Source organism: Janthinobacterium sp. BJB304, from assembly GCF_002735765.1.
In the GTDB taxonomy this organism is placed as follows: domain Bacteria; phylum Pseudomonadota; class Gammaproteobacteria; order Burkholderiales; family Burkholderiaceae_D; genus Janthinobacterium.
The window spans coordinates 1-57,274 of the sequence record NZ_PDZN01000012.1 but is presented as its reverse complement, the minus strand read 5'-3'; the positions used below and the strand labels follow the sequence as shown (position 1 = coordinate 57,274).

General features: G+C 63.9%; 53 protein-coding genes (1 of these 53 cut by a window edge). 22 read left to right on the top strand and 31 right to left on the bottom strand.

Annotated features, from left to right (window positions below):
* From CSQ95_RS15635 to CSQ95_RS15625, 3 genes are all read right to left on the bottom strand, one after another.
* On the bottom strand, positions 1–425 hold the 5' portion of the coding sequence (locus tag CSQ95_RS15635) for a bifunctional diguanylate cyclase/phosphodiesterase (RefSeq protein ID WP_257218063.1). The gene continues 622 nt to the left of window position 1, outside the view; 425 of the gene's 1,047 nt are visible here — the first part of the coding sequence; the start codon lies at positions 423–425; its stop codon lies off the left edge, out of view.
* A complete protein-coding gene (locus CSQ95_RS30295) occupies positions 425–2,026 on the bottom strand; it encodes a methyl-accepting chemotaxis protein (protein WP_306532507.1) in 1,602 nt (533 codons plus the stop codon). Before CSQ95_RS30295 ends, CSQ95_RS15635 begins: the two co-directional genes overlap by 1 nt.
* A gap of 353 nt (positions 2,027–2,379) precedes the next feature.
* Positions 2,380–4,155: a methyl-accepting chemotaxis protein gene (locus tag CSQ95_RS15625; RefSeq protein WP_099410151.1), complete on the bottom strand. Its 1,776-nt coding sequence runs from the start codon at positions 4,153–4,155 to the stop codon at positions 2,380–2,382.
* 340 nt (positions 4,156–4,495) lie between these two features.
* Between CSQ95_RS15625 and CSQ95_RS15620 the strand changes: the two genes are divergently transcribed.
* The 7 genes from CSQ95_RS15620 to CSQ95_RS15590 all read left to right on the top strand — a co-directional run bounded on the left by CSQ95_RS15620 (position 4,496) and on the right by CSQ95_RS15590 (position 12,846).
* On the top strand, positions 4,496–5,431 hold the full coding sequence (locus tag CSQ95_RS15620) for a 5'-nucleotidase (RefSeq protein WP_099410150.1): 936 nt from the start codon (positions 4,496–4,498) through the stop codon (positions 5,429–5,431).
* 218 nt (positions 5,432–5,649) lie between these two features.
* Complete coding sequence (mfd, locus tag CSQ95_RS15615) at positions 5,650–9,093, top strand: transcription-repair coupling factor (protein ID WP_099410149.1); 3,444 nt, start codon at positions 5,650–5,652, stop codon at positions 9,091–9,093.
* A gap of 55 nt (positions 9,094–9,148) precedes the next feature.
* Entirely contained in the window at positions 9,149–9,991 is an 843-nt protein-coding gene (serB, locus tag CSQ95_RS15610; RefSeq protein WP_099410237.1) for a phosphoserine phosphatase SerB, read from the top strand.
* A 105-nt stretch (positions 9,992–10,096) separates the two neighbouring features.
* Entirely contained in the window at positions 10,097–10,825 is a 729-nt protein-coding gene (locus CSQ95_RS15605; RefSeq protein ID WP_143449982.1) for a nucleotidyltransferase domain-containing protein, read from the top strand.
* Positions 10,822–11,748: a TIGR04222 domain-containing membrane protein gene (locus tag CSQ95_RS15600; RefSeq protein ID WP_099410147.1), complete on the top strand. Its 927-nt coding sequence runs from the start codon at positions 10,822–10,824 to the stop codon at positions 11,746–11,748. Before CSQ95_RS15605 ends, CSQ95_RS15600 begins: the two co-directional genes overlap by 4 nt.
* Positions 11,738–12,592, top strand: coding sequence for a DUF692 family multinuclear iron-containing protein (locus tag CSQ95_RS15595; RefSeq protein ID WP_180279068.1), 855 nt, complete (start codon positions 11,738–11,740; stop codon positions 12,590–12,592). Before CSQ95_RS15600 ends, CSQ95_RS15595 begins: the two co-directional genes overlap by 11 nt.
* Positions 12,589–12,846 carry a hypothetical protein gene (locus tag CSQ95_RS15590; protein ID WP_099410145.1) on the top strand — a complete coding sequence of 86 codons (258 nt, stop codon included), beginning with the start codon at positions 12,589–12,591 and terminating at the stop codon, positions 12,844–12,846. Before CSQ95_RS15595 ends, CSQ95_RS15590 begins: the two co-directional genes overlap by 4 nt.
* 4 nt (positions 12,847–12,850) lie before the next feature.
* Here CSQ95_RS15590 and CSQ95_RS15585 read toward each other — a convergent pair whose 3' ends face one another.
* The gene (locus CSQ95_RS15585) at positions 12,851–14,719 is read right to left on the bottom strand and encodes a serine hydrolase (RefSeq protein WP_180279067.1); all 1,869 of its coding nucleotides are present in this window, start codon (positions 14,717–14,719) and stop codon (positions 12,851–12,853) included.
* Positions 14,720–14,805: 86 nt separating this feature from the next.
* On the opposite strand from CSQ95_RS15585, the gene CSQ95_RS15580 reads away from it, so the two are divergent.
* Complete coding sequence (locus CSQ95_RS15580; protein WP_099410143.1) at positions 14,806–15,168, top strand: hypothetical protein; 363 nt, start codon at positions 14,806–14,808, stop codon at positions 15,166–15,168.
* Between the two features lie 37 nt (positions 15,169–15,205).
* Here CSQ95_RS15580 and CSQ95_RS15575 read toward each other — a convergent pair whose 3' ends face one another.
* Together CSQ95_RS15575 and rimO are read right to left on the bottom strand one after the other, a co-directional pair.
* Positions 15,206–16,372, bottom strand: a complete 1,167-nt coding sequence (locus tag CSQ95_RS15575) for a cystathionine beta-lyase (protein WP_070291546.1) — start codon at positions 16,370–16,372, stop codon at positions 15,206–15,208.
* Positions 16,373–16,560: 188 nt separating this feature from the next.
* A complete protein-coding gene (gene rimO, locus CSQ95_RS15570) occupies positions 16,561–17,916 on the bottom strand; it encodes a 30S ribosomal protein S12 methylthiotransferase RimO (protein ID WP_170846336.1) in 1,356 nt (451 codons plus the stop codon).
* Between the two features lie 307 nt (positions 17,917–18,223).
* Here rimO and CSQ95_RS15565 point away from each other — a divergent pair, with 307 nt between their 5' ends.
* Complete coding sequence (locus CSQ95_RS15565; RefSeq protein ID WP_099410142.1) at positions 18,224–19,819, top strand: hypothetical protein; 1,596 nt, start codon at positions 18,224–18,226, stop codon at positions 19,817–19,819.
* A gap of 91 nt (positions 19,820–19,910) precedes the next feature.
* On the opposite strand, the gene phaR is transcribed toward CSQ95_RS15565, so the two are convergent.
* On the bottom strand, positions 19,911–20,474 hold the full coding sequence (phaR, locus tag CSQ95_RS15560) for a polyhydroxyalkanoate synthesis repressor PhaR (RefSeq protein WP_010399000.1): 564 nt from the start codon (positions 20,472–20,474) through the stop codon (positions 19,911–19,913).
* Between the two features lie 224 nt (positions 20,475–20,698).
* Complete coding sequence (gene phaC / locus CSQ95_RS15555; RefSeq protein WP_180279066.1) at positions 20,699–22,435, bottom strand: class I poly(R)-hydroxyalkanoic acid synthase; 1,737 nt, start codon at positions 22,433–22,435, stop codon at positions 20,699–20,701.
* Between the two features lie 217 nt (positions 22,436–22,652).
* On the opposite strand from phaC, the gene CSQ95_RS15550 reads away from it, so the two are divergent.
* Positions 22,653–22,886, top strand: a complete 234-nt coding sequence (locus CSQ95_RS15550) for a hypothetical protein (RefSeq protein WP_257218062.1) — start codon at positions 22,653–22,655, stop codon at positions 22,884–22,886.
* A gap of 16 nt (positions 22,887–22,902) precedes the next feature.
* Here the strand turns inward: CSQ95_RS15550 and pgeF are convergent, their stop codons facing one another.
* Both pgeF and CSQ95_RS15540 read right to left on the bottom strand, forming a co-directional pair.
* On the bottom strand, positions 22,903–23,688 hold the full coding sequence (gene pgeF / locus CSQ95_RS15545; protein ID WP_099410141.1) for a peptidoglycan editing factor PgeF: 786 nt from the start codon (positions 23,686–23,688) through the stop codon (positions 22,903–22,905).
* Entirely contained in the window at positions 23,688–24,713 is a 1,026-nt protein-coding gene (locus tag CSQ95_RS15540; protein WP_034781141.1) for an RluA family pseudouridine synthase, read from the bottom strand. The genes pgeF and CSQ95_RS15540 overlap by 1 nt, the downstream gene beginning before the upstream one ends.
* Before the next feature lie 89 nt (positions 24,714–24,802).
* Between CSQ95_RS15540 and CSQ95_RS15535 the strand changes: the two genes are divergently transcribed.
* Positions 24,803–25,606, top strand: a complete 804-nt coding sequence (locus CSQ95_RS15535) for an outer membrane protein assembly factor BamD (RefSeq protein WP_070220227.1) — start codon at positions 24,803–24,805, stop codon at positions 25,604–25,606.
* A gap of 113 nt (positions 25,607–25,719) precedes the next feature.
* Here CSQ95_RS15535 and yaaA read toward each other — a convergent pair whose 3' ends face one another.
* Entirely contained in the window at positions 25,720–26,490 is a 771-nt protein-coding gene (yaaA, locus tag CSQ95_RS15530) for a peroxide stress protein YaaA (protein ID WP_099410140.1), read from the bottom strand.
* Between the two features lie 30 nt (positions 26,491–26,520).
* Here yaaA and CSQ95_RS15525 point away from each other — a divergent pair, with 30 nt between their 5' ends.
* The 3 genes from CSQ95_RS15525 (at position 26,521) to CSQ95_RS15515 (ending at position 29,362) form a co-directional block, all read left to right on the top strand.
* Positions 26,521–26,955, top strand: a complete 435-nt coding sequence (locus tag CSQ95_RS15525) for a putative toxin-antitoxin system toxin component, PIN family (RefSeq protein WP_035819658.1) — start codon at positions 26,521–26,523, stop codon at positions 26,953–26,955.
* Positions 26,956–27,038: 83 nt separating this feature from the next.
* Positions 27,039–28,217 carry a pyridoxal phosphate-dependent aminotransferase gene (locus tag CSQ95_RS15520; protein WP_099410139.1) on the top strand — a complete coding sequence of 393 codons (1,179 nt, stop codon included), beginning with the start codon at positions 27,039–27,041 and terminating at the stop codon, positions 28,215–28,217.
* 41 nt (positions 28,218–28,258) lie between these two features.
* Entirely contained in the window at positions 28,259–29,362 is a 1,104-nt protein-coding gene (locus CSQ95_RS15515) for an HD-GYP domain-containing protein (RefSeq protein WP_070220233.1), read from the top strand.
* A gap of 38 nt (positions 29,363–29,400) precedes the next feature.
* Here the strand turns inward: CSQ95_RS15515 and CSQ95_RS15510 are convergent, their stop codons facing one another.
* The 20 genes from CSQ95_RS15510 to CSQ95_RS15415 all read right to left on the bottom strand — a co-directional run bounded on the left by CSQ95_RS15510 (position 29,401) and on the right by CSQ95_RS15415 (position 46,254).
* On the bottom strand, positions 29,401–29,865 hold the full coding sequence (locus CSQ95_RS15510) for a nuclear transport factor 2 family protein (RefSeq protein WP_180279065.1): 465 nt from the start codon (positions 29,863–29,865) through the stop codon (positions 29,401–29,403).
* Positions 29,866–30,090: 225 nt separating this feature from the next.
* Positions 30,091–30,762 (bottom strand): DUF2625 family protein, encoded by a 672-nt coding sequence (locus CSQ95_RS15505; RefSeq protein WP_099410137.1) that lies wholly within the window; start codon positions 30,760–30,762, stop codon positions 30,091–30,093.
* Positions 30,763–30,850: 88 nt separating this feature from the next.
* The gene (locus CSQ95_RS15500; RefSeq protein WP_099410136.1) at positions 30,851–31,753 is read right to left on the bottom strand and encodes an alpha/beta hydrolase; all 903 of its coding nucleotides are present in this window, start codon (positions 31,751–31,753) and stop codon (positions 30,851–30,853) included.
* 103 nt (positions 31,754–31,856) lie between these two features.
* Positions 31,857–32,273: a hypothetical protein gene (locus tag CSQ95_RS15495; protein ID WP_099410135.1), complete on the bottom strand. Its 417-nt coding sequence runs from the start codon at positions 32,271–32,273 to the stop codon at positions 31,857–31,859.
* 11 nt (positions 32,274–32,284) lie between these two features.
* Positions 32,285–32,902: a hypothetical protein gene (locus CSQ95_RS15490; RefSeq protein WP_143449981.1), complete on the bottom strand. Its 618-nt coding sequence runs from the start codon at positions 32,900–32,902 to the stop codon at positions 32,285–32,287.
* A 141-nt stretch (positions 32,903–33,043) separates the two neighbouring features.
* Entirely contained in the window at positions 33,044–34,108 is a 1,065-nt protein-coding gene (locus tag CSQ95_RS15485; protein WP_257218061.1) for a tetratricopeptide repeat protein, read from the bottom strand.
* 17 nt (positions 34,109–34,125) lie between these two features.
* Positions 34,126–35,028: an ExeA family protein gene (locus tag CSQ95_RS15480; protein ID WP_070220250.1), complete on the bottom strand. Its 903-nt coding sequence runs from the start codon at positions 35,026–35,028 to the stop codon at positions 34,126–34,128.
* A complete protein-coding gene (mshL, locus tag CSQ95_RS15475; protein WP_099410233.1) occupies positions 35,029–36,807 on the bottom strand; it encodes a pilus (MSHA type) biogenesis protein MshL in 1,779 nt (592 codons plus the stop codon).
* 38 nt (positions 36,808–36,845) lie between these two features.
* Entirely contained in the window at positions 36,846–37,241 is a 396-nt protein-coding gene (locus CSQ95_RS15470) for a hypothetical protein (RefSeq protein WP_076571069.1), read from the bottom strand.
* Positions 37,226–37,909, bottom strand: a complete 684-nt coding sequence (gspM, locus tag CSQ95_RS15465; protein ID WP_070220254.1) for a type II secretion system protein GspM — start codon at positions 37,907–37,909, stop codon at positions 37,226–37,228. Before gspM ends, CSQ95_RS15470 begins: the two co-directional genes overlap by 16 nt.
* Positions 37,909–38,568, bottom strand: a complete 660-nt coding sequence (locus tag CSQ95_RS15460; protein ID WP_099410133.1) for a PilN domain-containing protein — start codon at positions 38,566–38,568, stop codon at positions 37,909–37,911. The genes gspM and CSQ95_RS15460 overlap by 1 nt, the downstream gene beginning before the upstream one ends.
* On the bottom strand, positions 38,565–39,524 hold the full coding sequence (locus CSQ95_RS15455; protein ID WP_099410132.1) for an agglutinin biogenesis protein MshI: 960 nt from the start codon (positions 39,522–39,524) through the stop codon (positions 38,565–38,567). The genes CSQ95_RS15460 and CSQ95_RS15455 overlap by 4 nt, the downstream gene beginning before the upstream one ends.
* Positions 39,525–39,654: 130 nt before the next feature.
* The gene (locus tag CSQ95_RS15450) at positions 39,655–40,089 is read right to left on the bottom strand and encodes an agglutinin biogenesis protein MshP (RefSeq protein ID WP_227741989.1); all 435 of its coding nucleotides are present in this window, start codon (positions 40,087–40,089) and stop codon (positions 39,655–39,657) included.
* 5 nt (positions 40,090–40,094) lie between these two features.
* A complete protein-coding gene (locus tag CSQ95_RS15445; RefSeq protein WP_099410131.1) occupies positions 40,095–41,015 on the bottom strand; it encodes a prepilin-type N-terminal cleavage/methylation domain-containing protein in 921 nt (306 codons plus the stop codon).
* Positions 41,012–41,578, bottom strand: a complete 567-nt coding sequence (locus CSQ95_RS15440; protein ID WP_070220264.1) for a type II secretion system protein — start codon at positions 41,576–41,578, stop codon at positions 41,012–41,014. Before CSQ95_RS15440 ends, CSQ95_RS15445 begins: the two co-directional genes overlap by 4 nt.
* Complete coding sequence (locus CSQ95_RS30065; RefSeq protein ID WP_070291528.1) at positions 41,565–42,101, bottom strand: Tfp pilus assembly protein FimT/FimU; 537 nt, start codon at positions 42,099–42,101, stop codon at positions 41,565–41,567. The genes CSQ95_RS15440 and CSQ95_RS30065 overlap by 14 nt, the downstream gene beginning before the upstream one ends.
* Before the next feature lie 138 nt (positions 42,102–42,239).
* Complete coding sequence (locus tag CSQ95_RS30290) at positions 42,240–42,743, bottom strand: type II secretion system protein (protein WP_070291527.1); 504 nt, start codon at positions 42,741–42,743, stop codon at positions 42,240–42,242.
* An 85-nt stretch (positions 42,744–42,828) separates the two neighbouring features.
* On the bottom strand, positions 42,829–43,314 hold the full coding sequence (locus CSQ95_RS15425) for a type II secretion system protein (protein ID WP_099410129.1): 486 nt from the start codon (positions 43,312–43,314) through the stop codon (positions 42,829–42,831).
* A complete protein-coding gene (locus CSQ95_RS15420; protein ID WP_070291525.1) occupies positions 43,314–44,549 on the bottom strand; it encodes a type II secretion system F family protein in 1,236 nt (411 codons plus the stop codon). The genes CSQ95_RS15425 and CSQ95_RS15420 overlap by 1 nt, the downstream gene beginning before the upstream one ends.
* Position 44,550: 1 nt before the next feature.
* A complete protein-coding gene (locus CSQ95_RS15415) occupies positions 44,551–46,254 on the bottom strand; it encodes a GspE/PulE family protein (protein WP_070291524.1) in 1,704 nt (567 codons plus the stop codon).
* 213 nt (positions 46,255–46,467) lie between these two features.
* Here CSQ95_RS15415 and CSQ95_RS15410 point away from each other — a divergent pair, with 213 nt between their 5' ends.
* From CSQ95_RS15410 to CSQ95_RS15375, 8 genes are all read left to right on the top strand, one after another.
* Positions 46,468–47,196: an ABC transporter ATP-binding protein gene (locus tag CSQ95_RS15410; RefSeq protein ID WP_099410128.1), complete on the top strand. Its 729-nt coding sequence runs from the start codon at positions 46,468–46,470 to the stop codon at positions 47,194–47,196.
* A complete protein-coding gene (locus CSQ95_RS15405; RefSeq protein ID WP_257218060.1) occupies positions 47,193–48,578 on the top strand; it encodes an ExeA family protein in 1,386 nt (461 codons plus the stop codon). The genes CSQ95_RS15410 and CSQ95_RS15405 overlap by 4 nt, the downstream gene beginning before the upstream one ends.
* Before the next feature lie 107 nt (positions 48,579–48,685).
* A complete protein-coding gene (locus CSQ95_RS15400) occupies positions 48,686–50,638 on the top strand; it encodes a pilus (MSHA type) biogenesis protein MshL (protein ID WP_099410231.1) in 1,953 nt (650 codons plus the stop codon).
* Positions 50,635–52,053 carry a tetratricopeptide repeat protein gene (locus tag CSQ95_RS15395; protein ID WP_257218059.1) on the top strand — a complete coding sequence of 473 codons (1,419 nt, stop codon included), beginning with the start codon at positions 50,635–50,637 and terminating at the stop codon, positions 52,051–52,053. The genes CSQ95_RS15400 and CSQ95_RS15395 overlap by 4 nt, the downstream gene beginning before the upstream one ends.
* Before the next feature lie 7 nt (positions 52,054–52,060).
* The gene (locus tag CSQ95_RS15390) at positions 52,061–53,764 is read left to right on the top strand and encodes a GspE/PulE family protein (protein WP_099410127.1); all 1,704 of its coding nucleotides are present in this window, start codon (positions 52,061–52,063) and stop codon (positions 53,762–53,764) included.
* Positions 53,764–54,969 (top strand): type II secretion system F family protein, encoded by a 1,206-nt coding sequence (locus CSQ95_RS15385; protein ID WP_070224564.1) that lies wholly within the window; start codon positions 53,764–53,766, stop codon positions 54,967–54,969. The genes CSQ95_RS15390 and CSQ95_RS15385 overlap by 1 nt, the downstream gene beginning before the upstream one ends.
* 21 nt (positions 54,970–54,990) lie before the next feature.
* Positions 54,991–56,559: a hypothetical protein gene (locus CSQ95_RS15380; RefSeq protein WP_099410126.1), complete on the top strand. Its 1,569-nt coding sequence runs from the start codon at positions 54,991–54,993 to the stop codon at positions 56,557–56,559.
* Positions 56,556–57,239 carry a hypothetical protein gene (locus CSQ95_RS15375; protein ID WP_227741991.1) on the top strand — a complete coding sequence of 228 codons (684 nt, stop codon included), beginning with the start codon at positions 56,556–56,558 and terminating at the stop codon, positions 57,237–57,239. The genes CSQ95_RS15380 and CSQ95_RS15375 overlap by 4 nt, the downstream gene beginning before the upstream one ends.
* Positions 57,240–57,274: the final 35 nt, after the last annotated feature.

Sequence of the window (57,274 nt, the reverse complement as noted above, 5' to 3'; positions counted from 1 at the left end):
ATACCCCAGTTGCCCAGCGCGACGATGGCGTCAGTCTGCTCGGCCAGGCCGATGAATGCATTCGGGTAGATCAGGCCGTGGCGCGGGTGGTCCCAGCGCAGCAGCGCTTCCAGACCCACCAGGCGCAGTTGCGCCGTATCAAACTTGCCCTGGTAGTGAAAACAGAATTCGCCGTCGCCGATGGCGCTGTCCAGGCGCGCCTGCAGCTCGCGGCTGCGCGCCGACACCATGCGCGTGCCGCCGCGCCCATTCAGCGCCCGCCACAGCATGGCGCAGCCCGGCGCCAGCGCCGCCAGTCCCACCAGCGCCACGTGACGCGGCTGCGCATCGTCCAGCCAGATGCCCAACGGCAGGCAGACGGCCAGCGCAGCGCACAGCAGCGCCCGCGTGCGCGGGCCGTGCCAGAACCTTGCCAGGCGCGCCACTAGGCCAGCAGGCGCGGCACGGCCGGCGCGCTCCGGCGCGGCAAGGCGTGCGCCGGCCCCTGCTGCAGGTGAAACACGCTGACCACCTGCAGCAGGTTCGCCGCCTCGCCTTCCAGCGATTGCGACGCGGCCGCAGCTTCCTCCACCAGGGCGGCGTTCTGCTGCGTCACTTCGTCCATCTGCACGACGGCCTGGCTGACCTGGCCGATGCCCGTGCTTTGCTCGGCGCTGGCAGCCGTGATGTCGGCCACCATCTGGCTCACGCGCCCCACGGCCGCCACCACTTCCTGCATGGTGGCGCCGGCCTGTGCAACCAGGGCCGCGCCCGCGTCGACCTGCTGGGTGGAATTGGCGATCAGGGCGCGGATGTCGCGCGCCGCCGCCGCGCTGCGCTGCGCCAGGCTGCGCACTTCCGTTGCCACGACGGCAAAGCCGCGCCCCTGCTCGCCCGCGCGCGCCGCTTCCACGGCCGCGTTCAAGGCCAGGATATTCGTCTGGAAGGCCAGCATGTCGATCACGCCGATGATGTCGGCAATCTGCGACGATGACGCGCTGATGGCGTCCATCGTGTGGATCACCTGGCCCACGGCTTGCCCGCCGGCGCCGGCGATGTTCGCCGCCTCGACGGCCAGGATGCTGGCATGGCGGGCATTGTCCGCGTTCTGCTGCACGGTGGAGCTGAGCTCCTCCATGGCCGACGCGGTCTGTTCGAGCGAACTGGCCTGCTCCTCGGTGCGCGACGACAGGTCGCTATTGCCGGCCGCGATCTGCGACGAGGCCGTGGCGATGGTGTCGGTGCCGCTGCGTACCCGCTGCACGATCTCGAGCAGGTTGCCGTTCATGATGCACAGCGCGTCGAGCAGCTTGCCCGTTTCATCGCCGCCGTGGCGGCCGAAGGTCGATGTCAGGTCGCCGGCGGCCACGGTCTGCGCCACGGTCAAGGCATGGCGCAGCGGATGGACGATGCTGCGCGTGACCAGCCATGCCGTCACCAGCGAGAAACCGATGGCCAGGGCGCTCAGCGCCAGCATCATGGTGCGCGCCGACAGATATTCTGCGTGCACCTGGGCGCCCGCCTCTTCCATGCGGTCGTGCTGGTGCGTGATCAAGGTTTCCAGCGCCGCCATGTAGCGCAGCTGGTCGTTGCGCACGGTACCGAGCAGCAGCTCCGCCGCCTCGTCGCGCGCATCGGCCTCGAGCAGGGCCAGCACCTTGTCGCGGCCCTCGTTGAAGGTGGCGCGCGCCTGCGTCACGGCCGCCATCAGCGCGCGTCCCTGCTCCGACAGCACGATGCGTTCGAGCTGCGCCAGGCGCTGCTCCGTGTCCGCGCCCGCCCTGGCGATGCTCGCGCGCTCCTGCGCCAGCTGCTGCGGCTCCGTCATCAGCAGCAGGTTGCGCGAGGAGCGCGCGATGATGTTGACATTCTTGATGATGTCGTTGGCCAGCACGGTTTTCGGATACTTGTCATCGATCACGTCGCGCATGCGCAGCTCCAGGCTGGACAGGTGCAACATGCCCAGCGCGGCAGTCGCCAGCAGCAGCAAGGTCAACAACGCAAAAGAGCAGCGCAGGCGCGTGCCGATTTTCATATTTGCCATCATTATTCGCATCCTTCAATGTGGTGCATCATCGGTCACCGCGCCGGGCTCGCATGCAAGGCTGACGGCAATGGCTGCCGCCTGCCACGAATGGCTGGACGCAGCAGGCGGAGGGGTCAGCCGGGATGTGGCCGAGGCGGGAACAAGGGTGGTACGGCAGGCAGTGTGAGTTATCTCACAAGCAATGTCGCGTTAAGTTTTGAAAAGATTTGCTTAGATGACAAAACAGCTATTTTTATAACGCTGTTTTTTTAGTAAGTAGTAACCGCAGTGCGGGCTTGGGCGCACATGCAAAAACGGCCGCACAGGGCGGCCGTCCGGTCAGCGCATCCTGGCGCCGTCAATCCGTCAATCCGTCAGAACACTTCCCACTCGTCGTCGCGCGATGCGCTCTGGCGCTGGGACGGCACGGCGCGCAAGGCCGGGCGGCCTGCAGCGGGACGTGATGCGGGAGGCGATGCCGGACCCGTTGCGGGACGCCTGGGCGCGGCGCTGGCCACCGCGGCGCGCGGCGCGGCAGGCTTCACGCGCGCGGCCGGCGCCTGTGCGCCATCGAGCTTGAAGACGCTGACCACCTGGGCCAGCTGGCCCGATTGCTCCTGCAAGGATTCGGCTGCAGCGGCCGCCTCTTCCACCAGGGCCGCGTTTTGCTGCGTCACCTGGTCCATCTGGCCGATGGCCTGGTTGATCTGGTCGATGCCCGAGCTTTGCTCCTGCGTCGCCAGGCTGATCTCCGCCATGATGTCCGTCACGCGCTGCACGCTGGAGACGATTTCGGCCATCGTGCTGCCCGCCTCGGCCACCAGCTTGCTGCCCGTGTCGACGGCCACGACGGAGTCGCCGATCAGGGTCTTGATTTCCTTGGCGGCCGCCGCCGAGCGTTGCGCCAGATTGCGCACCTCGGTGGCCACCACGGCAAAGCCGCGTCCCTGCTCGCCCGCGCGCGCCGCTTCCACGGCCGCATTCAGGGCCAGGATATTCGTCTGGAAGGCGATGCCGTCGATGACGGAAATGATGTCGACGATCTTGCGCGACGAGTCGTTGATGGCGTCCATGGTTTCGACCACCTTGCCCACCACGGCGCCGCCCTTCACGGCCACGCCCGAGGCGGAGAGCGCCAGCTGATTCGCTTGCTGGGCGTTGTCGGCGTTCTGCCGCACGGTCGACGTCAGCTCTTCCATCGACGATGCCGTCTCTTCCAGCGAACTGGCCTGCTCTTCCGTGCGCGAGGACAGGTCCAGGTTGCCGCTGGCAATTTCCGACGAGGCCGTGGCAATCGTCTCCGTGCCGCTGCGCACCTGGCCGACGATGCTGACCAGGCTGGAGTTCATATCTTTCAGCGCCTGCAGCAGCTGGCCCGTTTCTTCCGTTGTGTGCACCTCGATGTGGCTGGTCAGGTCGCCCGAGGCCACCGTTTGCGCCACTTTCACGGCCGAATTGATCGGCTGCGTGATGGCCCGCGTGATGTAGGCGGCGCAGCCGATGCCCAGCGCGGAAGCCAGCAAGCCGAGGATCACCATCAGGCTTTCCGAGCGGATCACGGCCGCGCTGCCTTCCTTGACGCTGGCATCGGCCACGCCGTTATTGAGCTTGATGATCTCGTTGAGCGTGGCTTCGGCCTTGCTGAACAGGCTGCGCGAATCCTGGTACTGCTTGTAAAACGCCACGAACAGCTCTTTCTGCCGCGGCTCGTCGCGGTTGTCGGCCAGCTGGCGCAGGATGGCGCGCACCTTGTCGTCATCGCCCTTCCAGGCCGCCCATTCGTCCAGGAAGCGCTTCCACAGCACGGCTTCCTCGGGGGTTTGCGGCAGCGGCTCGTACAGCTTGCGGCCTGCCTCGATATTGCTCCAGGCCTTGGTGCGCAGCTGCAGCGCTTCCGCGAACTTGTCCTGTGCCTGGTAATTGTTTTCATAGATGGCGGCCGTCAGGGTGGCGGCGGCGACGGCCGTCTGGCCCTCGTTCATCATCATCAGGCCCTGGATCGACGGCAGGCGCACCACGCCGATCTCATTGACGGCGGTCCCCACGGTGGCGATGCCCGTGTAGCCGCTGATGCCCACCACCAGCAAGGCCACCATCATCACGGCAACGAGCGTCGCCAGCTTCCATTTGATCAGTAAATTCTTAAACATGGCTAGGTCCTTTATAAAGTCACGACGACTGCTGGCGAGGTTGGGGCTGGCATGTTCGAGTAAAACAGCTGACACTTGTATAAAGGTGGCGGGGATAGGGCGTACGCTTCGTTACAATTGGCGAGATTTCATAAGTGAAAGCATAGTGGAAAACGGGCGCGCTGGCTGCTACATACTTGATACAAAACAAGATTTCTTTCTTTACTGTGGCGTGTATTGCACACGGGATAGAAAAAACGGCTTGGCGCCCCGCTTTGGTGCAAAAAATCCCGATACGCCACTATTGGCTACGCAGTTGATAGTCGTATAAGATGAGCAACAAGCAAACAACAGGCAGACCATGGCTTATCCTATCGAACACAAACTGGTGATCGGGGTCGCTTCCAGCGCCCTGTTCGACCTGGCCGAATCGCACCAGGTCTACCTCGACAGCGGCCCCGAGGAATACCGCAAATACCAGGAAGCGCATATCGACACGGTCCTGCCGCGCGGCGTGGCCTTCCCCTTCATTCGCCGCTTCCTGAACATCAACAAGCACTACCCGCGCCAGTCGCCCGTGGAAGTGGTGCTGTTTTCGCGCAATTCGCCGGAAACGGGCTTGCGCGTCATGCATTCCATCGCCCACTACGGCCTCGATATCTCGCGCGCCGCCTTCATGACGGGCAAGTCGCCCTACCCTTACCTGCCCGCCTTCAACGCCTCGCTCTTTCTCAGCGCGAACGAGGACGACGTGCGCAGCGCGCTGGCCTGCAACTATCCGGCCGGCCTGGTGCTGCCATCGCGCACGGAAGACGACGAAAACGACGAGGAACTGCGCGTGGCTTTCGATTTCGACGGCGTGATCGCCGACGACGAGGCGGAAACCGTGTTCAAGCGCAACAATGACGTCGATGAATTCCACGCCCATGAAACCCTGAACGTGGGCACGCCGCACCGCCCCGGCCCGCTGGCCGACCTGTTCCAGAAGCTGGCCACCATGCAGCGCCTGGAAGAAAAGGCGCAGCGGCGCGACCCCGGCTACAAGAAGATCCTGCGCATCGCCATCATCACGGCGCGCAACGCGCCCTCGCACGAACGGGTCGTGACGACCCTGAAAAGCTGGGGCGTGGCGGCCGACGAGACGTTTTTCCTCGGCGGCATGGACAAATCGCGCGTGCTGTCCGTGTTCAAGCCGCATATCTTCTTCGACGACCAGTTGAGCCACCTGAAATCGGCGGGCGGAACCATCCCGATGGTGCATGTTCCGTTCGGCATTGCGAATGTCCGCGCAGGATAAAACCTGCTGCGCGTCGCGCCTTGCGGCCTGCGATGCTCACCGTACTAACGTACGGCTGCGCTTCTTGACCACAAATCGCTGCCGCTCGCGACGGTTTTCTCAAGCGCGGAGGTGCGGGCGATGGTCTATAATCTCGCCTGTCAGCGCCGTCACTGGCGGCGCGGCGCGCATCACAGCTGTTCCACTCAACTGCCTCTGCCACTAGTGTCATCGCCTGCATGTCCTTAGACTTAACGAAAGCCCTCCCCAAGCCCGGCAACCGCTACGCGCTGCCCGCCCTGTATGGTTCATCCGACGCCTATGCCCTGGCGCTGGCCGCACTGGAATTGAAAGCGCGGGGCCAGATGCTGGCCGTGGTGGTGGCGCAGGCCAGCGACGGCCAGCGCCTGCTCGATGAAATCCCGTGGTTTGGCGGCAAGGAACTGCGCTGCCATCTGCTGCCGGACTGGGAAACCCTGCCCTACGACGCCTTTTCGCCGCACCAGGATCTGGTCTCCGAGCGCCTGGCCACCCTGCACGAAATCCAGACGCGCCAGTGCGACGTGCTGATTGTGCCTGCCACCACGGCGCTGGTGCGCCTGGCGCCGCCGTCCTTCCTGGCCGCCTACACCTTCTTCTTCAAGAAGGGTGAAACGCTGGACGAGGCGCGCCTGAAGTCGCAGCTGACCCTGGCCGGCTACAGCCATGTGTCGCAAGTGATGTCGCCGGGCGAATACTCGGTGCGCGGCGGCCTGCTCGACCTGTTCCCCATGGGGTCCGCCCTGCCCTACCGGCTCGACCTGTTCGGCGACACCATCGAAACCATCCGCACCTTCGACGCCGACACCCAGCGCTCGCTCTACCCCGTGCATGAAGTGCGGCTGCTGCCGGGCCGCGAATTTCCCATGGACGAAGCGGCGCGCACCACCTTCCGCAACCGCTGGCGCGAGCAATTCGAAGGCGACCCGTCGCGCTCCGTCGTCTACAAGGACATCAGCAGCGGCATTGCCTCGGCCGGTATCGAATACTATCTGCCCCTGTTCTTCGAGCAGACGGCGACCCTGTTCGACTACCTGCCGCCCGACGCCTCGCTGGCCCTGGTGGGCGAGATCGACGCCGCCATCGGCCGCTTCTGGACCGATACCCAGTCGCGCTACCGCTTCCTGAAGGCGGACCGCGAGCGGCCGATCCTGCCGCCCGAGTCGCTGTTCCTGTCCGACGAGCAGTTCTTCGGCCTGGCCAAGCCCTACCCGCGCCTGGCGATTGCCAAATCGAACGATGCGCTGGCGTCCGAACTGTCGGCGCCGATTCCCAACATCGCCGTCAACCGCCGCGCCGACGACCCGCTGGCCAACCTGCGCAGCTATCTGCTGCAAGCGGGCCGCCGCGTGATGATCTGCGCCGAATCGAACGGCCGCCGCGAAACCCTGCAGCAGTACTTCAGCGAATACGACCTGCAGCTGACACCGGTGGAAGGCAGCGACGGTTTTCTGCAGTCCGACGCCAAGCTGATGCTGGGCGTGGCGCCGCTTCACGCGGGTTTCGAGCTGTTTACGCCGGAAGGAAATCTATCCTTCATCACCGAGACGGAGCTGTATGCCGGTTCCGGCCGCCGGGTCGGCACCAAGAAACAGGAAGGCGTGACGCAGGTCGAGTCGATGGTGCGCGACCTGTCCGAGCTGAAAATCGGCGACCCCGTGGTGCACATCAACCACGGCATCGGGCGCTACATGGGCCTGACCAGCATGGACCTGGGCGAAGGCGAGACGGAATTTTTGCACCTCGAGTACGCGAAGGACACGAAACTGTACGTGCCCGTATCGCAGCTGCATGTGATCTCGCGCTATTCGGGCGCCTCGCCGGAAGACGCGCCGCTGCATTCGCTCGGCTCGGGCCAGTGGGAAAAGGCGAAGAAGCGCGCCGCCGAACAGGTGCGCGACACGGCCGCCGAACTGCTCAACCTGTACGCGCGCCGCGCGCTGCGCCAGGGCCACTCGTTCGAATTCTCGTCGCACGACTACCAGCGCTTCGCCGACAGCTTCGGCTTCGACGAGACGCCGGACCAGGCCGAGGCGATCCACAACGTCATCAAGGACATGACGTCCGGTAAGCCGATGGACCGCCTCGTCTGTGGCGACGTCGGCTTCGGCAAGACGGAAGTGGCGCTGCGCGCCGCCTTCATCGCCGTCATGGGAGGCAAGCAGGTGGCCATCCTGGCGCCCACTACCCTGCTGGCCGAGCAGCACGCGCAAACCTTCGCCGACCGCTTCGCCGACTGGCCCGTGCGTATCGCGGAATTGTCGCGCTTCCGCACAGGCAAGGAGATCACGCAGGCGTTCAAGGGCATGGCCGACGGCACCATCGACATCGTCATCGGCACACATAAACTGCTGTCGGACGACGTGAAATTCACGCGCCTGGGCCTCGTCATCATCGATGAGGAACACCGGTTCGGCGTGCGCCAGAAGGAAGCCTTGAAAGCCTTGCGTGCGGAAGTGGACGTGTTGACCCTGACGGCCACGCCGATCCCGCGCACCCTGGGCATGGCGCTGGAAGGCTTGCGCGACTTTTCCATCATCGCCACGGCGCCGCAAAAGCGCCTGGCCATCAAGACGTTCGTCCGCAGCGAGGGCGAAGCCATCATCCGCGAAGCATGTTTGCGCGAACTCAAACGCGGTGGCCAGATCTACTTCCTGCACAACGAGGTGGAAACCATCCAGAACCGCCTGGCCATGCTGACGGAACTGCTGCCCGAGGCGCGCATCGCCGTGGCGCACGGCCAGATGCACGAGCGCGACCTGGAAAAGGTCATGCGCGACTTCGTCGCCCAGCGCTTCAATATCCTGCTGTGCACGACCATCATCGAGACGGGCATCGACGTGCCGACGGCGAACACCATCATCATGCACCGCGCCGACAAGTTCGGCCTGGCGCAGCTGCACCAGCTGCGCGGCCGCGTGGGCCGCTCGCATCACCAGGCCTACGCCTACCTGCTGGTGCACGACGTGCAGGGCCTGACGAAACTGGCGCAGCGCCGCCTGGACGCCATCCAGCAGATGGAAGAACTGGGCAGCGGCTTTTACCTGGCCATGCACGACCTGGAAATCCGCGGCGCCGGCGAGGTGCTGGGCGAGAGCCAGTCGGGCGAGATGACGGAAATCGGCTTCCAGCTGTATTCGGACATGCTCAACGAAGCCGTGCGCTCGCTGAAAGCCGGCAAGGAGCCGGACCTGGCCGCGCCGCTGGCCTCGACCACCGAGATCAACCTGCACGTGCCCGCCCTGCTGCCGGCCGACTTCTGCGGCGACGTGCACGAGCGCCTGTCGATCTACAAGCGCCTGGCCAACTGCGCCACGCAAGAGAAGATCGACGATATCCAGGAAGAACTGATCGACCGCTTCGGCAAGCTGCCCGACGCCGTCAGGGCCCTGGTCGAGACGCACCGCCTGCGCATCGCGGCAAAAACCGTGGGCATCGTCAAGATCGACGTGCATGGCGAGGCGGCCACCCTGCAATTCATGGCCAAGCCGCCCATCGACCCGATGCGCATCATCGGCTTGATCCAGAAGAACCGCCACATCAAGCTGCATGGCCAGGACAAGCTGAAAATCACGGCAGCCATGCCGGACCTGGCCGCGCGCGTGACGCAGATCAAGACCACCATCAAGCAATTGACGGTGTAGACCATTTCGACCATTTATGCAGGCCTGACCCATGACCAATACCACAACCATCACCATGAACCTGATCCTGCAGGGTCTCGACGGCGATAGCGCCCGCCTCGAGCGCATCGCCGCGCTGGCCGCGCCCACGTCCGTCACGCGCCTCGGGCCGAATGCCGTGCGCTGCGAGCAGATCGCCTATTCGCCAGCCCTGCGCCCCACCATCGAAGTGGCGGCCCAGGCGGCGCAGCTGGACGCGACCTACATGATGGGCCAGCGCGAACTTGCCGAATTCAAGCTGGTGGCGATGGACATGGATTCGACGCTGATCACCATCGAGTGCATCGATGAAATCGCCGACATGCAAGGCCTCAAACCGCAAGTGGCGGCCATCACGGAAGCGGCCATGCGCGGCGAACTCGATTTCGCGGCCAGCCTGAAGCAGCGCGTGGCCCTGCTCGAAGGCCTCGATGCCTCGGCCCTGCAGCGCGTCTACGACGAGCGCCTGAAGCTGTCGCTCGGTGCCGAGAAGATGCTGGCGGCCGTGCAGGCGGCCGGCCTGAAAACCCTGCTGGTCTCGGGCGGTTTTACCTTCTTCACCGAGCGCCTGAAAGAGCGCCTCGGCCTCGACTACACGCACGCGAACGAACTGGAAATCGTCGACGGCAAGCTGACGGGCAAGGTGTTAGGGGGCATCGTCGACGCGGAGGAAAAGCAGCGTACGGTGGAGCGCGTGTGCGCGGAACTGGGCATTTCCCCATCGCAGGCCATCGTCATGGGCGACGGCGCCAACGATTTGAAGATGATGGGCATCGCCGGCCTGTCCGTGGCCTTCCGCGCCAAGCCCGTGGTGCGCTCGCAAGCCGACGTGGCGCTGAACTTTGTGGGACTCGATGGCTTGCTCAACGTGTTGAGCTGAGCCGGGGCCAAGTTCGCGGCGCCGGACGGTGCGCGCACGATGGTATAAGTTTACTATATTGCAAACTTATATTCACCCCGCCAGCCCACCGTGAAAGAACACCGCATGCCGCCACCGCTGCCAGAAGAAATACAACGCCACCTGGATATGTTCGTCGCCGCCGCGCAAACGGCCTTCGGCGCCGACCTGGCCGCCGCCGTGCTGTTTGGCTCGGCCGCCGACGGCCAGTTGCGCGCCACATCCGACGTCAATCTGCTGTTGCTGCTCAAGCGTTTTACGCCGCAGGCGGCCGATGCGCTGCGCGCTCCCTTGCGCCTGGCGCACGCCGCCATCGACTTGCAGGTGATGTTCCTGCTCGAGAGCGAATTGACGCAGGCCGCCGACGCCTTCGCCGTGAAGTTCGCCGACATCATCGCGCGCCACCGGGTCTTGCTGGGCAATGATCCTTTCGCCAGCCTGCACACCAGCCGCGATGCGGTGCTGCGCCGGCTGCGGCAAGTGCTGCTGAACCAGCAGGTGCGCATGCGCGAACGCTATATGCTCCTGAGCCTGAATGAAGAACAGCTGGCCGGCGCCATCGCCGACGCCGCCGGTCCCTTGCGCTCGGCCGCCGCCTCGCTGGCGCAACTCGAGGGCAAGTCTGCGCTGTCCGGCAAGCAGGCGCTCGAAGCGTTTGTCGACCAGCTGGGCGAACCGGCCCTGCACGCCGCCCTGCAAACGATGTCGGTGGCGCGCGAAACGGCGCGCCTGGCGCCGGGGCAAGCACTGCCCGCCTTCACAAGCCTGATGACGATTACCGAACGCCTGCGCGAACACGCGGAGCAGATGCGTTGAACGGTCTCAATCCCTTTGACTGGAGCGGACCGTGGTTCCTGCTGGCCTATCTGATCTTCGGCGCGCTCGTGTACTACGGCGTGCGCGAGCTGCTGATCCGCCAGGAAGTGCGCAATCCGCACGCCCAGCTGACACTCGCCGACGATCCCTACCGCATCGCCTTCTTGCGCGGCGGCGCCCTCGAAGCCGTGAAGATCGCCGCCATCGTGCTGGTCGACCGCGGCTTGCTGCGCGCCGACGGCCCGCTGCTGGAAACGGCCAGCGCCGACAGCCTGCGCTTCGCCAGCCACGACATCGAACGCGACGTGCTGCGGCTGTACCTGGGCCGCCAGGGCCATAGCAAGGAACTGGCCGTGCAGGCCGGGATGCTGCCATCGTGCCGCGCCTACCAGGAGACCTTGACGCAGCAGGAATTGCTGGTCGGCCCGCCGCTGCTGCGCCGGCGCGAACGCATCACCTGGGCCGCGCACTGGCTGCTGGTGACGGTGGCCGGCGTCAAGGCCGTCATCGCCATCAGCCGCCAGCACTACAACCTGCTGTTCCTGGCAGTCCTGCTGGCGATTTTTCTCCTCATGCTGCGCGGCTTGCGCACCCAGGCGACCAGCTGGAGCGCGCAGCGGCTGCTGACCGACTTGCGCATGCTGTTTGGCCGCCTGAACATGCGCTCGGCGCGCCTGCAGGCAGGCAGCAGCAGCGCGGACATGGCACTGCTGGCCGCCATCTTCGGCATCGGCGCCCTGCCCTTGTCCGTGTACGCGTATGTCGCCGAGCTGTACCCGGCGCCCCGGCACAGTTCGGGCGGCGACTCGTCGTCCGGCGGCACGGGCGACTCGGGCGGCTCTTCATCGGGCGGCGACGGCGGCGGTGATGGCGGCGGCAGCGGCTGCGGCGGGTGCGGCGGTGGCGGCGGCTGTGGCAGTTAGCCAGGCAAGCGCGCGCGACCGCGTCGGCCTGGGCTGGCGCGGCGAACTGGCCGCCGGCATCCTGTCCCACCTGGCTCGGATCGACGTGCTGGAAGTGATCGCCGACGATTATTACCATGCCCCGCGCGCCGGCATCGCCGCCCTGCGCCGCCTGGCGCGCCAGGTGCCCGTCAGCCTGCACGGCGTGGGCATGGGGCTGGCCTCGACGATACCCGCCGACCCGCGCCGGCTGCACGCGATGGCGCGCCTGATGAAGGAGGTGCGGGCGGAATCGTGGTCCGAGCACCTGAGCTTTGTGCGCGCCGGCGGCATCGAAATCGGCCACCTGGCGGCGCCGCCGCGCACAGCGCGCAGCGCCGCCGGCGCCATCGCCAATATCGCGCTGGCCACGCGCATCGTCGGCAGCGCGCCGCTGATGGAAAACATCGCCACCCTGGTGCAGCCGCCAGCCAGCACCTTGGACGAAGCCGCATGGCTGGCGCAGATTATCCATGGCGCGCAAGTGCCGCTGCTGCTGGACCTGCATAATCTGTATGCGAACGCCGTCAATATTGGCGAGCAGCCGGAACAAATGCTGCTGCGCCTGCCCCTGGCCAGGGTGCGCGCCGTGCACCTGAGCGGCGGCCACTGGATAGCTGCGCCGGGCGGCGGCCAGCGTCTGCTGGACGACCACCTGCACGACGTGCCGCCCGAAGTGTTCGCTTTATTGACCCTGCTGGCGCGCCATGCACCGCAACCGTTGACGGTGATCGTCGAACGCGACGGCAATTACCCGTCATTCGACCATGTGCTGGGCCAGCTGGAACTAGCGCGCGCGGCCTTGCGCGCGGGGCGCGGCGCATGAGCTCTCCCGCACTGGAAACCTATCTGGCCAGGCTGTACACGGACGACGCCGTGCTTGACGCCTTCCTGCTCGCGCCGCGCGCGCAAGCCTTGCTGCACGGCTTGTCGCCGCAGGAAGCGGACGCGATGGCGGCGATGGACCGCGTCGGCCTGCAGATGGCGGCGGCCAGCTATCGCGCCAAGCGGGCCGGGCACGGCAGCAGGGCCACGCCGGCGCAACCCTGGTGGCGCCGGCTGCTGGCCGCCTGGACCTGACCGCCTACATCTGCCACAGCCGCAGCGGCAGCAAGCCCCACCAGGCCAGCACCAGCAGCAGTTGCAGGGCCGCCAGCAAGGCCACCCAATCCCATTTCGCCCATGAGCCCGCCTCGGCCGCCGTACCGCGGCTGCGCCAGCAGCGGGCCAGGCCGAACGCCGTGGCCAGCGGCAGCGCGCCCGTCGCCAATGTCAGCAGCACGCTGGCCACGGTGACGTCGCCCAGGCGCAGATAGGACTGGAAATAGAAAAACGGCAGCGGCAAGAGCAGCGCCAGCAGCGACAGCAGGGGCGCGAACAGATGGTCGCCCCGCCTTAGGCTGCGCAGCGCGGCGCGCCAGACACCCACCACCAGCACGTACAGCAAGCCGGCAGCCCCCAGGGCCAGGCTGCCCCACAGCACCAGCATGTGCAGCATCGACGCGCGCTCATAGCTGTGCAAGCCGTCGCTGAGCACATGCCGCCCGTCTTCCTGCATCAGCACGTGCGATGGCGTGCTGCGGTCGCTGGCGCGGAACAGCAAGCCGCCCACCGGTTCCAGCTCCTTCGGCTCACCCTGGAACGGGATCAGGAACAGCGATTCGCCATCCCACTTGACGCGCGTAAAGCCGAAGACGGCATCGATCCAGGCCATGCTGGCCATGGCGCTGGGCGACGGCACGTAGACGCCCTGCCAGTTTTCCACCGTGGGTGCGGGCGTGCCCTGCGGGGCCGGCGCGCGCAGGGGCAGTTCCAGGTCGCGCAGCAGCAGACGGTTGAAGCGTTCATAGTCGGCCCGCTCCGCATCCGTATTAAAGGCCACGAAGAAGGCGCTGTCCTGCTCCGGATAGATGCACAGCATGGCGCGGAAACCCACGGCCGTGCCAGGGTGGCAGGCGCCCACCACATTGTGGCGGTCGCGCACGGCCAGCGCCAGGCCGTGGCCCGTCGCCAGGCCCGCCTGCGCCGCATCGGTGCCGGCCGGCTCCGACAAGGCGCCTATCAGGGCCAGGTCGATGAACTGCGTACCCTGCAGCTTGCCGTCGCCCATCAGGAACTGCGCCAGCTTGCCCATGTCGGCCGCCGTGGTGGTAAATTGCGCGGCCGGACGCAGATACTGGGGCACGGCCGGCTGCGCCACGCCATGCTCGAAATAACCCATGGCCAAGCGCGGATCAGCCTGCGCGCCTGTCTGGCTGACAAAAGCAAACGTGCTGTCCGCCATGCCCAGCGGCTGCAGCAGCTGCGCGTCGAGGTAGCGTTCATACGGCTGGCCCGTGACTCGCTCAATCACCATGCCCAGCAAGCCATAGCCCATGTTCGAGTAAGCGTAGCGGCTGCCGGGCCGCGTGCGCACGCGCAGCAGATTGCCGCCGCCGTCAAAAGCGGCGGCCAACGGCGTGTCCGGCGCCGGTTGCAGGCTGAATGCCTGCCAGAAGCGCACATTATCGAGGCCGGCCGTATGCGCCAGCAGGTGGCGGATGCGCACGGGATCGCTGGCCAGCCACGGGTTTCTCAGCGCCAGTTCGGGCAGCACCTGCTGCAGGGGCGTGTCGAGCGTGAGCTTGTCTTCGCTGATCAGGCGCAAGACGCCCAGCGCCAGCGCCACCTTGCCCACGGAGCCCACCTGCATGCGCGTATCGGCCTGCATGGGTACTTGCTTGGCGGCATCGCGCAAGCCGGACGCGCCGACTTTGACTGTGCCATCGGGCAAGATTTCGCTCCAGACGGCGCCCACCAGGCCCTCTTCCTTCAAGCCGGCGGCAAACTCCGCCTCCAGGGTGGGGCCGGCGGCGTGCGCCGCCGTGGCACAGCACAGCAGCAAGGCCGGCACGGCGCGCCGCAGCCATGAGCTGGCGCGCGCGGCCAGGGTGGAATATTGATTTCGCTTCAACAATGTATTCTGCCTTTTTCCATGGACTGCGCTGCCTCGCCGCTTTGCTTGTTACAATTAAAAATTGCGCAACGACGGGAGCTTTCATGTCACAAGATATTATTTTGGATACCCAACTCCAGCAGACCAAGAACCTGGCCTGGTGGTTGTACCTGATACATGGCGCCAGCTTCGTGTTTTCGCTGGGCGCGTTTTCCTTCATTCCGCTCATCATCAATTATGTGAAGCGGGACGAGGCGGCCGGGACCTTCGTGTACAGCCATCACAGCTGGATGATCCGTTCCTTCTGGTGGTATGTGGCCTGGATCGTCGTCGGCGCCATCCTGTGGATCACGCTGATCGGCATTCCGCTGGCGCTCGTCGTGTGGGGCGTGGCCTGGCTGTGGAAAGCCTACCGCCTGCTGCGCGGCTTCCTCGACCTGAACAACAACAAACCCGTGCCCATGTAGGCACTTGCGGGCAAGCCGACATGCTTGCCCCATACCGCTACATCGCCGCGAACGCCCGTTCGATATCGGCGATCAGATCCTGCGGATCTTCCAGCCCCACATTCAGCCGCACCAGCTGGCCCGGCAACTGCCAGCCCTTGCGCATGGCGGCGATGCGGTACGGCATCACCAGGCTGTTCGCGCCGCCCCAGCTGTAGCCAATCTTGAACAACTGCAAGGCATCGACGAAACGGTCTGTCTGCGCCTCCGTGTAGCGGGCATCGAACAGCACGGAAAACAGGCCGCCCGCCCCCGTGAAATCGCGCTGCCAGATGGCGTGACCCGGGCAATCGGCGAAAGCCGGATGCAGCACCGTGGCAATCTCCGGCCGGCTCTTGAGCCAGGCGGCCACCGTGCGCGCGCCCGCATCGTGGGCGTCGAAGCGCAGCTTCATGGTCGGCAAGCCGCGCAGCACCAGGTAGGCGTCGTCCGCCCCCACGCCCATGCCCAGACGCATGTGCGCCTGCGCCAGGCGGTCGTGCAGCGCCCGCTCGCGCGTGATCAGGGCGCCCATCAGCACATCCGAGCCGCCCGACTGATATTTCGTCAGCGCCTGCATGATGATGTCCACGCCCAGGTCGAAGCCGCGCAGGGCCAGGCCCGCCGACCAGGTGTTGTCCAAAGCGACGAGCACGCCGCGCGCGTGGGCGGCCGCGCAGATGGCGGGCAAGTCCGGCACTTCCATCGTCACGGAGCCCGGTGCTTCCGTCCAGATGAGCTTGGTATTTTCCTGGATCAAGGCGGCGATCCCGGCGCCGATGAGCGGATCGTAATAGCGGGCCGTGATGCCGAAATCCTGCGCCAGCCAGCGTCCCAGTTCGCGGTTCGGGTTGTAGATATTTTCCGGCAATAGCACGTCGTCGCCCGTCTTCAGCAAGGCAAAGTCCGCCATGGCGATGGCCGCCAGGCCCGACGGCGCCAGCAGGCAGTGCGTGCCGCCTTCGATCTCGGCCAGCCGCGCTTCCAGGGTGAACGTGGTGGGCGTGCCGTGCAAGCCGTAGGTATAGGCGTTCTTTTCTTTCCAGTCGCCCGAGCGCATGGCCGCCACGTCCTTGAACAGCACGGTCGATGCGTGATGGATGGCGTTGGGAAACGCGGCAAAGCCTTGCGGCGCCTGGTAATCGCTGTGGATCAGCGCGGTTTGCGGAGATTTGGGTGTGGTCATGGCGTCAGGAATAAAAAAAGGCGGATCAGCCTGTGCTGGTCCGCCTTGATTGTAAGGGCTTATGCCCTTGCCTGCCGTACGTATGACAGAGTGTTACACCTGCATAAAAAACCTTCAGGCCAAGGCGCGCTGCCGATGACAGTACTTTACTGTACGGCAAGGCAGCGCAACGCAGGCATGGACGTTTTTTACTCGGCGGCGCCCCACAGGTCGTGCGCATCGGCCGAGGTAATTGTCACGTCGACGAACTGGCCCACGGCCAGCTTGCGATGCGGCTCGAACGGCGGCTTCACATACACGACGCCGTCGATTTCCGGCGCGTCGGCGGACGAACGGCCCACGCCGCCGGAGCGGGTGACTTCATCGATGAGCACGCGCACGGTCTTGCCGACCTTGGCTTGCAGGCGTTTCTTGGAAATTTCTTCCTGCAGCAGCATCACGCGGCCGCGGCGCTCTTCGCGCAGCTCTTCCGGCACGGGGTTGGCGATGGCATTGGCCGTCGCGCCTTCGACGGGCGAATAGGCGAAGCAGCCGAGGCGGTCGATCTGCGCTTCCTTGAGGAAGTCGAGCAGATACTCGAATTCCGCTTCCGTTTCGCCAGGGAAACCGGCGATGAAGGTCGAACGGATGGTCAGGTCCGGGTTGATGGCGCGCCAGGCCTGGATGCGGTCGAGGTTTTTCTCGCCGCTGGCCGGGCGCTTCATGCGTTTCAATACGTCAGGATGCGCATGCTGCATCGGAATATCGAGGTAAGGCAGGATGTGGCCGCCGCTCATCATCGGGATGATCTGGTCCACGTGCGGGTACGGGTAGACGTAATGCAGGCGCACCCAGGCGCCGTAGGACTTGGCCAGCTCGCCCAGCGCTTCCGTCAGCTGCGTCATGTGCGTCTTGACGGGACGGCCATTCCAGAAGCCGGAGCGGAATTTCACGTCCACGCCATACGCCGAGGTGTCTTGCGAAATGACCAGCAATTCCTTGACGCCGGCCTTGAACAGGTTTTCCGCTTCGATCATCAGTTCGCCGATCGGGCGCGAGACGAGGTCGCCGCGCATCGACGGGATGATGCAGAAGCTGCAGCGGTGGTTGCAGCCTTCGGAAATTTTCAGATACGCATAGTGCTTCGGCGTCAGCTTGACGCCTTGTGGCGGCACCAGGTCGAGGAACGGCGCATGCGGTTTCGGCAAGTGGAAATGGACGGAATCCATCACTTCGGCCAGCGCGTGCGGCCCCGTGACGGACAGCACTTTCGGGTGCACCTTCATGATGATGTCGTCGCCGGCAGCATCTTTCTTGGCGCCCAGGCAGCCGGTGACGATGACCTTGCCGTTTTCAGCCAGCGCTTCGCCGATGGCGTCGAGCGACTCTTGCACGGCGGCATCGATAAAACCGCAGGTATTGACGATCACCAGATCGGCGCCAGCATAGGATTTCGCCGTTTCGTAGCCTTCGGCGCGCAGTTGGGTCAGGATTTGTTCGGAGTCGACCAGCGCTTTCGGGCAGCCGAGCGAGACAAAGCCCACTTTCGGCGCCGCACCTGGCATGGCCAGCATGGCCTCGGGCTGGGCGGAAGGAACGGGAATACGGTGAATTTCAGACATAGTTGGCAGCTAGTAAAATGGTGAGGCGAATCGGCTATTGTACCCCGAGCCGCCCTTGCTGTCAGCGCGGGCTCCTTTTGCTGGCGCATCTGCAACGCTACAACCGCAACTTTGTTCCGGCCACTACCGTCATGACAGTGCGCGAATCAGATCCCGCCCCGCATCACCGGTATCAAGAAATTAAAAAATAATGCCACAAAGAAACTAATGACTGACATATAATTGTTTTTTAAAAAACTAAATCAATCTCATGCCTTATTCCTTTTCCAATCTGAAAGCGCGACGCTCGGCTGTCGCGGCTTGCGGTCTGAGCGTATTGCTGCTGAGCGGCTGCGCCGTCAACACCTCGGTGGTCGATCCACTGAAAATGAGCGCGCAATCAGGAGATAGCCCGGTGGTGCTCAGCATCACGTCGAATACCAAGGACATTTACGGTTTCAACACGATCAAGCTGCGCCGCGTGGTGGCGGGTGAGCAGCGCAGTGATTTCAAGCTGGTGTCCGAAAACCTGGTGATGAAAAAGGTCGAGAGCGCGATGGCAGGCGATACTTCCCTGTTCATTGGCGCACTACCGCCTGGCGAGTATGAATTCATCGAGTTGATCGACACCCGGGCCAACAAGCTCTTGCGTGTGTATTCGACCATCGTGGGAAGCTTCAAGATCGAAGCGGGCAAATCGGCGGATCTGGGCCGACTGATTGTGACACGCGGCAATTTCGGCGTGCAGTACGGCCGCAGTGCCCAGGTAGCATCCAATGCGGAATTGATCCGGCGCTTTGCCCCCGACTACAGCGCCATGTTTGGCGCCGCCGCCAGCCTTGGCTGGAGCACCCCACGCCACGTGCGGGACGATGTCGAGCAATTTGCTCGCGCCCACCCGGCCGGGGCCGAGTGCGCCACCGAAATGCCCGATGGCCGCGTGGCCGCCGCCAGCCGCATGGGCGCCGTCCTGATACGCTCGACGCAAGGGCGATGGAATATCATCAATGCGCAAACGGTGGAGTCGCTGTCTTGCGTCTTTCCCGTGGACCTGCCCAATGCCGAATTGATCGCAGTAGGCGAATCCGGCTCCCTGCTACGCAAAGCGCGTGACAGTGACAAGCTGCATCCTATCGATGCAGGCAACCTGCCGCCCGGCAATCTGCTGCGCATCGGTGGCAACTCCAACGATGGCTGGTGGGTGATGCATCGCAAGGGAGATGAGTTAAACATTTTTCATGCGAATCAACTGGACGCTGGCGACTGGCGATCCGTGTACCATACCACCGTGCCCGGATCGTGGCTGCACGGCCCAGGCTTGTTCTGGACATGGCAAGACGCGGGTCGGATCGGCTATGCGCTGGAAAGCGGCTTGATCGGCGAGTTCGATTACCGCACGGGCAAGTTGACCGAACGCTTTAGTCCGCACAAGAAAAACCTGACGGAATTTACCCATCAAGCCAATGGCACAGAAAGCGTCCTGGTAGCGGCCGGCCTGGCAGGGAGATTTCCCGACGCCTATGTTTCACGGGATCGGGGCCAGAACTGGACGACTATCGTTTCGCCATTCAAAGTCCTGATGTCGCCCGTGGCGCCGCTCAGTGACGGCAGATTGCTGATGCAGGCCGGCATGTATAACGAAGGCGCACTGCTCGTCAGCAGCGACGAAGGCAAGACCTGGGGGCCGTATGCACCATACGTGCTGCGCGGCGCCCCATCAATTTTCCCTTCCGGCCTCGCGCTCAATATCATGGAAGATTTCAAGGGCATCGTCAGCATTTACAGTTCCATGGACAATGCCCGGACATGGAAACTCGAGCATTCGAACCAGGATCTACTTTCCACCTTGCAACAACTGAAGCAATAGCATTCAGCATCGGCAGCCGGCGGCAAGACACCCGCAACGCACAACGGCACAGGAATTCCTGTGCCGTTGTGTGATACGCATCGGTTGCGGCCTACTTTTTGTCCGTTGGAGGCACCGGCGGAACAAACGGGAACGTGCCGAATAGATTCTTGCTCTGGCTCTGCATCTGTTCCTGCATCTGCACGAACAGGCTCTTGCTCTGGTCGATGTAGTTGTTCATCATGCCTTGCATCATTGGACCCTGGACATTCATGAACTGGGTCCACATTTCCGGGCTGAATGGCTTGCCTTCAAAACTGCCGGCCGACGTGCCCGTGAATTTGTGCTGGATATCGGTGAACGCTTGCACGTTCTTTTCCAGGTAGGATCCCATCATGCCCTGCATGGCGTGGCCATAGTAGCGGATGATCTGCGACAACACGCTGCTCGAGAACATGGGCGCGCCGTTCGCTTCCTCTTCCAAAATGATTTGCAGCAAGATGCTGCGCGTCAAATCTTCATTGGATTTGGCATCGACGACGGTAAACACTTCATTGTCCAACACCAGCTGCTTGACGTCCGTCAAGGTGATGTAGGAACTGGTTTGCGTGTCGTACAGACGGCGGTTGGGATATTTTTTAATCAGGCGGTCTATACTTTTTTTTGCACTACTCATCACAAGTTCCACTTATTGCGCCGCAGCGCATACTGAGTTAATCCGAAAAAAAAGCGAACGTGGGTCCGCTTTCGCACCTGCCTACGTTTTCCATTATAGAGTGGAAAACGGCTCCATTGCACATCAGGGTAGTAGATTCCCGCATTTATTGCAACGCAACTAAAAGTAGATTCTTGACAAGACCGGAGATTACGCCGGCCTTGCCTGGCAAATCGCTTTGTGAATTAATCCGCCCTGACTTTAACATACCGCCCCGGCGCCGGCTCGATTGCCGCGTGGCGCTTGTTGCCCGGCTTGGCTGGCGCCTTCACCTGGGCGCCGCCGTGTTCGGCCAGGAAGGCAGCCCATTCGGGCCACCAGCTGCCCACGTGTTCGGTCGCGCCTACCATCCATTGCTCGGCAGTCAAGGGCTTGGATTTCGCCGTGCGAGGCTTGTCGTTGCTCCAGTAACTGCGCTTTTTCTTCGAGGCCGGGTTGATCACGCCGGCGATATGGCCCGAAGCACCGAGGATAAAACGGTTGGCTTTCGGCTTTTTCGGGTTCAGCAGGGCCGTGCTGGCGTAGGCCGCGCCCCAGGGCACGATATGGTCTTCGCGCGAACCGTAGATGAAAGCGGGCGCGTCGATGCTGCTCAGGTCGACTTTTTCCCCGGCCACCGTCAGCTTGCCCGGCACTTTCAGGCTGTTTTCCAGGTAGGTATTGCGCAGATACCAGCAGAACATGGGGCCCGGCAAGCCCGTGCCGTCGCCATTCCAGTACAGCAAGTCGAACGCGGGCGGCTCCTTGCCCTTCAGGTAATTCGACTGCACGTAGTTCCACACGAGGTCGTTCGGCCGCAGGCTCGAGAAAGTGCTGCCCAGGTCGCGGCCCGACATCAGGCCGCCCTTGGCCAGGGTTTGCTCGCGCAGCGCCACTTGCGGCTCGTCGATGAAGACATCGAGCGCGCCCGTGTCGCAGAAATCGAGGAAGGTGGTCAGCAGCGTAAGGCTGGCGGCCGGATTCTCGCCGCGCGCCTTGAGCACGGCCAGCGCCGTCGAAACGATGGTGCCGCCCACGCAAAAGCCGAACATATTGAGCTTGTCCTGGCCGGAAATGTCCTGCGTCACCCGGCTGGCTTCGATCACGCCCTGCTCCACGTAATCGTCCCACGTCAGATGCTGCATGCTCATGTCCGGATTGCGCCAGGACATCAGGAACACGGTATTGCCCTGCTCCACCGCATAGCGCACGAGCGAGTTTTCCGGCTGCAAGTCAAGGATATAGAATTTATTGATGCACGGCGGCACCATCAGCAGGGGCCGCTGGTGTACCGTGGACGTACTTGGCGTGTACTGGATCAGCTGGAACAAGGCATTTTCGAACACCACCGTGCCCGGCGTGGTGGCCACGTTGCGGCCCACTTCGAAGGCCGATTCGTCCGATTGCGAGATGCGGCCCTTCTGCATGTCGGCCAGCATATTGCTCAAGCCCTTGGCCAGGCTTTCGCCCTTGGTCTCGATCAGGGTTTGCTGGGCATCGGGATTGGTGGCCAGAAAGTTGGCGGGCGACATGGCGTCGACGATTTGCTGCACGGCAAAGGCAATCTTTTGCTTCTGGTGCGGCGTTGCTTCCACGGCATCGGCCATGGCGCTGAGAAACTCGGCATTGAGCAGGTAGGCGGCCGCGTTGAAGGCCGACAGGGGGCTGGCGTGCCAGGCGGGCGCGGCGAAGCGGCGGTCTTTCAGCTCCGGCGCCTTGCCAGCAATAAAGTCAGTCCACAAGCCCGTCAGCTTGGCCACATAGGCATTTTTCAGGTGCTCGATCGCTTCCGGCTTGATGCTGGCGCCCGCATCCTGCAAAATGCCGGCAATCGGATTGCCCTGGGGCTGCGGTACCATGTTGAACCACGTCTTCCACTGCTCAGGATTGCTGATCTGCGCCATCCATTCCTTGGTCATCATGTGAGGATCGGGCATGTTCATAGCTATATAAGTCCATTCAAGAATTGGGGACGCCGAACAAAACCTACTGCGCGTCGGTATAGGCGGCCTGCGATGCTCACCGTACCTTCGTACGGTTGCGCTTCTTAGCCACCTCTCCCTTCCGCTCGCTACGGTTTTGCGCGGCGTCGAAACGTAGTCGAAAAATAGAAAACTTTAATATCAACTGCATGCAAACTCTTACTAATTGCCAATACCAATGATGCTCATGACCGCTGTTGCCTGGATCTATGTCGTCGGCCTCATGGCGCTGACGGAACCGTCCATCGTCGCCGGGGTGATGACCTTCGTGCTGTACTGCGTCATCCCGCTGTCCATCCTATTCTATCTGACGGGCTCGCGGCGACGCAAACGCAAGGCTGAGCGCGTCGCTGAACTGAACGCCCGCGCGCGCGCCTCAGCAGAAGATAAAACAAAAACGGCAGACACATAAGTGCCTGCCGTGCAGATTATTTGCGCCAGATCAAACTGGCCTGTCTTCCCGTGACGCCGTCGCGCCGGTACGAGTAAAACTGTGCCGCATCGCTGACGGTACAATATTCCCCGCCCGCCACTTGCGCCACGCCATCGCGCAGCAGCATGGTGCGCGCCAGCGCATAAATATTCGCCAGATACTTGCCAGGCTTGCCGGCGATGGCGGCGAATGCATCCGACAACACTTGCCGCTCGACATCATCGCGCGCGCCGTCGCGAAACGCCTGCAGCACGTCCTGCCCCACTTCGAATTGCTGCGGACCAATGGCTGGCCCCAGCCAGGCGAGGATCTCCGTCGCGCCCTGCACGCGCATGCTGTCCACCGTGCGCTGCAAGACGCCGTTGGCCAGGCCACGCCAGCCCGCATGCGCCGCGCCGACGACCAGGCCATCGGTCGAACTGAACAGCACGGGCAGGCAATCGGCCGTCATCACCACGCACACGGCGCCCGGCTGCGTTGCCACGCTGGCGTCGGCGTCGGGCACATGGCCGTCCAGCTTGCCAGCATCGGCCACGGCCACGCCATGCACCTGCGACAGCCAGGCCGGCTCGCCAGGCAGGATAGCTGCAAGACGCGCGCGGTTGGCGGCCACGTGATCAGGATCGTCGCCCACGTGCGTGCCCAGGTTCAAGCCGCCGCCGCCCTGCCCGTTACCATATGGCTCCTGGCTGACGCCGCCCGCGCGCACGGTCGCCAGCGCGCCCACGTTCGCGGGCAGGCCGGGCCAATGAGGAACAATGCAAGGCAACGGCGACGTCATCAGACCTGTTCCGGCTCGGGAATGCCGGCCGTGGCGATCAATTGCGCGAAATCATCGGCCAGCGGCACGATCCATTCGCATGCTTCCAGGGTGCCCGGATGCACGAGGCCCAGGCGGCGCGCCTGCAAGGCCTGGCGCGAGAACACGGACACCAGGTGCTGCTTGCCGTACACGTAGTCGCCGACCAGCGCGAAGCCCAGATGCTGCATGTGCACGCGGATCTGGTGCGTGCGTCCTGTTTCCAGGCGACATTGCATCAGGCTCACGGGACGGCGGTCGAGTTCGCCGCTGCCGATCAATTCATAGTGCGTGATGGCGGGCTTGGCGGTGAAGTTCTCCGACACGGCCATCTTGACCCGGTCGCGCGGGTGGCGCGCGATGGACGCATCGATGGTGCCCGCCATTTTCGGCGTGCCCCACACGAGCGCGAAATATTCGCGCTTGACGGTGCGTGCCTGCAACTGGCGCACGAGGTCCGTTTGCGAAGCCAGGGTCTTGCCGACCACCATCAGGCCGCTCGTATCCTTGTCCAGGCGGTGCACGATGCCCGCGCGCGGCACGCCGGCCAGCTGCGGGCAGTGGTGCAGCAAGCCGTTGAGCAGGGTGCCCGACCAGTTGCCGGGGCCCGGATGCACGACCAGTCCGGCCGGTTTGTTGATGACGATGATATGCTCATCTTCGTGCACGATGTTCAATTCCATCGCTTCCGGCTTAAAAGCCTCGTCTTCCGGCGCGCTTTGCGGCAGAATGACGATCTTCTCGTCGCCATAGGCGGTCATGTTGCGTTTGGCAACTTTTCCATCGACGGTCACGAAACCGGCTTCCAGCCACAATTGCAAGCGGCTGCGCGAGTATTGCGGCACCAGCTGGGCGATGACTTTATCGAGGCGGTGGCCGCAGGCGTCCGGCGTCAGTTCCAATGTAATCGGGGCCATTTCCTCGAAGACGTCGTCGGCGGCAAAATCGCCGTCAAACGCCTCTTCGGCGGCATGGTCAGAAAGGGAGTCAAACGCGGGGTCAGCCAAATTAGGCTTCGGAGTTAATATCACAGCATTCCCATCGGCTATAATCAGCCTATTGTAAAATCTTGGTTAAAACCTTCTTGCAAAACGTCATGCAAAAAAAATTATCGTTGGTAGTCGCTTCAGTCGTTCTGCTCGGCATGTCCGCTTGCAGCTTGTTGCCTGAAAAAGTGGATGAGACCAAAAACTGGTCCGTTACGAAATTATACTCGGAGGCGCGTGAAGAAATGGCCGGGCAGCACTATGAAGCTGCAATCGGCCTGTTCCAGAAGCTGGAGGCTAACTATCCTTTCGGCAACTATGCTCTGCAAGCGCAGATGGAGATCGCTTACGCGTATTATAAGTCGGGAGACCAGGCGCAGGCATTGGCTGCCGTCGAACGCTTCATCAAGTTGCATCCGAACCACGCCAATGTAGACTATATGTACTACTTGCGCGGCCTGATCAGCTTTAACGACCAGATCAGCTTCCTGAACTTCCTGTACGAGCAAGATCCGACCGAGCGCGATCCGAAAGCCACGCGCGAAGCGTTTGCGGCCTTCAAGCAACTGGTCGATAAGTTCCCAAATAGCAAATACGCGCCCGATTCGCTGGCCCGCATGAACTATTTGATCGATGCCATGGCGAAATACGAAGTGCACGTGGCGCGCTATTACTACCGCCGCGGCGCCTACCTGGCCGCCGCCAACCGCGCGCAAACGACGGTCAAGGACTTTGCCGCCTCGCCCGCCATCGAAGAAGCGCTGTTCATCATGTACCGCTCGTATGACAAGCTGGGCTTGACCGACCTGCGCGACGACACCTTGCGCGTGCTGACCAAGAACTACCCGAACACGGCATTCCTCAGCCCGGAAGGGGTGAACAAGGAACGCAAGTGGTGGAAATTCTGGCAGTAAAATGAAAAAACCGGAGCTTGCTCCGGTTTTTTTCTTGACCCAACGACAAAATCCGGGGTCGTACCTTCAGGGTACGACCCCAGCCCTTGCGGTTGGGGTTAGGGTTGGTATTGCTACTCGCCGACCTTGCGCCGGAACACCCAGCTGGTGTCGTTCGACGCTTCCGGCACGAAACCGTAGCCGTCCACGTCGAACTGCTTGAGCTGCTGCGGATCGCGGATATTGTGGACGGCCGCATAGCGGGCCAGCATGCCGCGCGCGCGCTTGGCGTAGAACGAGATGATTTTATATTTGCCGTTCTTCCAGTCCTCGAACACGGGCGCGATGACGGGCACGTCCAGCTGGCGCGGCTTGACGGATTTGAAATATTCTTCGGAAGCAAGATTGACCAGCACTTGCGCGCCCTGCTCCTTCGCTGTGCGGTTCAGGCCGTTGGTGATGGTGTCGCCCCAGAACGCATACAAATCCTTGCCGCGCGTGGTGGACAGCCGCGTGCCCATTTCCAGGCGGTGCGGGTGGATCAGGTCGAGCGGGCGCAGCAAGCCGTACAGGCCAGATAAAATGCGCACGCGCGACTGGGCATAGTCGAGCTGGGCCGGCTGCAGGCTGCGCGCCTCGAAACCGGCATACACGTCGCCATTGAAAGCCATGATGGCCTGGCGCGCCTCCTCCAGCTGCGGCGTCCAGGACGCGTAGCGGGCCACGTTGAGGGCGGACAAGGCGTCGGAAATGCCCATCAAGCTGCCCACTTCGGCGGGCGAAAACTGGCGCATGCGGGCTATGAGCTGGGCAGAATGGTCGAGAAAATCGGGGGTGCTGTGCAACGAGGTTGTTGGCGGCGTCTCCAGGTCGAGACTCTTGGCGGGCGAAAGCACGATCAACATAAATTATCACTACAGAATAGAATTGCCGACATGATACCTGCTCCACAAAAACTCGTCCTCGACACCAACGTTTGCCTCGACCTGTTCGTCTTCAACGACCCGCGCTGGGCGGGCCTGCTGGCGGCCATGGAAAGCGGCGCCGTGCACGCCATCACGCGCGAAGATTGCCGCGCGGAATATCTGGTCGTGCTGCATTACAAGCATTTGCCGCTCGATGAAGCCAGCCGCGCCGTCGCCGCCGCCCGCTTCGACGCCCACATCAGCGTCGTGGCGCCGCCCGTGTCCGGCGTGCGCCTGCCCGTCTGCACGGACAAGGATGACCAGAAATTCCTCGAACTGGCGCGCGACGCCAACGCCGACATCCTCATCACCAAGGACAAGGCCCTGCTGAAACTGGCCCGCAAGACGGCCAAGGCCGGCATGTTCAAGATCATGGTGCCGGAAGGCTGGGCATTGCCGGGCTGAGCCGCCAAAGCCCCGCACGCGACGGGGCGCGCTGCGCTAGAATGGGAAACGATTCCACTTTCCGCACCGCGACCCTACCGTTCATGAACAGCCCGTCCCTGCCCCACCTGACTCCCACCCTGACCACCCGCTTGCCTCTGGTGGGCACCACCGTGTTTACCCGCATGTCCAGCCTAGCGGCCCAGCATGGCGCCGTCAACCTGGGCCAGGGCTTTCCCGACTTCGATTGCGACCCGGCGCTGGTCGAACGGGTCAGCGACGCCATGCGCGCCGGCCACAACCAGTACCCGCAGATGACGGGCGCCGCGCCCCTGCGCGAGGCGATTGCCGCGAAGATCGCCAGCCTGTACGGCCACGCCTACGATGCGGGCACGGAAATCACCGTCACGGCCGGTGCCACGCAGGCACTGACCACGGCGATCTTGTGCTGCGTGCACCCGGGCGACGAAGTCATCGTCATCGAACCAGCCTACGACAGCTACCTGCCCGCCATCGCGCTGGCCGGCGGCGTGCCCGTGCTGGTGTCCATGCAAGTGGGAGAATCCGGCTACAGCGTGCCGTGGGACAAGCTCGCTGCTGCCGTCAGCCCCAAGACGCGCTTGATCATCATCAATACGCCGCATAACCCGACGGGCACGATCCTGCGCCCGGCCGACGTGGCGGCGCTGGCCGACATCGTGCGCGGCACGCAAATCCTGATTTTATCGGACGAAGTCTACGAGCACATGGTGTACGACGGCGTGCCGCACGCCTCGCTGAGCCGCAACGCTGAACTGGCGGCGCGCAGCTTCATCGTGTCCAGCTTCGGCAAGACGTATCACGTGACGGGCTGGAAAGTCGGCTACGTGGCGGCGCCCGCGGCCCTGACGGCGGAATTTCGCAAGGTGCACCAGTACAACGTGTTTACCGTCAACACGCCCATGCAGCACGGCATTGCCGGCTACATGGCCGACCCGCAGCCGTACCTGGACTTGCCCGCGTTTTACCAGCGCAAGCGCGATTTGTTCCGCGACGGCCTGGCGGGCAGCCGCTTTACCCTGCTGCCGGCCGACGGCACGTATTTCCAGTGCGTGCGCTACGATGCCATTTCGCAAGAGACTGAAGCGCAGTTCGCCGAATGGCTGACGGCGGAAATCAAGGTGGCCGCCATTCCCGTCTCCGCGTTTTACGCGCAGGGCAAGGAGTCGGGCATCGTGCGCTTCTGCTTTGCCAAGCAGGACGAGACCTTGCGCCTGGCGCTGGAGCGCCTGCGCAGCATTTAACGACAGTATTTCTCCGCCACGGCGGAGCAAAGGATGACAGCATGGTACAGCGTCGCATCGGCCCGGCCGACCTGGTTCCCGGCGAACCCCTGCCCTGGGATCTGTTTCTGGCTGACCATAGTGCCGGCCCGCAACTGCGCAAGGGGCAGATCATCACGGACGGCGCGCAGCTGGGACGGCTGATGCAATTGGGCCTGTACGTGGGCACGCCGGAGCAGCCGTCCGTGTTGCGCTTGCTCAATGAAGCGGCGCAGCGCCTGGAGCGCCTGCTGCTGGCCTTGCGCAGCGAAAGCAATGCCGAGCGCGACGTGCGCGACATCGCCCGCGAACTGCTGCGCGCACTCGAACACGATGCCGACATCGCCCTGGCCAGCATCCTGCTCAACCAGATCGCCGGCAGCTACGCCGTGCGCCACTGCATCGAAACGGCCTTGCTGGCGATGCTGGTGGGCCGCAGCATGCACAAGTCCCACGATGAACTCTTATTGATCGGCGCGGCCGCGCTGACGATGAACGTGGGCATGCTGCGCCACCACGACAGTTTCCAGGACCGGCGCGGCCCCCTGAACGACGAAGAAATGCGTATCGTGCGCCAGCATCCGCAGGAAAGCACGGAACTGTTGCGCTGCGCCGGCGTCGACGACGAGGAATGGCTCAGTTGCGTGCTGCTGCACCATGAAAACGACGACGGCAGCGGCTACCCGCAGGGCCGCACGGCCGACGAAATCCTGCAAAACGCCAAGCTGATCGGCCTGGCCGACCGCTATTGCGCGCGCGTCTCGGCGCGCAACTACCGCCGCTCCATCGTGCCCGACCAGGCGCTGCAGCACATCTTCCTCGACCAGGGCGTACCCATCGATCCGCTGCTGGGGGAACGGTTCGTCAATCTGCTGGGCAAGTATCCGCCCGGTACCCTGGTACGTCTGCGCAGCGGCGAACTGGGCGTCGTCACGCAGCGGGGCGCCGCCCTCGTGCATCCGCTCAGCGACCCGCTGGGTGCGCCGCTGGCCGCCGCCCAGCTGGCGCAGATGACGCCGCGCGACACGGGCGACAGCCAGTTCGCCATCGTCTCGTCGCTGCATGAAGACGATGCGGGCGTGCACTTCAGCATGCGCCATGTGTGGGGCGATGAAGCGCGGCTGTAGTCTGGCCGGGCAACACCGGCGGCCAGCGCCACCAAATGTTATTTCGCGGTTTTCGGCGGACGGATGCCCGTGTACTGTGCGCTGACGAGCAGCCATTGCTTGTCAACTAGCCGGGCGACGTACCCTGCGCGCATGGCGAAGGTACGCGCTGCCCCCTCCTGATTGAGCCGGTAAGACAACCGGGCCGAGATGAGCGCCGTATCGCCAAAGAGGCGCACCGCCGGTTCATCGACCTGGACTTCCGGACTCGGCCGCTTCTGCTCGGGCGCATAGAAGGACAGCATTTTTTCACGCCCGTCCACCTCGCCGACCGGCGATATTTCCACATAATTCTCGGCCGTGACGGCTTTCAACGCGGCTTGATCGAAGCTGCTCTGGGCCTGCGCATGGCGCTGCACCAGGGCCAGCAGTTCGGCGTCGGCAGGGGCCGCCTGCGCACCACCCATCGCGCCCAAGGCGCCCAGCAGGCAGGTGGAAAGAAGATATGAAAGGGGTAATTTCATGCGTATGTCATCCTGATCGAGGTCATTGGGAAGCATCCGTTGATGACGGCGCTACCGTCAGCAGCGAACACTCGCTTGCGGGCAGCCCATCATGAGGAAACCCATCACATGCTATCGCCTTGCCATTTTCTCGCCCATGCCATTGCGACAAACTGCTGGATCGGGGGATTGAAACGCCATTTCACCGGCCCCATTGGCCATGCTGGCGATTCGCGGCACGCTGCCTCAGCGCCCACTCACAGGCGCATCCAGCAACTTTTGTTGCAGATCAAGGTTGAGCGCCCACTGCTCTTGCACGGAAATGACGCGCCGCGAACTGGTCTTGAGGGAACCCTCTTGCGTCCACAGAAATGGATAAAAATTCAGGCATAGCTCGCCGGGCAAGGGCAATTCGGGCAATTCGTCAAAGTCCTCCGCGTCGCCAGGCTGGCGGCCGTAAAACTGCCGCAACTGGCGCGTAAAAGCCCATTGTACAAACGTCGTGAAGCCGATCTCCAGCGCTTCCCACTCCAGCGTCTCGGGAGCCAGGTAATATATATTGCCCTGGTCGTCCCCGAGTGCGCCGCCATTGATGGCAAAAAAGCCGCCCAGCACGTCGTCGGCGACCAGCAGAAAACCGTCGGCCTTTCCTTTGTTCCAGGCAGCGATATCCCTGCCCAGCCTGGCATGTCCCGACCCCAGTATGCGCAGCCAGCCGTCATCCACCAGGATGCCCCCCGTTTCATAGGCTATCGCCCCCAGGGGAGAACGCGTGGTGACCTGCAGGCTCAGCAGCACATCCTCCCTGCCGGCTGCGGGCGGCAGCAATTCCACCGGCAGTTCGGCCTCGTCGGCCCATTGCCTGATCAGGGGAAATGCCGGGTCTTCGCTGTCCAGTAATTCATTCAATGTACGCATGTCAGCTGACCTTATCGATGACCGCTTCCGGCGGTCGGAATGTGCACGGCGACGCAGGCACTGTCTGGCGGGCGGCACCCGGCACCGTTCATTTTGCGGACGTCAGATACGCCCGCAAACCATGCGTGAGCACAAAAGGAAACACGCTCGCATGGTCTTCGTCCTCGAACACGCGCAAACGCGTTTTCAAATTCGGAAACTTGCGCGATTTCAGCTTGCCGTCGAATTCGCGCACGTCGGCCACCATGTCGGCGTCTTCCTCGGAGCGCGAACGTTTCTTGCCTGCCGCCAGCTTTTCCAGGCCGCCGATGCCGAAGAACACGGAAGCTGGCAAGTCCTTGTGGCTGGCGGCATACGCCTGCTCGCGGTCGAACATCACGCCGGCGTCGTACCACAGCGACGGACTGCCAAGGATGTAGTGCTCGAAGGTGCGCGGTTCCGTCAGCAAAAATTGCAGGCCCAGCAGACTGCCGTAGGAATGGCCGATAAACACCTTGCGCTGCATATTCACGCGATAGTTACTGGCGATAAAGGGAAACACCTCGCCCGCGATGAACTGGCCATACGCCTTCGCTTCGCCGAACGCCGGCTGCCGCCCCGGCATATCCGAGCGGTAATCGTGCTTGCGCGGCGTGGTGGGCGTGTAGTCGCGGCGGCGGCTGTACACGCCCCCATCGCCATTGGAGTACGACAGGCCGACCACCACCACTTCTTCCATCCCGGCATGCTTGTTCAGGCGCTGCGCGATATTGCGCACGACGGGAAACGCATAATTGGCATCGACGACGAACAGCACCGGGTAGCGTTTATTCCCCTGCCGATAGGAATCGGGCAAGGCCACATACACCTGATAATCGCGGTTCAAGGTTTGCGCATGGATGTCGCGCACTTCCGTATTCTCCAAAACGTAACTGGCGGGGGCGGTGGCGGGGGCGGCATGGGCATTGTTGAGCAGGCAGCAGAGCGCGAGCAGCAGGCTGAGGGATTTCAAACGGGGTTCCTTGACGTAGTCAGTGATGGCGCGATGATATCAACAATCTGAAACAGAAATGACACTGTTCCAATCATGCCAAAAATACATCCGCACTACAATATCAAAACTCGCCCCCCATGAGCAAGTCTTCCGGCAAGATCTCTGGCATGAGGGCCAGCAGCGCTGGCGGGATATATTGCGCGGCTTGCCGCTCGTCTTCCGCCAGACATTGAAAATCAACGATGAAATGCGCGATATGGCTCAGATACTGCTCGATCAGTTTGCGATACGGCTCGCTGACACGCTCTGCCTTCAACTCCAGCAGCGTTGCATGGGCGCGCTGGAGGAAAATAGGGATCACGTAATAGTTCTTGCTCAGGAAAAGGCCCGTCACCTGGTTGACGTGGCACACCAGCGCATACGTCGGGCTGGCCATGCGGTAACACTGGTCCGGGCAAAGGCGCGGCGAATTGATATGTTCCTGGTAGCGCCTGATTTCCCGGCGCGCCTCTTTAGCCCCCTGGCGTTCATTGCGCATGGCGCGTCCTTTCAATCTGGTTCACTAGCAATATCTGCCACATGCAGGGGGTGGAACGCGAGCAGGTCGCCATAGCTGGCCACCGCATGCTGCGGATGGTTCGCGATGGTGCCGCTGTAGCAGCCCTCGTATTCATCGATGCCGGTCACCTGCACCCACATCCGTTCGCACTGGCCGTCGCCGCGCGCGCCATCCTCGGCGGCGAAGCGGAACACGAGTTTCACGCAGGCGCCGATGGGCAGCGCATCGCGTACCGCGGCCGGCGGCGGCTCGATATCCGTCAAATAGCGGGAAAGCCAGACGGCGTCTTCCAGGTAATAGCCCTGTTCGGCAAACGCGGGACACGGATTGTCCTTGAAATGCTCCCAGTGTCCCGCCCCGTCATCCCGCTGCGCGCCCCAGCCACAGGGCAAGTCATGCAACTCTGCCAGCAAATCATCTCTTCGTATCATGTCTGGCAGACAGACAATCTTGACTGAACTCAACATCGTTTCATTTGAGGCCGCGTGAAATTGCCAATCCCCTTCGTAGTCATGGGACACCAGCACGATGGGAGCGCCGTTCAAGACCTCCGTGGTCGTGAAGCAGGCGGTATTCGGGGCATCGGGGAATTTCCAGGCAACGCTCATCTTGTCTTGTCTATGGATTCATCCGTTTCAGGCAATTGCCGCGGCGGCGGCAGTCGATAGCGCCAGCAACGCTGCCGACAGGAGAAGCATAGGTATCGTGCTCGCCCCGCTTGCCAACGGCGGCGCCGCAATCGGCCGCACTTACTTGGCCGTGGTCAACTGCACCAGCTTGCGCTCGATGAACGCCTGCAGCTGCGGCGACAGGGTTTGCAAGCCCTTGGCGCGCTCGAACGCCTGGCGCGCCTGGGCCGGGTGGTTGTCCGCTTGCAAGGCGATGCCGAGACCCATCCACCAGACGCCGTTGTCGGGCGCCGCCTGCAGAGCCAGCTGGTAGTGCTCGGACGCTTCGCGGTAGCGCTGCTCGCGCTGCAGCACGCCGGCCAGGAAGGCGTGGTATTCGCCGCTGTCGGCGGCGTACGGCAAGCTGCGCATCAGGGTGTCGAGCGCGGCCGCGCCGCCGTTGGCCTTGTCCAGCTGCAGACGGGCCAGCATCATCGCTTGCGCCGGCTGTTTCGGGTCCAGTGCCAGACTCAGCTGCAACTGGCGGGCAGCCTCGTCCGGACGCTGCGCTTCGAGCAGCAGGCGCACCAGGGTTTCGCGCGCGCCCTGGTGGCGCGGGTCCAGCTGCAGGGTCTGCTGCAAACCGGGCAACGCTTCGGAGACGCGGCCATCCTGCAACTGGGCCAGCGCGCGCCGGTATGCATTCTCCACGCGCTGCTGCGGCGTGACTTGTTTTCCGTCAATGATGCGCTCGCTGGCGGCGGGCGCTGCCGTCCTTACAACGGGCGCAGCGGCAGGCTTGGGGGCTTTTTCCGTGATGCGCCTTATTTCGGCTGGCCGGGCCTTGGCTGGCGCGGGGGTAACTTCCTCGGCCTGGAACGCGGGCCTGGGTTCCGCCACCACGACGGCCGCCGCCGGGGCAGCCACTACCGGCACTGGCACAGGTGCAATGGGGACAACAGGCACAGGAACGGGAACGGGCGTACTGGCCACGCTGACCAGCACGGGCGGCACGGGCGGGCGCTTCAGGTAGACCCAGCCAAGGGCGATCGCCGCCGCCGTCAGGCCGGCAGCGCCGCCGAAGATCAGCGCGCGCGGCAAGCCCCGCTCGCGTTCGGGCACGGAGCGGATGCCGGCCGCGTCGCCGCGTCCATCGGGAGTGCCGCGCGCATCGAGGTCTTGCAACATCTTGTTAATCAGGCTCATCTACAGGCTCATCTTCGTCATCGGTTCAATAAAGTCCAGCTCACGCCGCAGGCGGCGGCCAGCACGCCGGCGCCAGCCAGCCATGGCCAAGGCTTCCGCCACAAGCGCGGCTTGCTGGCCAGGGTATCGCTGGCGGCCAGCGCCACGTGGCGCCCGCTGACCTGCTGCCGGCCTTCGCCATACGCCACCATCAGCGCCTTGTGCGCCATGATGTTGATCAGGCGCGGGATGCCGCCGGAAGCCTGGTACAGCTTGCGCACGCCGCCACGGCTGAACAGACGCGCGCCATCGAAACCGGCCACGCGCAGACGGTGCGCCACATAGAAATCCACGTCGTCGCGCGACAACGGTCCCAGGTGGTAGTGAAAGGTGATGCGCTGCGCCAGCTGGCGGATTTCCGGCAGGGCCAGCTTGACGTCGAGTTCGGGCTGGCCGAACAGCACGATTTGCAGCAGCTTGCGTTTTTCCGTTTCCAGGTTCGTCAGCAGGCGCAGCGCTTCGAGGCTGTCGACGGGAATCGCCTGCGCTTCATCCAGACACAGCAGCACGCGCTTGCCTTGCGCCGCCAGGTTAAGCAGGCGCAAGTTGAGGGATTTGAGTAGCTGGTGCTGATCCGCATCTTTCTCCAGCAATACATCGAGGTCGTCCGCCAGCGCCAGGATCAGCGATCGGGGCGGCAGGTTAGGATTCGGGATATAGGCCGTGACGAAATCCGGCCCCAGCGATTGCATGAACTTGCGGCACAAAAAGGTTTTACCAGTGCCCACTTCGCCAGTGATCTTGATGAAGCCCTCGCCATTGCGCGCCGCCACCAGCAAGGTGTTGAGCGCCTTTTGCGACTGCGGGCCGTTGAAAAAGAAACTGGTATCGGGCGTGAGGCCGAACGGCGCCTCGCGCAAGCCGAAATGGGCCTGGTACATTTAGCGCCGCTCCGACGGCCGGCGCGGGTCGAGCGCCTCGATGCGTTTGCCCGAATCGAGCAAGTCCTCGTTCCAGCTGTTGGCGCCTTCGACGATGGTCGGCTTGATCAGCACCACCAGTTCGCGCTTCTGGATCACCTGTCCCGTGTTGCGGAACAGCGCGCCCAGCACGGGAATATCGCCCGCGCCCGGCACCTGCGAGCGGTCCGAGGTCGTGGCCTGGCGCATCAGGCCGCCGATGGCGACGATGCGCCCATCCTGGCTGCGCACCATGCTGTCCATCTCGGACGTGCTGGAAGCGGCCAGCGGCAGTTTCAGCGAGCCGGCGCTGCCCAGGTCGATTTCCTTGCTGATGGTCGACACCTGGCTGACGGACGGGTGCACGTGCAGGATGATGTTGCCATCCGCATCGATCTGCGGCGTCACGTCCAGCACCACGCCGGAAAAGAACGGCTGCAAGGTCACGTTGGGGCTGGTGGTAGCGCCGCTGGCCGTCGTATTCGTGGTGGTGGACACGCCCGTCACGTAAAACTCGTCCGTGCCTATCTTCAGCACGGCCTTCTGGTTGTTCATGGTGGCGATGCGCGGACTCGACAGCACGTGCACGGAGCCCTGCGATTCCAGGAAGGAAATCATGGCGGCAAAGTTGGCCGTCTGGAACGCCAGGCCGAACATGGAGCCGGCCGCCGTCGCCGCCGAACTGAGGCCGAAGCCGCTGCTGGCCGTCAGGCCGCTGCCATTCGTCATGTTGGGCGGCTGGCCGCCGTTGAACGGCAGCGGCGCCAGGCTGCCGCCCGGCTGGATGAAGCCCGTCGAGATGCGGTTCGTGTGGCCGCTCTTGATCGAGGCGAACGAAGCCCAGTTGATGCCCGTCTGCGTGTTGTCGTTGAGCTCGACTTCGAGGATTTTCGCTTCGAGGATCACCTGGCGGTCGACGGACAGCTGCGTGGCCTTCAGGTACATGTCGACGTTGCGCAGCTCTTCCGGCATGGCGCGGATGACGATCACGCCCGACTGCGGGCTCAGCACCACTTGCCGGCCGCCCTCGGTGCTGCCGACGATGGCTTCCAGCGCCGCCTTCAATTCCGGCCAGAAGTCTGCCGTGGACGAGGTGGTGAGGTTGCTGCTGTCCAGGGTGCGGCCGCCCTGGCCGCCATTCGTCTGCTGGTTCTGCTCGCTATTCTGGTTGTTGCCCTGGTTGCCATTGCTGCCCGAACCGCCCGAATTGGTCGAACCGACCGAGCCCACCGAGGTCGACGACACGCGCAGGTTGGAACTGCCCCTGCGCGCGCCCGTCAGGTAATTGACATGGAACAAGCGCGTCTGCATGGTCAGGGGCTTGATGTAGATCTGCGTGCCTTCGACCTTGTAGTCGTAGCCGTACAGCTCGCGCACGGCGTCGAGCGCCTGGAACAGGGTCACGTCCTTCAGGTTGGCCGAAATCGTGCCGCCGATATCAGGATGAACCAGCATGTTGTAGCGCGTGCCGGCCACGATGGAGGTGAAGAACTGGCGCGCCGGCACATTGTTGAAGGCCACGTTGAAGCGCTCGTCGAGCGCGGCGCGGGCCTTCGGCAATTGCTGGGCCAGGGCCGCCACGGGCGGCAGCAGCGCCGCTTCCACGGCATCGGGCTGGGCTGCCGGCGTGGTGGTGGCCGCCGCGCCCTTGACGGCGTCGGTAATCGCATTATAGGTGTCGCGCTTGACGGGCGCGACATTGCAGCCGCCCAGGCCCAGGCTGACGCTGACAAGCGCCGCCATCGTGCTGATCTTGAACATGCTCGCCTTGTGTTGATTGAATTGCTTGGCCACTTCTTCTACTCCTGCTTGCGGTCGGTCTTGCTGTCGGTCTGAGGCGGTGTCTTGCTGCCCGGGTACAGCTTGAAGGTTTCCAGTGTTTTGCCACGCCGCAATAATACGGCCGTGTCGCGGATCTCCGTCACCACGGCGTCGCCCACCTTGCTGCCGACCTTGACTGTCTGGCCATCGATGACGGCGAGGCGGCGGCCGCCCGGCTGGGTGGAGATGAGCACCGATTGCAGGCGCGGCTGCGCGGGCGCGACGGGAGCGGCGCTGGCGGGCGCCCACAGGGCCGCGGGCGGGCGCGTGGGGTCGTCCAGCGCCTGCGCCTGCACGCCGCTGCAGGCCAGGCACAGCGCCAGGAGCGGCGCCCAGCGGCGCGGCGCGCGGCCGGCGGTCACAGTGCGATCCATGTGTCATCCATGCTGAGGGTATATAAAGTCAGGGTCAGCGTCGCTTGCGGGTAAGTTTCGGCCTCCAGGCGGGCCTGGCCCCAGAAGACCCGCGTCGGCATCGCCTGCAGCGCCTGCATGTACTGCAGCATGTCGGCATAACTGCCCTGCAGCACCACTTCCACGCCATGCCGGTGCAGCAGGGGCGCCGGGGCGCTTGCCTTGGCGGCGCCGTCGCCGGACGCTGCGGCTGCCGGGGAAGCGCCCACGCCACCTCCAGACAAGGTTTTCAGCGCGACCACGCGCAGGCCGGCATGCCGGCGCAGCAACTGTTCCAGCAGCGCGACCATGCGTTCGGGCGCCACCAGGCCGTGCTGCTTCTGGCGCAGCTGCTCTTTCATTCTCGCCCCTTCCGCCAGCAGGGCCGCCAGACGCGCGCGCGCATTCTGGTCCGGGTCCACTGCGTGCGCCAGCATGGTCAGTTCGATTTCCTTGGCGATGGCTGCCTTCTGGTTTTGCTTTTGCGCAATGCTCGCATGCAGCGCCGCCCGTTTCGCGAACAGCGGATTAAAGAACAAAAAATAGAAGACGAACAGGAGCGCGGCCACGCCCGCGCCGAACAGCATCAGCCGCTCGCGCCGGCTGAGGGCGTCGAAGGCAGCGGCCCATTTTTTCAGCAAGGGCTGCATCAGTGTTTTCCTCCCGCTGCCGCGGCGGACGCCGCAAGCTGGCTTGATGATTGCAAGCTGAAAGTCACATACGGCGCCGCCGGTGCCTTGCCTTCGGTGACCGCCGGCACCGGCGGCTGGCCGATGTCGAGGCTGGCGAAGCTCTTGCCTGCCAGCACATCCTGCTGGCCCAAACGCGTGATATACGCGGGCAGCAGCGACGCGCGCAAGGCGCGGCCCTGCAAGCCGAGTTCACTGCCGGCACCGGCGATATTGATGTTCGTCAACCATACGCCTTCCACCCTGGCCTGCGCCAACGCGCGGAAATAGCCGGCAAAGCCCTGGGTATTGCCCAGTTCGCCACTGGCCAGCACGGCCGACGCATCCAGCAGCAACTGGCGCTGCGCCTCGGCGGCCGCGACTTCCTGCGCCAGCGCCGGATCTTTCTTGCGTGGCGGAAAATCACGCAAGGCCTGGTCGCGCCTCGCCTCTTCTTTTGCCAGCGCCGCCTGGACATCCTCGTCCTGGCGCTGCAGTTCCGTCAGCGAGCGCTGGCCCAGCACGCACAGCAGCAGCAAGCCCAGCGCCAGCGCACCGAGGCAGGCGCCGGCGGTGCGCGCCGACATCTGGTGGGTCGTCTGTTCGAACTGGGGGTTGAACAGATTGATCTGCTGGCTCATGCGCCCTTCCCTTCGCTCTTGCCCGGGAGCATGCCCCCCTCGCGCAAGGCCGCGCCCAGCGCCAGGAAGTAGCGCGCCTGCATGTCCGGCTCGCGCAAAGCGGCAACCCGGGAAAAGTCGAACACCTGATTCAGGTCCAGCCGTTCGACCGGCATGTACAGATTATCGGCCAGATAGCCGTGCAAGCCATCGCTGGCGCCCGTCATCAGCATCAGGCGCGAGAGCGAAATGAAGTGGAACTGGCGGTCGAAGTGGTCGAACGAGCGCTGCAGCTCCAGGGTGACACGATCGTAATACTGGCTGGCGTCGGGAGAGTGCAATTGCGGCAAGGTCACATCGATGCGGCGCGCCTGGTACAGCTCGCCATTGAAACTCATGGTCAGCAAGCCGCCGTCGCCATCGAAGGACAGCACGGCGATGCCGCGCCCCGGCGTTTCCAGCAGGGTGGCGATATTGCGCTGCGCCATTTCCGGGATATCGATCACGGACAGGCCGATCTTGCATACGCCATACAGCCCCTGGCGCCGCGACACGGCGCTGTTGCGCGCGGCGACGGCAAACACGCTGCTGCCGCGCTGGGTGCCATTCGGGTCGCCGGGGATGTCGAACACGTCGATGGTGGCCTCGGCCAGGGGAAAGTCCAGCATGTCCTTCAGGCGCCAGCCCACGGCCGTCTTCAATTCCTCGCGCGGCACAGCCGGCGCTTCCAGCGACAGCAGCTGGTACTCGCCGCCGGCCAGCACGGTACTGCAGTGGCGCGCCGCGGCCTGCAGTTCCTTGCCCAGCTTTTCCAGCACCTCGGCCGACGCGGGCCGTTCCGCCGCCTGGTAACTGGAGCACAGCACGCGCGGCAGGCCGTCGGCGGGACGCTCGACAACGACGGCGCTGACACCTTCGCGGCCAAACGCCGTCGCCAGCCAGCCATCGTATTTTCTTGCTCTTGCGAATAAACCCATGCGAACTATCCAGTGTAAGTGCCTGCCCGACTTGTCGCGCAGATAATGCATCAAGCCAATTCTAATTCATGAAACCAATTTTGTTGTGTAAAAACAATAAATTAGCGATCTTTTTTTCAAGCAGTTGACCTTACTGCGACAGCACGGCCTGCAGGCGGCGCTGGACGTAATCGGGGTTGTTGCCCGCGTGCGGACATAACGGCTCGGCCGCGGCCGGCTGGTTGCAGGACGTGGCCGTGATGGTCCAGCTGCTCAGTGTGCCCGGACCCGTGGCCTTGACGCACTGTACGCTGACAGAAAAGGAGGACAGCGATGTGCCTGCCGGCAAGGCAAACGACACGGAAGGAGCGCAGTTTCCATCGATCAGCTGGCTGTACACGCCCCACTCGATGCCGGCGCGCGCGGCCTGCTCGGCGCGCACGCCCTGCACGTCCATCGCCGATTCAACTTGCTGCAGGGTAAACACGTTCACCATCACGGCGCCCAGCCCCGCCAGCACCACCAGCAGGAAGATGGCCGTCACCAGGCTGAAGCCGCGCATGCGGCGCGAGGGAAATATTCTCATGGCGCTCATGGCGTGTTACTGACCTGTACCTGCTGCACCAGGCGCAGCGTGCCGGTATTGCTGTTTTCCGCGCCGAGGCTCAGGACGATGCTGAGCAGGCCGCGCGGCCCGTTCTTCAACACCCCATAGGTAAAACAGCCTTCGGGGGGAGCCTCTGTTTGACCAGACTGCGTCACCGTGTTTTTCAGGATTTTTTGCGCCAGCAGTGCGCGCACGGGGGCCGTTGACAAAGGCGCCGCCGCCGCATCGAGCGGCTGCGCCGCCTGGATGACATAGCCGGAATAACGCATCAGGGTACCGGCCTGCGGATCGCAAACATAGCTGACAGGCGTCGTCACCACCTGAAAACGGTGCGATGGCGAGGGGAACTTCAGCGGCGCCTGCGCGAGGAAGGGATTGCTCTTCAGGGTCACCAGCGTGCCGCTGACGGCATCGACCTGCGCCAGATTGCAAATGCCGGCGTTGACGGCACAGCCGTAGGCCTCCGGCAGGTTGTCGCCCATATTGTAGACGGCGATAAAGTCGCCGGGCGCGATCTCCGGCGCGCTCCCGACGACGGTAAATTGATTGGCGTTCGCGCCGGCGGCGACGGGATTGAAGGCCAGCACGGCTCCGAGACCCGGTGCATCGTCCTCGGACAGGTAGCGGCCGCCCGATTTCGTCAACAGCAACTCCAGGTATTTCCCGTCCGCGCTGACGCGCACGCTGTTCGGCAGGGCAAGGCGCACGTCGCGCGCGATGCGCCGCGTGGCGGTATCGGCCAGGTCAGCCAGGTCGGCGCGGGCATTGGCATCGATATAACCTTGCACGGGCAGGCGGATGAACATGGCCACCATGCCGCCGATGATGCCCGTGATGACGATCACGATGATCATCTCCACCAGGGTAAAGCCGCGCGCGCGGCGCCGGAAAGAAGAGGTATTCATGGGATGCTGTTCGGCGCGTAGCGCGTGCGATAGCCGTCGAGTACGACCTGCTGCTTGTCGCCATAGGCGACGCTGACCTGGATATGCAGCACCTTGGGCGCCGCGATGCCGTTCAGCGCAACGGTATTGATGCTCACCGTCGCCGCATACTGGCCGGCAAGCGCTGAGAACGGGTTGCCGGCCACGTCCGTGGTGTATGTCGAGGTTCCGCCGTCGCTGGCCACGTAATCATTGACGTTGTCGTAAGGCCGCTGCGTGGTGGCGCCCTGTATGCCAAACGCTTCCTTCGTGGCGCAACCGGCCTCGCCGGTCGCCGTCTCGGCTGCCGGGTCGTCCACTGCGCAATAAGTGAAGCGCGCGCCCTCGATTTCGTCGAGCATGCCTTGCGCAATGGCCAGCGCCTGCTTGCGCAGCTGCGGGTCGACGCTATTGCGCGTCGTCAAGCTCATCACGCCAAGGATGGCCGTCACCGCCACGCCCACGATGACGATGAAGAGCACCAGTTCGATCAGGGTCACGCCGGCCTGGCCGCGCCTGGTGGCACGGCGCCTAGCGGTACACATAGCCGGTCTCCGGTGCGACGTTGACCTGGTATTGCTGCCCGCCCGCAACCACGGTCAGCACCAGGATAGTGGAAAAATCGCCGTACGCCGCGTAATACGGGCGCCCCAGCGGGTCAAAGTAAAACCCCGCGCCGCCCGTCAGCGTAACGGCCGCAGGCCATCCTTCGCACAGCCAGTTGCTCCTGTCGCTGCAAGCGAGCAGTGTTTCCTTGCTGCCGCTGTTCGTCCCGGCGGGCGGCACCACCTTCTGCGCATCGCTGCAAGCGGCGTCGAAGCACAGCGCCACGCTTTTGCCGTCGATGCGCACAAACACGGGACGGTTTTGCGCCACCGCAAGCTTTTGTCCATAGCGCACGATACTCGCCACCTGATCGCTGGTACTGCGCGCATCAAAGGCATCGCGCTGGAAAAACCGCGAAACGGCAAACGTGGCCAGCAGGCCGGCGATCACCAGCACCGCGACCAGTTCGATCAGCGTGAAGCCGCGCGCGCGGCGCCGCAGCCTGGGCCGCGAGAGCGTCATACGTTGCGGCAAGGTGGTCGATGGCAGGGACAATGGCAATACCCGTAAAAAAGCCCAACCGGCATGGCCTGGCGTTGGGCGGGCGGAAAACATGGCGTGGCCATGCCGGCTTGCCGGCATGGCAGCTGCACGCCCGGATTAGCTGCAGTTGGTCGAGGTCAGGGCCGTCGCGTCAACCACCGCCGGCAGGACTGGCGTGGTGCCTGACGCAGCCACGGCAGTCGTATAGGTCACCTTGCAACTTGTATGCTTGTTATCAGGCAACACCGTCAGCACGGTTCCCGTCGCCGCAACGGTGGTGGTATCGTAGTCAACCAGACCGCCTGCCGCCGAGGCGATGCCAGGCGATGCGATGCCGGGGTAGCCGCTGATGCCCTTGATGTCCGTGCCTTCCATGTTGACGGCAACGGCGTCGGCAGGCGAACCCTTGACCAGCCATTGTGCGTGGAACAGGGCCGAACCGGATTTCAAGGCGCCCGCTGCCGCCTGCATCTTGGCGATGCGCGCATCGGTCGACATGTCGACGAATTTAGGAATGGCCGTCGCTGCCAGGATACCCAGGATCACGATGACGACGACCAGTTCAATCAGGGTAAAACCCGCCTGGGCGCCGCTTTTCATACTACGTAAGGATTTCTTCATACCAGCTTCTCCAAAATCAAATAAAAACATCAAAACCAACGCCATGAAACGTGCGCTGCACGGCACGCCGTTGCAGCGCGTCAGGCTATTTCCACACCACAATATCGGGTTCCTGGACGAGCTTGTCAATATCGGCGTCTGCACCTGGCAAGATTACCTTAAATTTCACTGCATCAAGCTCTGAACCGGGAAAAATATTGCCATTACTAAACAAATAGATGATTTTTTGTTCTTTTCTGTCGTACAACCAATTCCCGCCGGGTAATTCATCGAGCACGGGGGCATCGAATTCGCCCAGGTAGTTGGCCGGCTTGTCGGCCAGCCAGTCGAACGGGTTTTGCCGCGCCAGCGCCGGTATGCGCGCGCGCCCGTCCGCCAGGTACAGCTGCAGCACCTGCACCCGCAAGCCGGTGCGCAAGGCCCCCAGCGTCTGCGCCATAGCCAGCTGCTGCGCCTGCTGCTGGTAGTAGCCGGCCCGGTTCAGGAACACGCCCACCAGGATGGCGAACAGGCTCGCCACGACGGCCAGTTCGAACAGCGTGAAACCGCGCTGGCGGAGCGGTGTTGCCATCAGTGCAGGGCCGCGCGGCCCAGGTCCCAGATCGGCAGGAAGATGCCAAGCGCCAGCACCAGCACCATGGCGCCGAGGAAGACGATCAGGATCGGCTCGATCTGCGCCGACAGGGTTTTCAGCTCGTAATCGACTTCGCGCTCGTACATGTCCGCGATCTCGTCCATCAGGTCGTCGAGCGAACCGGACTCCTCGCCCACGGCGATCATCTGCAGCACCACGGGCGTAAATACGCCGGCCGCCACCGAGGTGCGCAAAATGCTTTCGCCCCGCTCCACGCCGTCGCGCATCTGCTCCACGCGCGCGCTCAGGTAGGTGTTGTCCACCGTTTGCGCCACCACTGTCAGCGCCTGCACGATGGGCACGCCGCTGGTGCTCGACAGGGCGAAGCTGCGGGCGAAGCGGGCCATCGTGCCCTTCAGGATGATCTTGCCGGCAATCGGCAGGCGCAGCTTGGCGCGATCCCATTTATACAGGCCCTCTTTCGTGCGCAGCCAGGCGCGCCAGCCGAAAAAGCCGCCCACTCCCAGCATCAGCAGGATGGGCCAGTAGGTCACCGTGAAGCGCGAGGTGCCGATCAGGAAGCGCGTCATCAGGGGCAGTTCCGCGTGGAAGCTGGCGAACACTTTTTCGAACTGGGGAATGACGAAGATATTCACCACGATCATCGCGGCGACCATGGCGAAGACGACGAAGCTCGGGTAGCGCGTGGCCGACTTGACGCGCGCGCGCATGTCGCGGTCGAATTCCAGGTGATCGAACAGGCGCAGGAAGACCTCATCGAGGCGCCCCGTCATTTCGCCCACGCGCACCATCGACAGATAAAACGGCGTGAAGATGGCGGGATGGCGCGCCATGGCGGCCGATAGTTCGCGCCCCGCGTCCAGCGACTCGCGCACGTCCTTGATGATGCGCCCGAACGCCGGGCTGATGGCGGATTCCTGCAGGCCGGCCAGTCCCCGCATGATGGGCACGCCCGCCTTGAGCAGGGTGTACAGCTGGCGACTGAACAGCTGCACGTCCATGGGCGTGACTTTTTTCTCGGTCAGCTTGTCCCACCAGCCCAATTTGCTGGCGCCGGCGCCCGCCACCGTCTGTTTGGTGGCGCTGATGTCGACGGGCGTGCTGCCGCCCGCCATCAATTGGTCGGCCACGGCGCCGCTGTCGGCCCCTTCCATCACGCCCGTCAGCAGTTCGCCGTTGGCATTGCGCGCTTTGTAAGCAAAAAACGCCACGTCAATCCTCGCTCTGGTTGCTGATGCGCATCGCTTCCATCACCGTCGTGCGGCCTTGCACCACCAGCTGCACGGCGTGGCGGCGCAAGGTGTCGCCCGCCATCTGCGCCGTCGCCACCTTCATGAAGTGCGATGGATCGGCATGGTTGGCGGCATCGGCCACGGCGCGCGTAATTTCCAGCAATTCGTACACGCCCGTGCGGCCCCGGTAACCCATGCCATTGCAATGCGAACAGCCTTTGCCGTGGAAATACTGGTTGCGCTCGACCAGCTCGCCCAATTCCAGGCGCAGCCATTCGTATTCGTTCGGCGTGGGCTGGTACGGCGTGCTGCAGCTTTCGCAGATCACGCGCACCAGACGCTGCGCCAGCACGGCTTGCAGCGAGCTGCCCACCATGTAGCGGGGCACGCCCATGTCCATCAGGCGCAGCGGCGTGCTGATGGCGTCGTTCGTATGCAGGGTCGACAGCACCAGGTGGCCCGTCATGGCGGCGCGCAAGCCGATTTGCGCCGTTTCCTGGTCGCGCATCTCGCCGACGAGCACGATGTCCGGGTCTTGCCGCAGGGCCGAACGCAGCACTCTGGCAAAGTTCAGTTCGATCTTGTCGTTGACTTGCACCTGGTTGATGCCGGGCAAACGGTACTCGACGGGGTCTTCCACCGTGATGAGCTTTTTTTCCACGGAATTGAGTTCGGACAAGGCGCAGTACAGGGTCGTCGTCTTGCCGCTGCCGGTCGGCCCCGTCACCAGCACGAGGCCGTTCGGGCGGCTGACGATGGCGCGGAACTGCTGCACCAGCTTGGGCGGCATGCCGATGGCGTCCAGGCGCAAGGTCGTGCCGCCCTGGTTCAGCAGACGCATCACCACCGATTCGCCGTACTGCGTCGGCATGGTGGAAATACGCACATCGATGCGCTGGTTTTTCACGCGGATGGCGAAACGGCCGTCCTGCGGCAGGCGCTTCTCGGAAATATCGAGGTCCGACATCAGTTTCAGGCGCAGCGCCAGCGAGCTGGCGATCTTGCTGTCCGCTTCCGTCTGCAGGTGCAGCACGCCGTCGATGCGGAAGCGGATCTGCAGCCGGCCTTCCTGCGGCTCGATGTGGATGTCGGAGGCGCGCACCTGCGTGGCATCCTCGAACACCGATTGCAGCAGCTTGACGATGGGCGCCTCTTCCAGGCCCGGATTGGCGGCCAGCGCGCCGAAGTCGACGGAAACGTCGCCCAGATCCTGCTCCAGCTCGCGCGTCAGGGTCGAGATGTCTTCCGTACGGCGGTAGATGCGGTCGATGGCGGCCAGCACTTCCGTTTCATTGACCACGGCCAGTTCGATCTGGCGCTTGACCAGGCGCGAGATTTCATCGTACGCGAACAGGTCGGTGGGATCGGACATGCCGACCAGCAAGCCCTCGCGGCGGTCTTCCAGCACCAGCGCGCGGAAGCGGCGCGCCTGGGTTTCCGGCAGCAGCCGCACCAGTTCGGGATTGATGTTGAAAAACTTCAGATTGATATAAGGAATGTCGAGCTGGCGCGCCAGCGCGCCCGAGATCTGCTCTTCCGTGACGAAGCCGTGCTCGACAAAAACGCGGCCCAGCTTGCGTCCCGAACGCTTCTGTTCCGTCAAGGCCTGGCCCAACTGTTCTTCCGTCAGCAACTTCTGCTGCACCAAAATTTCACCGAGCCGGACTTTCTCTGGCCTTGCCATTGCTTACTCCTCGACAAACAAATTTCACAGAAGATACACGCCTGCGGCGCGCACAGGCATTTTATTCCAGAACCTGTTGTTTCTTAAAGAAAATACATTCCATCATTTGATTTTTGCGCATTTCAACACGATGCAAGGAAACACTTGCCGCCCGCCTGCGCCCATGGCAATAATGGCGGTCGTTCACCGTCTTCCCTGCCGACCATTGCCCCTATGAACGCCTGCGCCATCGAGTTCCACAACGTACATCTGCAGCTGGCAGGCAGCGCCGTGCTGCGCGGCGTCGACCTGCAGGTGCGCGCGGGTGAACTGTTCGGCCTGGTCGGCGTAAATGGCGCGGGCAAGACTTCCCTGCTCAAATGCCTGCTCGACTTTTGCACACCGGAGCGTGGCGAGATCGCCATCTTCGGCCGGCCGCACCGGCACGGCGCGGCGCGCCAGCCCGTGTCGTTTCTGCCGGAACGTTTCCAGGCGCCCTATTTCCTGACGGGCGGCGACTTCCTGCGCTACCTGTCGCGCCTGCACGATGTGCGGCCCGATGCGCACGCCGTGCAGCAAGCCCTGGACGCGCTGGACCTGGCGCCGGATGCCTTGCTGCGTCCCGCGCGCGCCTATTCGAAAGGCATGATGCAGAAACTGGGGCTGGCCGCCTGCCTGCTGTCGGGCAAGCCGCAACTGGTGCTGGACGAACCGATGAGCGGACTCGACCCGAAGGCGCGCGCGCAATTCAAGCAGGTGCTGCGGCAAGCGCATGCGCAGGGCCGCGGCGCCCTGCTCACCTCGCATGCGCTGGCCGATGTGGAAGAATTGTGCGACCGCATGGCCATCCTGCATGCGGGCCGCATCGTATTTACGGGCACGCCCGCCGAATGCCGCGCCAGCCACGGCGGTACGGAAGACGCCAGCCTGGAGCAGGCTTTTCTCAATTGCATCGCGGCATGAACACCGACACGCAGGTTTCCAGCCACTACGCGCCCTCGCCGCACGGCATGTATCTGCGCCATTTCGGCTTGCGCACGGCGCCGTTCGGCATCACGCCGGACCCGGCCTTTTTCTATCCCGGCAATACGCGGGGCGAACTGCTCGATGCGCTGCTGTATGCCGTCACGCAAGGCGAAGGCATCATCAAGCTGACGGGAGAAGTGGGCAGCGGCAAGACCATGCTGTGCCGCATGCTGGCCGAACGCCTGCCGCCCCAGGTCGACGTGCTGTACCTGCTCAATCCCTGCCTGGAGCCGGACGAAGTCCTGCACGCCATCGCTGCCGAACTGGGCCTGGAACTGGACGGATGCCGCGCCGATGCCGCGCTGCGCGCCCTGCACGGCGAGCTGATCGCCAGGCATGCGGCCGGGCGCCAGGTGGTGCTGCTGGCCGAAGAAGCGCAAGCCATGCCGGGCGCCACCCTGGAAGCGCTGCGCCTGCTGACGAACCTGGAAACGGCCAGTCACAAGCTGCTGCAAATCGTGCTGTTTGGCCAGCCGGAATTGCAGCACACCCTGGACTTGCCCCAGTTCCGCCAATTGAAGGAACGCATCACCCACAGTTTCACCGTGCCGCGCCTGCCGCAAGCCTTGCTGAACGATTATCTGGCGTGCCGCCTGGCCGCCGCCGGCCGCATGGCGCCGCTCGGTTTTACGCCTGCCGCGCTGCGCCGGCTGGCGCGCGCGGCGCAGGGCATCGTACGCAGGATCAATATCCTGGCCGACAAGGCCTTGCTGGCCGCGTTTGCGGACGATGCGCAGGAAATCAGCGCGCGCCACGTGCGCCTGGCCATTGCCGACAGCCCCTTCCACCGCCCGCCCTGGCATGCGGGCAAGCTGCTGGCGGGCGTCTTGAGCGCGCTGATGCTGCTGCTGGCTGCGGCACTGCTGTGGCAATGGCTGGTACCGGGCCAAACGGCGGCTATCTCGGCCCCGGCTGCCGTCCCACGCGCACCGCTGCCGGCGCCGTCGACGCTGCTCGACAGCAAGCTGGCCGAATCGCGCGACTGGCTGGCACGGCAAAGGCCGCAGCAACTGGTGCTGCAAATCGCCAGCCTGCCCGCCACCGAAACGGCCGCGGCGGAAACTTTCCTGCAGCAGGCGCAGCAAGCGATCGGCCTGCGTGACCTCCACGTGTTTCGCCTGCCTGGCGCAGCGCCCGCGAGCGCCGCCGCGCGCCTGGACATCGTCTACGGCAGCTTCGCCGACCGGGCCAGCGCCGAAGCCGTTTGGGCGAGGCTGGCCCCCTCGTCGCCACAGAAAATATTGCTGAACGACATAGATAGTATCCGTACGGAAATGAAAGCCACGGCAACGGTACAAACGACGCGTGGTACCCCCTGACTTTATTTCGGTATATTGCCTCCAGGGCCCGCACAGTCGATTGCTTTTAGGCGATCATGCTGGGTAAAATTACAAAAGCACAACATGACTCCAAGGGCGAACTTTTCATGAATCAACACCCTATTCCTGTGCTGACCTCCTGGGTCGCCCTCGCCTGCGGCACCGTGCTGTCCGGCTGCGCCACGCATCAAATGCCGCTGTCGCCTGCCCACCTCAATACCGCGCCCGTCGCCGGCGGCGCCATTCCCGAACCGGTGCAGCAAAGCAGCGCGCTGGCCGCGCCCTTGCCCGCGCCTAAAGTGGAAACCTACAGCGTCACCGTGCACAAGGTGCCCGTGCAATCGCTGCTGTTCGCGCTGGCGCGCGACGCGGGCATGAATATCGACATCCACCCGCAGATCGAAGGCAGCGTCACCCTGAATGCGCTGAACCAGACCCTGCCGCAATTGCTGGCACGTATCGGCAAGCAAGTCGATATGCGCTACGAAATCGATGGCAAGAACCTGACGGTGCTGCCCGACGCACCCGTATGGCGCAATTACAAGATCGATTACGTCAACATCGCGCGCAGCACCAACAGCAGCGTGAATATCGCTACGCAAATTTCCACGGCGGGCGGCGGGTCGAACAACGCCAGCAATCCCGTTGGCAGCACGCAAGGCAGCGGCGGCAACGGCAATAACAATTCGACCACCCTGGTCGTGAATCGTTCGGAAAATAACTTCTGGTACAGCCTGGAAAAAAATATCCGCGACCTGCTGCGCGACACCACGCTCAACGACGTGCAGGTCGACCCGCTGGCGCAGCTGAACCAGCAATTGACGGCCGCACAGGGCAATACGCCAGGCCAGCAGGGACAAGCGGGTCAGCCAGGCCAACCGGGCCAGCAGCAGAATCAGGGCGGCAACCAATACGGCAGCCAGGCGCCGATGCAGACTGGCGGCCAGTATGCGCCAGGCCAGCAGGCACCCAACCAGAATGCGAATCCTGGCCAGCAGCTCGACGCGAACGGGCTGCCGCTATTAAAACTGGCCAACAAGGGCAGCCCCTCGTCCGTCGTCGTCAACGTGGAAGGCGGCTTGATCGCCGTGCGGGCCACAGGGCGCCAACACGAAAAGATCGCCGAATTCCTCGATGCCGTGTTGCACAGTGCCAAGCGGCAAGTGTTGATCGAGGCGACCATCATCGAGGTGCGCCTGAGCAATGAATATCAGCAAGGCATCAACTGGTCGCGCCTGACGGGCAGCCTGAGCCTGAATCAGAAGCAGGTGGGCACCTCGCCGCTCAGCAGCGGCGTCACGCCCGGCTCCACACCCGGCATCTTCGTGCTCAACTACATAAAGGACAGTTTCGCCACGACCATCCAGCTGCTCGAATCGTTCGGCAAGGTGAAAGTGCTGTCCAGCCCGAAAATCAGCGTACTGAACAATCAGACGGCCATGCTGAAGGTAGTCGACAACAATGTCTTCTTTACCATCAAGGTGACGCCCGCCGTGATCAGCTCGACGGGCACCATCACCACACCCGCCACCTATGAATCGAAACTGGAAACGGTGCCCGTCGGCTTCGTCATGAGCGTCACGCCGCAGATTTCCGACAGCGACGAAGTCACGCTCAATGTGCGCCCCACCATCACGCGCATCGTGGGCTATGTGCAAGACCCGAATCCGGCCCTGGCCACGGCCAGCGTGATCAGCCGCGTGCCCGTGATCCAGGCGCGCGAGCTGGAATCGATTATGAAAGTGGGCAATGGCCAGATCGCCGTGATGGGCGGCCTGATGCAGGATTCCATCGACAATGCCAAGGACGGCGTGCCCGGCCTATCCAGCCTGCCCATCGTGGGCAATTTGTTTACCTATCGTAATGAGGCAAGCAGCAAGACGGAGCTGGTGATCTTCATGCGCCCCGTCGTGGTCAAGGATGCCAGCATCGACGGCGATTACCGCGACTACCGTTACCTGCTGCCCGGCCAGGCGCCGCTCAACAGCCAGCCGTACACGGATGGCCCGCCGGCGCCAGCCGTCCAGCCGCAGGCACGCCTGCAGGGAGACGTCCCATGAGCTTGTTGATGCAGGCGCTCAAGAAAGCCGAGCGCGCCAAGCAGAACAGCCTTTCCGACGAAGAACTGGAAAAGCCGTCCGAAGCCTACGACCAGGTGCTGGAACTGGCGCCGGCCGACGCCCTGCCGCCCCGCCCAGCGCCTGCCGCGCCGCCCCCCGCGCAGCCGGCAAGCAGCTTGCGCCTGGAACCGCTGCAGGACGCTCCCGCGCCGCAGCCCGAGTCCAGCGGCGCGCAGCCCGGTTCACAGCAAGGCACGCCACCTGGCCCGCCCCCCGAGCCGCCGCGCGCCCGTCCGGAACCGCCGCCCGCCAAGCCACGCGCCAGCCGCAGCAATCCGCCGCCGAAAGGCCCCACCGGCCCCATCAGCGTCGACCCGGCCACCGTGCGCCTGGCCGTGCTGCTGGCGATCCTGCTGCTGGTGGCGGGATCGATGGCGTACTGGTACTGGCGCGCCAGCAGCAGCCCCGGCGCGGGCGCCAACCTGCCCGGCGTACCCATGCCGCTGACGGACGCCCCGGGCACGGCCGGCGTTGCCGGCCCCATCGTGGTGCTGCCTGGGGCCGGCGGCGTTCTGCCGGATGCCCCGGCGCCCGCACCGCTGCCGCAAGACGCGCCGCGCGAACAGCGCCCGCCAGCCGGCGCGGCGGAACAGCAGGCGATGATCCAGGCCGCCGCGCAAGCGGCCGTGGCCGCCCAGCTGGCGCAACTGCCGCCGCCTGCGCAGCCCAGCCTGCCACCGGTGGCCGCGCCCGACAATAGCCAGATCCAGGTGCTGCGCAACGATACGGCGCCGCAAATCAACCCAGGCGTGCAGCAAGCCTACCAAGCCTTCAACGGGGGCCAGCTGGGCCTTGCTCGCCAGCAATATGAAAGCGTGCTGCGGCAGGATGCCAACAACCGCGACGCGCTGCTGGGCCTGGCGGCCGTGGCCCTGCGCGAGAACCAGGGCGCGCAGGCGGCATCGCTGTACGTGCGCTTGCTCGAGATAAACCCGGACGATGGCGTCGCGCTGGCCGGGCTGATCGGCCTGCGCCAGGGCGACGTCGTGCAGAGCGAAGCCAGGCTGAAAGCCATCCTGGCCCGCACCCCCGACAGCGGCCCCGTGCTGTTTGCCCTGGGTAATGTGTATGCCAAGCAGCGCCGCTGGAACGAAGCGCAGCAGCAATTTTTCCGCGCCTACGGCGCCGCGCCCGGCAATCCCGACTATGCCTTCAACCTGGCCGTGGGCCTGGACCGGCTGAACCAGCCCAAGCTGGCCGCCACGTATTACCAACGCGCCTTGACCCTGGCGCAAACCACGCCCGCCGCGTTCGACCAGGCCGTCGTGCAAACGCGTTTGCGCGAACTGGCGGCCCCCGCGCCGGCAGCACCGCCCCCGGCCGAGCCGGCCACCATCCCACCCCGTCAGGAATAAGTACTACATGGCAGAACAGGCAAAACTTCCGCTGGGCAAATTGCTGATCCAGAAAGGGGTGATCAGCGAAGACCAGTTGCGCATCGCCCTCATCGAGCAGCGGCGCAGCAGCGAACCGCTGGGCAAGCTGCTGATCACCCTTGGCTTCGTCACGGAAGCCACCGTGCGCGAGGCCCTCAGCGAAAACCTGAAACAGGTCAGTGCGGACCTGTCGAGCCTGGTGGTCGACGCCATCGCCCTGAAGCTGATCCCGAAGGACGTGGCCAAGCGCTACCGCGTTTTCCCTATCGTCTACGAGCGGCAGGCGGACAACCTGATCCTGGCCATGGCCGACACCAGCAACATCGTCGCGCTCGACCAGATCAGCGCCATGCTGGTCAAGGGCATCACGATTTCCACCGTGCTCGTCAACGAATCGGACATTTCGCGCGCCATCGACCAGTACTATGGTTTTGAATTGTCGATCGACGGCATCCTGCACGAAATCGAAACGGGCGAAGTCAGCTATCAAAGCATGGCGTCGCCATCGGACGAGTACAGCCAGCCCATGGTGCGCCTGATCGACGCGCTGCTGGCCGACGCCGTGCAGAACGGCGCCTCGGACATCCATTTCGAGCCGGAACAGTCGTTCCTGCGCATCCGCTACCGCATCGACGGCATCCTGCGGCAAATCCGCAGCCTGCACAAATCGTACTGGCCGGCCATGGCCGTGCGCCTGAAGGTGATGTCGAACATGAATATCGCCGAAGCGCGCGCGCCGCAGGATGGACGCATCAGCATCAAGTTTTCCGGTCGGCAAATCGACTTCCGCGCGTCCGCGCAACCCACCACGCATGGCGAAAACGTCGTGCTGCGCGTGCTGGACCGGCAAAAGGGCATCGTCCCGCTGGACGGGCTGGGCCTGGCTGAAGCGGAACTGAACTTGCTCAAACTGATGATCGCCCGTCCCGACGGCGTGATCCTCGTGACGGGCCCGACAGGCAGCGGCAAGACCACCACCCTGTATTCGATACTCAACCATATCAATACGGAAAGCGTCAACATCATGACCCTGGAGGACCCGGTCGAGTATCCGATGAACATGATACGCCAGACCTCCGTCAACGAATCGGTCAAGCTGGGCTTTGCCGACGGCATCCGCTCGATGATGCGGCAAGACCCGGACATCATCCTCGTGGGCGAGATCCGCGACCGCGAAACGGCGGAAATGGCCTTTGCCGCCGCCATGACGGGCCACCAGGTGTATTCCACTTTGCATACGAGCTCGGCCATCGGTTCCGTGGCGCGCCTGCTCGACATCGGCATCCTGCCCGACATCATGGCCGGCAACATCATCGGCATCGTGGCGCAGCGCCTGGTGCGCCGCTTGTGTCCGCATTGCAAGGAAACCGTGATCGCCGACGACATCGAGCGCCGCCTGCTGGGCCTGGCAGCAAGCGATGCGCCCGCGTCCATCTGCCGCGCCGTCGGCTGCGAGCGCTGCGCGCACCAGGGCTACAAGGGCCGCCTGGCCATCATGGAAATTCTCAAGATGACGGCTGAACTCGATGAATTGACGGCGCGCCGCGCCAGTTCGCGCGAATTGAAGAACGCGGCGCGCGTGGCCGGCTTCAAGGGCATCGTCGACGACGGCGTGCGCCGCGTGCTCGAAGGCGTGACCACGCTGGAAGAAGTGGGCCGCGTGGTCGACTTGACGGAAAGGCTGGCCTGATGGCGCAATATGTCTACCGCGCCATGGATGCCGCCGGCGCATTGATTCCCGGCAGCATGGAGGCGGCCAACGTGCCGGACCTGGAAGCGCGCCTGCACCGCATGCAGCTGGACTTGATCGACTGCAAGATCACGGGCCAGTATCTGGTGCTGCTGGGCAAGCGGGTCATCCACCGCCGCGACCTGATCAACTTCTGCTTCCATATGGAACAATTGACGGGCGCGGGCGTGCCCATCCTGGAAGGCTTGAACGACTTGCGCGAAAGCACGGACCACCCGCGCCTGCGCGAAGTCGTCACGGATCTGATCGAAAGCATCGAAGGCGGCTTGCCGCTGTCGGGCGCGCTGGCCCAGCATGGCGACATCTTCGACGCCACGTTTACCAGCCTGATCCTGGCGGGCGAACAGAGCGGCAAGATCGCCGAAGTGTTCAAGAACCTGTCGGAAAGCCTGAAGTGGCAGGACGAGCTGGCCTCGCAGACGCGCAAGATCGTCATGTACCCGGTCATCGTCGCGCTGGTGGTGGCGGGCGTGACGTTTTTCCTGATGATTTATCTGGTACCCCAGCTGACGGCGTTCATCCGCAACATGGGCGGCGAGCTGCCGCTGCACACGCGCGTGTTGATCTTTGTATCGAATGTGTTCATCGATTACTGGTATGTGCTGCTGGCCTTGCCCGTGCTGCTGTTTTTCGGCCTGCGCGCGCTGATCCGCCGCAGCGAGGCGGCCCGCTATGCGTGGGATGGCTTGAAGCTGCGGCTGTGGCTGGTCGGCCCCGTGCTGCACAAGATCATCCTGGCCCGCTTCGCCACTTTTTTTGCCCTGATGTATGCTTCCGGCATCACGATACTCGAATGCATCCGCCTGTCCGAAGGCATCGCCGGCAACCAGGTGGTGGCGGCCGGCCTGCGCCGCGCCGCCCAGCTGATCAGCGAAGGCCATGGCGTGACCGCCGCCTTCCAGCATACGGGCATCTTCCCGCCGCTGGTGATCCGCATGCTCAAGGTGGGCGAGGCCACGGGCTCGCTGGACACGGCCTTGCGCAATGTCAGTTACTTTTACAACCGCGAAGTGAAGGAATTGATTGAAAAAGTGCAGGCCATGATCGAGCCGGCCATGACGGTCATCCTGGGCCTGCTGCTGGGCTGGATCATGCTGTCAGTGCTGGGGCCGATCTACGACACCATCAGCACGATGAAAACTTGAGACCCGAGACCTGAGACCGCCGTGTTCCGCAAACAATTACTCTACATCACCAGCGATGCCCTGTGCGCCTACGACTGGGACCACGGCGTGCTGGGCCAGGGTCAGGCCTTCCCCGCCAGCGCGGCCGGGCTGGACGGTTTCGCCGCGTGGCTGGAAGATCCGCAGGGGCAACGGCTGGACGTGCCCGCCTACCTGCTGACGGACTTGATCGAGGAAGATTTCCAGCGCCAGCTGCTGCCCCACGTGCGCGGCAAGGCGGGCCGGGCCCTGCTGGAGCGGCGCAAGCAGCAATTACACCGCGACACGCCCTACCGGGGCAGCACCCTGCTGGGCCGTGAAAGCACGGGCCGCCACGACGACCAGGTGCTGTTCTTTGCGCTGACCAACCCGTCCTTGCTGCAGCCATGGACGGAGGCGCTCGAGCACTTGCGCGTGCCCGTGGCCGGCATTTATTCGACCAGCCTGCTCAGTATCGCGCTGGTCAAAAAGCTGTCGATCGCGCACGAACACTTGCTGCTGGTGACGCAGCAGTCGGGCGGCTTGCGGCAAAGCTACTATGAAAAGGGCCAGCTGCGCTTTTCGCGCCAGACGGCCACCATCGCGCTCGACGGCGTGGCCGTGAATATTGCGCTGGAAACGGAAAAAACGCGGCAATTTCTCACCAGCACGCGCATGCTGGCGCGCGGCGACGTCTTGAATACCGTCATCCTGGCGCCGGCCGCGCAAATCGCCAAGCTCGAACTGCTGTGCGACAACGGCGTCGAAGTGGCTTACCACTTCATCGACCTGCAGCTGGCGGGCGAACGGGTGGGCTTGCGCCGCACGCCGGCGCTGGCCGACGAATTGCTGCTGACTTTGCTGGGCAAGCATCCGCCGTCCAGCCACTATCCGCCCGGCGCGCTGGCCCGCTACTACCATTTCCAGCGCGCGCGCAAGACGCTGTATGGCGCCAGCACGCTGATCGGCGCATCGGCGGCCCTGTGGTGCGCGATTAACTTGCTCGGCGGCATAGCCGACGGGGCCGCCATCGAACGCCTGGCGCAGGAAACGGCGTCCTATCAGCAGCGCTACCGCAGCGTCATGTCGACCCAGCCGCCGGCGCCGGCCAAGACGCAGAACATGAAAGTGGCCGTGACCCTGGGCCACATGATCGCCAGCCAGGCGCCGGAGCCGGGCCGGATGCTGGGCATACTGAGCGCCGCACTGGACCAGGCGCCGCAAGTCGCGCTGGGCCAGCTGCACTGGCATGCGGGCCAGGCGACCGCGCGCGTGGCGAGCAGTCAGACGCCGCCACAGCAGCAGCAAAGTACGGGCGCACCGGCCGGCAGCGCCCTGGCCGGCATTCCCGTCGCGCCGCCGCAGGCCTTGCGCCTGGAAGCGGACGTGGCCATGCCGAACAACGATTACCGCGCGGCCCTGGCGGCCATCACGGCCTTCGCGCAAACCCTGGCGCGCCAGCCGGGCATGCAGGTGACGATCGAGGAAACGCCGCTCGACCTGCGCCCCAGCGCGGCCCTGTCCGGCAAGAGCGCCGTGCCGGCGCCGGCCAGCCAGGCCCGCTTCACCCTCTTGCTCGCGTGGCAGCCATGAGCGGCCCCGTCAAACAGCCGCCCCTGCCCGGCATGCAACGGAGCGGCACGCCCGCGCGCGCGCTGCCCGCCTGGCTGGGCGAACTGCACCTGATACGCCGCGCCCTGCTGTGCTTTGCGCTGACCTTGCTGGCCAGCGTGGTGCTGCTGAGCCTGAGTGCCGCCTACCGGGCGCGTGAAGCGCAGCAGCTGGACCTGGCCCAGCGCACGCGTTCGGCGGCCGCCCTCCTGTTCAACCATGCGGAGGCGGAAAAGCAGGAAATCCGCGCCTACGAACCGCAATTCCTGGCCCTGCGCCAGCGCGGCCTGATCGGCGAGGAAAACCGCCTGGCCTGGATCGACGCCATCCGCCGCAGCCAGGAACAGCGCAAACTGCTGCCGATCAGCTATGACATCAGCCCGCAGCAAGGGCTGCAAGTACCGTTGCCCATGGTGATGGGACAATATCAGCTGCGCGGCAGCCGCATGCGCCTGCAGATGGATTTGCTGCACGAGATGGATTTGCTGAACCTGCTGGACGATTTGCGCCAGGCCGGGTATTTCGCCGTGCAGGATTGCACGCTCAAGCGCCACGCTGCGGCCGGGGCCGGTCCAGGCAGCGGAGCTGCGCCCACCGTGGGCGCCGAATGCGAGCTGCTGTGGCTGACCCTGGGCAGCGCGCCCGTGCCGGGGCGGCCATGAGCGGCACCCCCGTCCTGCGCCGCCCCCTCCTGCGC

Coding starts and splice junctions, on each gene's coding strand:
- phaC (WP_180279066.1), bottom strand. CDS start 22,435: ATGAACATGCCCGATCCTCACATGATGACCAAGGAATGGATGGCGCAG.
- CSQ95_RS15390 (WP_099410127.1), top strand. CDS start 52,061: ATGGCAGAACAGGCAAAACTTCCGCTGGGCAAATTGCTGATCCAGAAA.
- CSQ95_RS15505 (WP_099410137.1), bottom strand. CDS start 30,762: ATGCGTACATTGAATGAATTACTGGACAGCGAAGACCCGGCATTTCCC.
- CSQ95_RS15565 (WP_099410142.1), top strand. CDS start 18,224: ATGCCTTATTCCTTTTCCAATCTGAAAGCGCGACGCTCGGCTGTCGCG.
- CSQ95_RS15410 (WP_099410128.1), top strand. CDS start 46,468: ATGAACGCCTGCGCCATCGAGTTCCACAACGTACATCTGCAGCTGGCA.
- CSQ95_RS15450 (WP_227741989.1), bottom strand. CDS start 40,089: ATGAGAATATTTCCCTCGCGCCGCATGCGCGGCTTCAGCCTGGTGACG.
- CSQ95_RS15510 (WP_180279065.1), bottom strand. CDS start 29,865: ATGAAATTACCCCTTTCATATCTTCTTTCCACCTGCCTGCTGGGCGCC.
- CSQ95_RS15525 (WP_035819658.1), top strand. CDS start 26,521: ATGATACCTGCTCCACAAAAACTCGTCCTCGACACCAACGTTTGCCTC.
- CSQ95_RS15535 (WP_070220227.1), top strand. CDS start 24,803: ATGCAAAAAAAATTATCGTTGGTAGTCGCTTCAGTCGTTCTGCTCGGC.
- CSQ95_RS15460 (WP_099410133.1), bottom strand. CDS start 38,568: ATGAGCCAGCAGATCAATCTGTTCAACCCCCAGTTCGAACAGACGACC.
- CSQ95_RS15455 (WP_099410132.1), bottom strand. CDS start 39,524: ATGGGTTTATTCGCAAGAGCAAGAAAATACGATGGCTGGCTGGCGACG.
- CSQ95_RS15405 (WP_257218060.1), top strand. CDS start 47,193: ATGAACACCGACACGCAGGTTTCCAGCCACTACGCGCCCTCGCCGCAC.
- CSQ95_RS15415 (WP_070291524.1), bottom strand. CDS start 46,254: ATGGCAAGGCCAGAGAAAGTCCGGCTCGGTGAAATTTTGGTGCAGCAG.
- CSQ95_RS15625 (WP_099410151.1), bottom strand. CDS start 4,155: ATGTTTAAGAATTTACTGATCAAATGGAAGCTGGCGACGCTCGTTGCC.
- CSQ95_RS15620 (WP_099410150.1), top strand. CDS start 4,496: ATGGCTTATCCTATCGAACACAAACTGGTGATCGGGGTCGCTTCCAGC.
- phaR (WP_010399000.1), bottom strand. CDS start 20,474: ATGAGTAGTGCAAAAAAAAGTATAGACCGCCTGATTAAAAAATATCCC.
- CSQ95_RS15485 (WP_257218061.1), bottom strand. CDS start 34,108: ATGAGCCTGATTAACAAGATGTTGCAAGACCTCGATGCGCGCGGCACT.
- CSQ95_RS15590 (WP_099410145.1), top strand. CDS start 12,589: ATGAGCTCTCCCGCACTGGAAACCTATCTGGCCAGGCTGTACACGGAC.
- CSQ95_RS30295 (WP_306532507.1), bottom strand. CDS start 2,026: ATGATGGCAAATATGAAAATCGGCACGCGCCTGCGCTGCTCTTTTGCG.
- CSQ95_RS15375 (WP_227741991.1), top strand. CDS start 56,556: ATGAGCGGCCCCGTCAAACAGCCGCCCCTGCCCGGCATGCAACGGAGC.
- CSQ95_RS15395 (WP_257218059.1), top strand. CDS start 50,635: ATGAGCTTGTTGATGCAGGCGCTCAAGAAAGCCGAGCGCGCCAAGCAG.
- rimO (WP_170846336.1), bottom strand. CDS start 17,916: ATGCCAGGTGCGGCGCCGAAAGTGGGCTTTGTCTCGCTCGGCTGCCCG.
- CSQ95_RS15470 (WP_076571069.1), bottom strand. CDS start 37,241: ATGGATCGCACTGTGACCGCCGGCCGCGCGCCGCGCCGCTGGGCGCCG.
- serB (WP_099410237.1), top strand. CDS start 9,149: ATGAACCTGATCCTGCAGGGTCTCGACGGCGATAGCGCCCGCCTCGAG.
- pgeF (WP_099410141.1), bottom strand. CDS start 23,688: ATGACGTCGCCGTTGCCTTGCATTGTTCCTCATTGGCCCGGCCTGCCC.
- CSQ95_RS30065 (WP_070291528.1), bottom strand. CDS start 42,101: ATGACGCTCTCGCGGCCCAGGCTGCGGCGCCGCGCGCGCGGCTTCACG.
- CSQ95_RS15515 (WP_070220233.1), top strand. CDS start 28,259: ATGGTACAGCGTCGCATCGGCCCGGCCGACCTGGTTCCCGGCGAACCC.
- CSQ95_RS15580 (WP_099410143.1), top strand. CDS start 14,806: ATGTCACAAGATATTATTTTGGATACCCAACTCCAGCAGACCAAGAAC.
- CSQ95_RS15605 (WP_143449982.1), top strand. CDS start 10,097: ATGCCGCCACCGCTGCCAGAAGAAATACAACGCCACCTGGATATGTTC.
- CSQ95_RS15550 (WP_257218062.1), top strand. CDS start 22,653: ATGATGCTCATGACCGCTGTTGCCTGGATCTATGTCGTCGGCCTCATG.
- CSQ95_RS15575 (WP_070291546.1), bottom strand. CDS start 16,372: ATGACCACACCCAAATCTCCGCAAACCGCGCTGATCCACAGCGATTAC.
- CSQ95_RS15385 (WP_070224564.1), top strand. CDS start 53,764: ATGGCGCAATATGTCTACCGCGCCATGGATGCCGCCGGCGCATTGATT.
- CSQ95_RS15425 (WP_099410129.1), bottom strand. CDS start 43,314: ATGGCAACACCGCTCCGCCAGCGCGGTTTCACGCTGTTCGAACTGGCC.
- mfd (WP_099410149.1), top strand. CDS start 5,650: ATGTCCTTAGACTTAACGAAAGCCCTCCCCAAGCCCGGCAACCGCTAC.
- CSQ95_RS15400 (WP_099410231.1), top strand. CDS start 48,686: ATGAATCAACACCCTATTCCTGTGCTGACCTCCTGGGTCGCCCTCGCC.
- CSQ95_RS15495 (WP_099410135.1), bottom strand. CDS start 32,273: ATGCGCAATGAACGCCAGGGGGCTAAAGAGGCGCGCCGGGAAATCAGG.
- CSQ95_RS15445 (WP_099410131.1), bottom strand. CDS start 41,015: ATGAATACCTCTTCTTTCCGGCGCCGCGCGCGCGGCTTTACCCTGGTG.
- CSQ95_RS30290 (WP_070291527.1), bottom strand. CDS start 42,743: ATGAAGAAATCCTTACGTAGTATGAAAAGCGGCGCCCAGGCGGGTTTT.
- gspM (WP_070220254.1), bottom strand. CDS start 37,909: ATGCAGCCCTTGCTGAAAAAATGGGCCGCTGCCTTCGACGCCCTCAGC.
- mshL (WP_099410233.1), bottom strand. CDS start 36,807: ATGTTCAAGATCAGCACGATGGCGGCGCTTGTCAGCGTCAGCCTGGGC.
- CSQ95_RS15480 (WP_070220250.1), bottom strand. CDS start 35,028: ATGTACCAGGCCCATTTCGGCTTGCGCGAGGCGCCGTTCGGCCTCACG.
- CSQ95_RS15490 (WP_143449981.1), bottom strand. CDS start 32,902: ATGAGCGTTGCCTGGAAATTCCCCGATGCCCCGAATACCGCCTGCTTC.
- CSQ95_RS15520 (WP_099410139.1), top strand. CDS start 27,039: ATGAACAGCCCGTCCCTGCCCCACCTGACTCCCACCCTGACCACCCGC.
- CSQ95_RS15440 (WP_070220264.1), bottom strand. CDS start 41,578: ATGTGTACCGCTAGGCGCCGTGCCACCAGGCGCGGCCAGGCCGGCGTG.
- yaaA (WP_099410140.1), bottom strand. CDS start 26,490: ATGTTGATCGTGCTTTCGCCCGCCAAGAGTCTCGACCTGGAGACGCCG.